Below are 52,700 nucleotides of genomic sequence, written 5' to 3'. Positions count from 1 at the left end.
AGAGAGGCGCATTATACGCACTTTTTCCAGCTTCGCAAACTGTTTTGTAAAATTTCGCTCAACCTTTAAAACCAGAACACAGTAACTTTTTGTTTTTATAAAAAAACTTCAAATATCCGTTCAATCAATTAGCGAGCATCACCTTCATGAATTTCCTTTTGCCGACCTGATAGACGTGATTCGCGCCCACCGCAATTTCCAACTTGGCATCGGAAACTTTCTCTCCGTCTATCTTTACACCGCCTTGATTAATCATCCGGATCGCCTCCGACGTACTGGCAGTTAGGCCTGCGTCTTTCAATATATTAGCGATACCGTAGCGTTCGCCTTGAATCTTGAGCACCTTCTCTTCGATCTCATCCGGCATCGCGCCGCGCTGGAACCGGGCCTCGAAATTTTCGAGCGCTTTTTGGGCTGCCGCCGCGCTATGGAATCTTTCGATGATCTCTTGCGCCAGCAGGACCTTATAATCGCGCGGATTGGCCCCCAGCTGGCATTCCTGCCGCCACTGCCTGATTTCGGTCATCGGACGGAAGCTCAGCAGTTCAAAATAGCGCCACATCAGCTCGTCGGAGATCGACATGAGCTTGCCGAACATGTCGTCCGGCGTATCGGTGATGCCGATATAGTTGTTTAACGATTTGGACATTTTGTTGACTCCATCCAAACCTTCCAAAATGGGCATCGTAATCACAACCTGCGGCTGTTGGCCGTATTGCTCCTGCAGCTGCCGCCCGACAAGCAAGTTGAACTTCTGGTCGGTCCCGCCCAGCTCGACATCCGCGCTCATTGCAACCGAGTCATACCCCTGAATCAACGGATACAGAAACTCATGAATCGCAATCGGCTGGCCGTTTTTATAACGCTTGCTGAAATCGTCGCGCTCGAGCATCCTCGCCACGGTATGCTTGGCGGCCAACTGGATCAGATCGGCCGGCGACATCGCATTCATCCAGCTGGAATTGAACATGACCAGCGTCTTAGTCGGATCGAGAATCTTGAAAATCTGCTCTTCGTAGGTTTTGGCGTTTTCGATCACTTCATCGCGGGTCAACGGCTTACGCGTGACGTTCTTACCGGTCGGATCGCCAATCATGCCGGTGAAATCACCAATCAGGAACAGCACTTCGTGCCCATGATCCTGGAACTGTTTCAGCTTATTGATTAACACCGTATGACCCAGGTGCAAATCGGGAGCAGTCGGATCGAACCCGGCTTTAATTCTAAGCGGCCGTTTTTCTTGAAGTTTTTTTATAAGATCCTGCTCAAGCAGCACATCTTGCGCCCCTCTCAACAAGTCCGCTACTATTTCTGCTTGCAACTTATTTCTCCCTTAAAACTCTAGATAAGTAATCGATTAATATTGTGGGATAGGTATTATAAAGAAAAAAAATACTCGTCTATAATTGGCAAATATCAAAAAAATCCGTACAATGGCTTTAGGATAGAGTTAATTATTGCTTTATTGTTTCAATTTCAATAACTTAATCTTCTTCATCGTGAAAATTCAATTTTACGCCCCCTTGCTGATCAGCGTGGGTCTGGCGCTTACATCGTCCACCGTGGACGCCAGAACTTCGCATTTGGCCATTAAAAAATATGCGAGCGACGCCTCCAAGCGCTCCAAGTTGCACTCACGCAAGGCAGCGAGCCATCGTGCATCTTCCGGCCGATCACGGTCCACCGCCTCACTGTATAAAAAGAGGCCGACTTTGGCGAAAGCCCAGCAAAAGCCGATTATTCTCGATACGGAAGAAACAAACACCACAAGAATTTCCACTACTCTCTATCCACTGGCAAAAAACAGACTGCACTTTCCCCAATTCAGCCAGCACAGCATTCCTCCTATCGAAACCGCTCCCACATCCTCGACCATTGCCACACTCGGCAGCCAAAGCTCCGGTTATCTGGAATCGGCTAAACCGCTCGAAGTCTCGGGGCTAACCGGAGCCTACGGCGTTATCGAGACCAATCTTGCCGAAGCCGGCTACAAAGCGGGGCTGTCCGACGAGTTGATAGACGAATTGACCCGGATTTTCGCATGGGACATTGATTTTGCATCGAATCTGCATCCCGGCGATCAATTTACCGTACTCTATAAGGACGGTTTCGACACGGACAACGCCAAAAGAGGCCGCATCTATGCGGCTGAATTTGTTAGCCGCGGTAAATTTCTTACGGCGGTCCGGTTCGAAGATGCTGACGGCAATGCAGGATATTACACTCCCGAAGGCAACAGCCTGCATAAAGCCTTTTTGAGCACGCCGGTCGATTATGCCCGTATCAGCTCACATTTCGATACTCACCGACGGCATCCGGTCCTTAACCGCATACGCGCCCATAAAGGCGTCGACTATGCCGCCCGCACAGGCACTCCGGTCAAGGCCGCGGGCGACGGCGAAGTCGTTTTCAAAGGCAGGAAAGGCGGATACGGGCAGGTATTGATCCTCAAGCATGGGGACCATTACGAAACGCTGTATGCACATCTTTCCGGCTTCAAGCGCGGCTTGAACGACGGAGACCAAGTGATGCAGGGAGAAGTGATCGGTTATGTCGGCCAGACCGGCCTCGCAACCGGCCCGCACCTGCACTATGAGTTCCGGAAGGACGGCATACATCAAAATCCGGAGTCATTGGAGCTCAAACGCCCGATGCGTCTCGCCAATCAACAATTGGCCGAATTCAAAGACTATACCAAACCGCTGTTGGCGAAGCTTTATCAGACTAAATCTAGGAATATGCTGGCTAAGAATCAGTAGATCCCATCCATTGAGTCTACAGATATAAAAAAGGCGGCTTATAAGCCGCCTTTTTTATATTAAATTATTAAGCGGAAAACGAGGACCCGCAACCGCACGTCGTCGTTGCATTCGGATTGCGAATCACGAACTGCGCGCCGTTCACGTCTTCTTTGTAATCCACTTCGGCGCCTTGCAGATATTGGATGCTCATCGAATCGATCAATACCGTCACGCCGCCTTTTACGATACTGGTGTCATCCTCGTTGACGTCTTCATCGAACGTAAAACCATATTGAAATCCAGAACAACCGCCGCCGGTCACGTAAACTCTCAGCTTCAGATTATCATTGCCTTCCTCGGCAATCAGCTCGCTGACCTTAGCGGCAGCGCTGTCGGTAAAATTTATCGGATTTGCCATAAGCTTAATTAATGCGGAAAAAAGTTGAAGTATGGTAGGAATTATGACTATACCCAGTAAAAGAGTCAAGATTTCTCCCCCTGCCGTACAAGGTCTGGTTTCCCTCCAGTCCCATGTTTAATCTTTACGGATACAGCGCGACTGCTCCAAGCCCCAGATCCTCTGCCAAGCCGAACATCAGATTCATGTTCTGCACGGCCTGCCCCGAGGCGCCTTTCACCAGGTTATCGATCACCGACAAAATCACCACCGTTTGCTCGCCCTGCGGACGGTGGATCGCAATCTGGCAGCGATTGCTGCCCCGCACGCTCCGGGTATCGGCATGCGCGCCATTCGGCAATACATCGACGAAAATCTCGTCTTTGTACTTTTGTTCATACAGCGCCTGCAAATCTTCTGTGTCGGATTCGAGACGCCCGTATAGCGTCGCATGAATGCCCCGGATCATCGGCGTCAAATGCGGCACAAACGTCAATCCCACCGGCTTGCCGGTCACCAACGCCAGCCCTTGCCTAATCTCGGGCAAATGACGATGCCCGGAAACCGAATAAGCCTTGAAGCTCTCGCCGCATTCGCTCATCAATGTGGCAAGTTCCGCCTTGCGTCCCGCCCCGCTCACGCCCGACTTGACGTCGGCTATCAGATGAGCGCAATCGATCAGCCCCTTTTCCAGCAGCGGCAAAAAGCCGAGCTGCACCGAAGTCGGATAACAGCCCGGGCAAGCGATCAACCGGGCTGATTTGATCTGCTCCCGATTGACCTCGGGCAAGCCGTAAACCGCTTCCGCGATCAAATCGGGGCAGGCGTGCTCCATGCCGTACCATTGGCTCCATTCCTTCGCATCCTGCAGACGAAAATCGGCTGACAGGTCGATCACTTTAACGCCGCGCGCCAGCAATTGTTCGGCCATCTGCATCGCAGTGCCGTTCGGCGTCGCGAAAAATACCACTTCGCAGGCAGCCAGCGCGTCAGCATCGGGTGCTGTAAACACCGCATCGATATAACCGCGCAGGCTCGGATACACCGTATCGACCCGCACCCCGGCATCTGCGCGCGAAGTGACCACGGCAACCTCGACTTCCGGGTGCAAGGCCAAAATCCGCAACAACTCCACGCCCGTGTAGCCGGTGCCGCCCACTATTCCTGCACGAATCATTGTTCTAAAACCTTCCCGTTCATTTTTTTGAAATTGTGTGAGTATATAATACTTCCGGATTCTCAAAAATCGTTATCATCAACCGGACATTCACGATATACGCCCATGCCTTTGCCTGATTCGATGCGTGCGATAGAAGTCATTCAGCCCGGCGGGCCGGAAACGCTCGCTCTCGCTGAACGCCCCCTGCCCCCGGTGTTGCCGCACCAGGTCCTGATCAAGGTCGCCGCTGCCGGCATCAATCGCCCCGACGCGATGCAGCGCCGCGGCGTTTATCCCCCCCCGCATGGCGCTTCGGATATTCCCGGCCTGGAAATTGCCGGTACGGTCGAAGCCGTGGGCAAAAACGTCAGCCACCTGAGAGCCGGCGAGACCGTTTGCGCCTTAGTGACCGGCGGCGGCTATGCAGAATATTGCGCCGCCTCGTCGTCGCTGTGCCTGCCGATTCCGGAAGGCTTCGATTTTATCCGGGCGGCCGCCCTGCCGGAGGCTTTTTTCACGGTCTGGAGCAATGTTTTCGATCGGGCTCGTTTAGCGGCCGGCGAAACACTGTTGGTTCACGGAGGCAGCAGCGGCATCGGCACGAGCGCGATTCAACTGGCCAACGCTTTCGGCGCGCGGGTCGCCGTGACTGCCGGTTCCGATGCAAAATGCGAGTTTTGCCGTCAACTGGGCGCCGAAACCGCGATAAACTACCGAACTCAGGATTTTGCCGAGGAAATCAGGCAACTTACCGGAAGTAAAGGAGTCGACATGATCCTGGACATGATCGGCGGCGATTATCTGGCAAAAAACCTGAAATGCCTGGCACCAGAAGGAAGACTGGTACAGATCGCGATCCAGCACGGCGCCAAAGCGGAAATCGACCTTTGGCAGGTCATGCTTAAACGGTTGACATTGACCGGTTCGACGCTGCGCGCCCGGGACGATTCGTTTAAAGCGCAAATCGCTAGGCAATTGCAGGAAAAAGTCTGGCCCTTGCTGTCTTCGGGTAAAATCAGGCCGGTCATCGACAGTGTGTTCGAGCTCGGCGAAGCCGCCAAGGCGCACGAACGGCTGGAATCCGGCCAACATATCGGTAAAATCATCTTGAAGGTATAACTGCATGTCATACAGCACACTCATCTCCGCCGATGCCCTGAAAGCCCAAATCGACCGCCCGGACTGGGTCGTGGTCGACTGCCGGTTCTCGCTGGCCGACACCGGACTCGGCGCCCAAAATTACCGGCGCGGGCACCTGCCCAATGCGCGTTATGCCCATCTCGACAAAGACCTGTCATCTGCAATTACCAGCCGGACAGGCCGCCATCCGCTGCCCGATTTTCGCGCACTGGCGCAAAAACTCGGCCATTGGGGCATCGATAACCGCAGCCAAGTCATCGTTTACGACGACGCAGGCGGTGCGTTTGCGGGACGCCTCTGGTGGCTGCTTCGCTATTTGGGCCACGACAAGGTCGCGGTACTGGACGGCGGCATCAAGCTCTGGCAGAAAAAAAGCTATCCGATTACGACCGCCCTGCCGGCGGTCAAGCCCGCGATCTTCAGGCCTTACCTGCAGGATGGGTTTTGGCTGACGGCCGCGCACGTGCAAAACGGCCTGGCCTCCCGGTCGATTTGCCTGATCGATGCACGCACGCCCGAACGCTACCGCGGCGAAGTCGAACCGATTGATCCCGTGGCGGGTCATGTGCAAGGCGCGTTCAATCGCCCCTTTCAGGCTAACCTGACCGCCAGCGGCGAATTTCTACCCGCCGACCAGTTGCGGCGGCAATTCCAGACGCTAACCGGTGACCGGCCGCCGGAACAAGTCGTCCATATGTGCGGCTCCGGCGTCACTGCCTGCCATAATCTGCTCGCAATGGAGCATGCGGGCCTCAGAGGCTCGAAACTTTACGCCGGCTCCTGGAGCGAATGGATCCGAAACAAAAACCGGCCTGTCGCCACCGGCAGATAACCACTCCCAATAACTCAGCTTTCCGTCCGCCCATGAAAATCGACAGCGCTACTATCCAGCACCGGTACGACCGGCTTGCGCCTTATTTCGATGGCCTCGAAGCGATGATGGAGGGCCTGTTTTTCAGGAGCTGGCGGAAAAAACTTTGGGAGGCCGTAGAAGGCCCCCATATCCTCGAAGTCGGCGTCGGCACCGGCAAGAATTTCGATTATTACCCAACAGACGCAAGAATTACCGCAATCGATTTCAGTCCGAAAATGCTTGAACAGGCGCGGAACAAAAAACACCGGAAACAGGTCGATGTCGATCTGGAACTGATGGATGTGCAATCGCTGCATTATGCGAGCAACAGTTTCGATACGGTCGTCGCCTCCTTCGTATTCTGCTCGGTGCCTGCACCGCTGAAAGGTCTGAAGGAATTGCACCGGGTCTGCAAGCCGGGCGGACGCGTTTTGCTGCTGGAGCACGTGATCAGTTCGAATACCGTCATGGCCGGCCTGATGAACCTGATGAACCCGCTGGTCGTCAAGGCGGTCGGTGCGAACATCAACCGCAATACGGTCAAAAACGTGCAAGCCTGCGGCTTCCGGAACATACGGGTCGACGAACGCAGCGGTGACATCATCAAATTGATCGAAGCGGTCAAATAAGCGGAAAATTTATCCCGAATAAAGGATTTGAGTAGAATATAAGGCCTTTTTATCTTTAATAATTGACGTGAAGCCGACAGTAGAAGACTTAGTCCAGACGCCGATACCTACCCAGCACGGCGAATTCATCCTGCATTATTACAGCAACAATCTCGACGACAAGGAGCATGTCGCGCTGGTCCGGGGACGGGTCGAAGGCACCGAACAGGTGCCGGTGCGGATCCATTCCGAATGCTTTACCGGCGACGTGCTCGGTTCGAGGCGCTGCGATTGCGGCGAACAGCTCGACATGGCGATGCAAATGATCGACCAAAGGGGAGTCGGTATTCTGATCTACCTGCGCCAGGAGGGGCGCGGCATCGGCCTGCTGAAAAAGCTGCAGGCATATAATCTGCAGGATGCGGGCATGGACACGGTCGACGCCAACATTCACCTCGGCCATCTGGCCGACGAGCGGGAATACGACATTGCTGCGCTGATCCTGGAGTCGCTTCGCGTCAAATCGATCGAACTGATCACGAACAATCCGCAGAAAATCGAAGGGCTGCAAAAACTCGGCGTGAACGTCGTGAACCGAATCCCGATTGTCGCCGCCGCCCACAACGACAATCTCGATTATCTGAAAACCAAGGCGAAAAAAATGGCCCATATGTTATTCGAGCGCAAAAAAGAACACGAATAGCATCCCGACAAGCTCTTGCCGACTTTCAGCAGGCAGGTAACACGGTTTCGACCAGTTTTACCCAATAAGCCGTGCCGATCGGCAGAATCTCATCGTTAAAGTCGTAATGCGGATTGTGCAGCAGGCAGCTGTTACGAGACGGGCCGTTGCCGATCCAGAGATAGCAGCCCGGCTTTTCTTGTAACATGAACGCGAAGTCCTCCGATCCCATGCACGGCGTGGGCCTAAGATCGACACCGTCCTCCCCGGCTACCGCGATCGCGGCCCGGGTCGCCAAGGCCGTTTCGGCTTCGCTGTTGAAAGTGACCGGATAGCCCGGGTTTTCGGGATTAAAGGCGATTTCCGCGGCGACGCCGAGTCCCGCGCAAACCCCATCTACGATCCGGCCAATTTTTTCGCCGACCATCCGCTGCACGCTCGGCTTAAAGCAGCGATAGGTGCCGCGGATAATCGCTTCTTCCGGAATCGCGTTCCAGGTATTGCCGGCATGCACCTGAGTGATGCTGACCACCGCCGAATCGGCCGGATCGACCGTCCGGCTGACGATCGTCTGCAGCGCATTCACGATTTGTGCGGCCGCGACAATCGCATCGGTGCCGAGATGCGGCATTGCGGCATGAGTCGCCCGGCCTTTCACACGGATTTCGAAACAGTCGAACGAGGCCATCATCGGGCCCGGCCTGACCGCAAAATGACCGACCGGAATATCCGGAAAATTATGCATCCCGAATATTTGTTCCACCGGGAACTGTTCGAACAGGCCGTCGTCGATCATCCGCTTCGCGCCGGCCCGTCCTTCTTCGGCAGGCTGAAAGATGAACACCACCGTGCCGTCGAAGTTCGGTTTTCCGGCCAATGCCCTGGCTGCGCCGAGCAGCATCGCGGTATGACCGTCGTGCCCGCACGCATGCATTTTGCCGTGATGTTCGGATTTATACGGGAAAGTATTCTTCTCCTCGATAAACAGCGCGTCCATATCGGCTCGCAGGCCGATCATGCGCTTGCCGATTCCCGAGGATAAGGTCGCGACTACGCCGGTCTTGCCGAGTCCCTCGTGCACGGTCAATCCGAAAGCCTTCAGCTTTTCCGCGACGAAGCGCGCCGTTTCGACCTCTTCAAAAGCGGTTTCGGGATGCTGGTGAAGATGCTGCCGCCAGCCGCGCATCTCCTCGTGAAGCGGCTGCAGGTCGTTCGTGATTGTCATGTGTGGTTTCCTTTTTTAATTCATTCGATTTCTTTATCCGAAAGCTCCTACAAGGCGTAGTCGACCGCATCGATTTGCCGGGCAAGCCATAATAAAACGTCCTTGCCGTTTCGGAAACTGCCTTCGTCGATTTCGAGCCGTCTGCCGTCGGTCAAACATTCCCAACGCGAGAGCTGGCTCCGCAATTGCCGCTGTTCGCTCACAGAAAAATGGAAGAGGCCGAGCAAAACCTTGAGTTGGCGCGGTTCCGGCGAAGAAATCGCATCCCGTAGACTGCACAGCTCAACCAACAGCCGGTCCAGAACCGGCAACTGCCCTGCAATCAGTTCGGTAACCTGTCTGGGCTGCATCCGGATCGCCGGCGCCTGCCGGTTGTCCGAAACGACCTTAAGACATTGAACCAATTCGCCGGTCGAAAAACACGCCGCAGTTTCGTAAAAGGCAGACGCCTCCATATCGTAAAGATGCGGCGTGGAATAATCCAACTGCGGCCTCGATCCGGTCCGGACCGTCTCGAGCGCGCACGGCGGCAAAAACGCCAGCGGAGGATAAAAATTTTTCAAAGTATCCGCGTCGGCGATTTTGCCCGCCAAGAACACGCTCCCCACTTCATGCTCCGCGTGTCCTGCAATCCCGACGTTCAGCAAAATCGGGGCATCGGCGCCGCCAGCTCTTGCCTGCGTATAGGCCACGCCCGCCGCCATCGCGCATTTGCCGATGCCGGCGACGGTCAGGCAAATCCGGTCATTTTGGTACAGTTCGAAGGGATGGCTGTCCAGGTTCTTTTTCAACCGGAAACGGTCGATCAACGGCCGGGCTTCGCAAGGCAGAGCGGTATGGATGAAAATCGTCCGGGCGGATTTGGGCATAGGTTTGGAGAGAAAAGCTTAACGGCCGGCAGTCGGCAGAATAAGGCGGAACGTCAGATTGATCCTGGGATGTTTTACCTGCCGGGTTTTCGGCAACGCATGCACCCAATGATGCTGCAGCGTGCCGGCCATCACCAGCAAATCGCCGTGCTCCAGTACAATGTCCAGGTTTTCCCGGCGCTTTTTATGGCGCAGCCGAAACAGACGCGAATCACCCAGGCTTAAGGATGCAATTGCCGGATTGATCCCAAGTTCCTTTTCGTTATCGGCATGATAGCCCATCGAGTCGCGCTCGTCGCGATACAAATTGGCCAGCACGCTGTTGAATGCGTAACCGCTGCAGAGTTCGATTCGCGCCCTGACCTCCGTCAACTCGCCCGTCCACGGCAAAGGCCGATGCTCCACGCCCGAATAGCGGTAAATCGCCTCCGGATCGCCGTACCAGCACATCAAGCGCGGCACTTTGCACGCTTTTCCGAAAATCAGCACCGCTTCCTCCTGCCAGGCCAAAGTCCGGTAAAAATCGTCGAATAACAGGTCGGCCTCGGGAAAGCGATAAAAGCCCTTGACCCCGTAGATTTCGCCGTCGAAAGGGCAAAGATTGGGCTGGCCGATCACGGAGCGATTTTAACAGCGCAGCGATCAGGATCAGTGAGGCAAAAAAACAAGGCGCGGGACTTAGGCATCAATCACATAAGCCCCGTAGCCGACAACCCTTTTTTTATCCCCTGCCGTGTCCCCGGAATTGCGCAGATCGATGTTTTTGACGGCCAGCGATTTTTCCCGGGCCAGCTTCAGCAATCCGCTGATCCCTACCCGCCCGCAGGCCGAATCGACACCCAGACTTTCGTATTGCAGCTTTTCGATCGCCGCACTGGTAACCTTGTCCAGTTTCTGGCAGGTGGCATAGTCGTGATAATGGCTGAGATCGGAGCTGACTACGATTAACGTTTCTTCGCCGCCCCATAACATTTCGAGCACCTGGGCCACCTGCTCGGCCGGCGCATCGCCGGTCACGATCGGCACGATCTTGAAATCATCCAGCATTTCCTGCAGAAACGGCAGATGTACTTCCAAACTGTGCTCCAGCGCATGCGCCTGCTCCAGATAATCGACGAACGGCAATTTCGCGATCGCATGCACGGCTTTTTGATCGACTTCAATACTGCCAAGCGGCGTAACGAAATTTTGCGCACTAGTGATGGCCAAGCCGTGAAAGCCGACCCGGTGCGAAGGGCCGATCAGCACTACCCGGCTGATCTGGTCGTGGACCTTGAGCAAGCGCGCATAAGCGGTAGCGGCTATCGGTCCTGAATAAATATAGCCTGCATGGGGCACGATCATCGCCTTGGGAACTTTCGGCGCGGTATCGGCATCATTGAGATATTGATCAAGCAGCAGATGAAGTTGTTGAGATTCGGCAGGATAGAAGGTTCCTGCAACGGCGGGTTGTCTGTTCATAATGTTGCCTTTTCACCAAAATCGATCTTAATCTTATTATCAGCCCATTAGCAGCACTGCAAGTTGATTTTATTACTTCAGCCAATAAAGACAAATTGAAAATTTAATAGTTCCTGGAGAGTCGTAATGACCGAATTCATTTCTGCCGATACCGTCAAAACCCGGTTCTGGCATGTACTTGAAGACGGGCGGGTACAATGCGACGCCTGCCCGCGCTTTTGCAAGCTGCATGAAGGCCAGCGCGGCCTGTGCTTTGTAAGACAGAATCTTGATCATCAGGTGGTGATGACCAGCTACGGACGTTCCAGCGGCTTTGCGATCGACCCCATCGAAAAAAAGCCGCTGAATCACTTTCTGCCCGGTACGCCGGTCTTCTCGTTCGGCACCGCCGGCTGCAATCTGGCCTGCAAGTTTTGCCAGAATTGGGATATCAGCAAATCGCGCGAAATGGATACGCTGATGAGCAAGGCCACACCCGAGGCAATCGCGCAGACCGCGCTCGAACACGGCTGCGCCAGCGTCGCCTATACCTATAACGATCCGGTGATTTTCCACGAGTACGCGGTCGACACCGCTAAAGCCTGCCGCAAGCTTGGCCTGAAATCGGTTGCGGTTTCGGCCGGCTATGTCACCCCGGAACCGCGGGCCGAATTCTACCAATGGATGGATGCGGCGAACATCGACCTGAAAGCGTTCAGCGAACGCTTTTACCATCAGATTACCGGCGGCCACCTGCAACCGGTGCTCGACACCCTGAAATACATCAAGCACGAAACGTCGGTCTGGCTGGAACTGACCACTCTGCTGATTCCGGGCGAAAACGATGCGGATGCCGAAATCGAAGAGATGACGGCATGGGTCGTCGAAAACTTAGGCCCCGACGTGCCGATGCATTTCACCGCGTTCCATCCCGACTGGAAAATGCTCGACAAACTGCCGACGCCGCGCGATACCCTGCTGAACGCCAGGAAAATCGCGCTCGCCAACGGCGTCCGCTACGCCTATGTCGGCAACGTGCACGACAAATCGGCCTCAAGCACCTACTGCCACAACTGCGGCAACTTGCTGATCGGCCGGGATTGGCATCAACTGTCCGAATGGAACCTCGACACGACAGGCCATTGCTCGTTTTGCGGCACGCCATGCGCCGGCGTTTTCGCCGAAAAGCCCGGATCCTGGGGCGCCAGGCGTCGAAACGTGGCGATGAGCTGAGTCCCTGATCCCTGGAACTCAGCTCATCTCATGGGTTAGGAAGTCTGTTCGACCGTACGGAGCTCCTGGCGTTGGCATTTGCTGTAAAAAAGCCAGGTCTTGACGTGCAGATGCTTGCGGATGGGGGTTTTGATTACGGAGACGCAGAGCGCGATCGAAAACAGGCACCATACTGCGGCGTATTCATTCGGGTCGGAAGTCGTGATGTCGGAAATCCACGGCCCGATTACATAATGAAAACCGACGAAGCGCCAGGAACCGTACAATACCGGCAGATAGAACGAAACCAGGATATAGGTCAGCGCATGTAGGCCCCAGTCGAAGCCGAACAGCCATTCCTGCGGACCGGACAACAGGCCGTTCAACGGCATTTGCCAGGCGATGTGCCAATCGCCGGAAACCGAGCAGACGCCGGTGCCGCAAAATCCTTCGGTGCCGATCACGCAATGGCCGGCCCAGTCGAACGGGTACATCTTGACCAGCATCGTCAGCGAGCCGATCGCGCAAATCGTGTACACGGTCGTACGGATTTTCAGTTTGACGCTTTCCGGAATGAAGTACATCGCGACCATATTCACGAAAAACGGCTGGAACGCGACATGAATATAGCCGAACATCGTTAAAATCTGATTTTTCGGATTGCCGCACAGATCAATGTAAATATAAGTTGCGGCCTGCAGCAGTTCCATCAACGCAAAATAAGTCAACGGAATCCACAATTCCTTCGATTCCCCTTTATAGGCGACATAAGCCGCGGTACTGAGCCCCGCGGCGGCCAGGACGCCGGACGCTTCTCCACTCCAACACATAATTTGAACCTTCTTATAATAGTTATCGAATAAACCTTTCAGCCGAGAAAGGAGGCGATGCAATCCCCCTTTCTTCGGCCGGTTATTCTATTACAGAGGCTCAAACTGAAAAAGCACCGTCGCATTCAACCGCCGGCGGCAGGGAGAAAACAATCAGCCCGGCAAGGCGTCGCTGTCGATATAAATTTCGACAGGACAGCCAGGCTCGATCGCGGCGACCGGCAAATCCGCACCGTCCTGCCATTGCCTGACCGGCTCCTGCTTGCTTTTGCCGGTGACTAGAAAGATCAATCGGCGGGTGTCGCTCAACGCTTTGGCGCTAAGCGAAACCCGCTCGGGGGGCGGCTTCGGGGAGTTATAAACCGCATGGGTCAACTCGTCGCGGTTGTGGACATGTCCGGGGAACAAACTGGCCGTATGGCCGTCCTCGCCCATCCCGAGCAGTACCAGGTCGAAAGGCAGCGCATCGGCGACAGCCTGACAGTATTGCAGCGCCCCCGCTTCGGGGCCGAGCTCAGCCGGAATCGTGAAAATCTGTGCGGCAGGAATCGGCACGTGAGCAAGCCACGCCTGTGCCGCCATCATGCTGTTGCGCTCCGGATGATCACTCGGCAGGCAACGCTCATCCCCATAATAGACATACCATTTCGACCAGTCGGTTTCGGCGTTGGCGAGCAGGCGATATGCTTTTTCGGGCGAGGTGCCGCCGGCCAGCACCAGCTTGAAACGACCGCGCCCTGCAATGGCCTCATCGGCCGTCTTCAGGATTTGTTCGAAAGCGGCTTCGGCCACCTGGTCGGCGGTCGAAAAAGTCCGCCAGTGGGCATTTTTCTGCATTTATTTGCACTCCGGGGTTAATGAACTGCGCCAGGTCTGGCTGTCTTTGTCGAACAGGCGGCTGTCTTCCGGTCCCCACGAACCGGCGGGATAAGTCGCGATAAAGTCGCGCTCGACTGCCCAGGTCTGCAGGATCGGATCGACGATGCGCCAAGCATGCTCGACTTCGTCGAAGCGCAGAAACAGCGAACGATCGCCCTTCAGGACATCCAACAGCAAGTCTTCATAGGCGTCGATCGCTTTTTCGTCATGATTGCGAAAACTCGCATCGAGCGTGGTCGAACGGGTGCTCATTTCGAGGCCCGGTTCCTTCACGGTCATTTCCATCTTGATGCATTCATCAGGTTGGATACCGAGCAGCACCCAGTTCGGATTCATGCAGTTCACGTTCGTGTCGCGAAAGAATTGCAGCGGCGGGTGCCGGAAGCAGATCGAAATGGTCGATTGCGCCTTCGCCATGCGTTTGCCGGTGCGCATGTAAAACGGTACGCCGCGCCAGCGCCAGTTGTCGATGTACAGTTTCATCGAGGCATAGGTTTCGGTCACGCTGCCGGCCGGGATGTTCTCTTCCTGCAAGTAGCCTTTGACCTTTTCGCCCTTGATCGTGCCGGCGGCATACTGGCCGCGGTGGGCATGCGCGTGCACTGCTTCTTTCGGAATCGGGCGGATCGATTTCAGCACCTTGACCTTTTCATCGCGCAGCGCTTCGGCTTCCATCGACACCGGCGGCTCCATCGCGACCAGCGTCAACAGTTGCAGAAGATGGCTTTGCAGCATGTCGCGCAAGGCGCCGGCGCTGTTATAGTACTCGCCGCGGCTGTCGATGCCGATATCTTCGGAATGGGTGATCTGGACATGATCGATGTAATTGCGGTTCCACAGCGGCTCCAGCATCACGTTCGCGAAGCGGAACACCAGCACGTTTTGCACCATACCTTTGCCGAGATAATGATCGATCCGGTAAATCTGCTCCTCGCTCAAATAATGGCTGATGCGTTTTTGCAGCGCCTGCGCGCTGTCCAAATCGTAACCGAACGGTTTCTCGATGATCACGCGCCGCCAACCCAATTCTTCGTCGAACAGCTCGTTATGGCTTAACTGTTCCAGCACGGTGCCGAAATCGGACGGGCTGATCGACAGATAAAACGCGATATTGTGGGAAAACTGCTGTTTGCCGTTCAAGAGATCGGCCAATGCCTTGTAATCCTCGGCCTGCTGAATATCGGCCCGGTGATAGCAAAGACGCTGGCTGAAGCGCTGGAAGATGCTTTCGTCGAAATCGTCCTTGGCTTTGGCCTGAATCATATCTCTGACTTCGGCAAGCCATTTCTGCTGATCCCAGGGGCGGCGACCGATCGCGACGATACGCGTGCCTTCGGGCAGCTGTTTTGCGACATCGAGATGGTACAGCGCCGGCATCAGCTTGATCCGGGAAAGGTTGCCGGTGGCGCCAAAAATAACGTAGGTACAGGGTTCGGGATTCATCGAGTGAGGTAGATAAGTTTTAAAAGGAGGGAAGGTTAGGATGGGTAAAGCGGAAGCGAAACCCATCATTAAGGCTGCGATGGGTTTCGGCTGACGCCTCTACCCATCCTACATCTTTGTATACGGTATACGGTGACGGACTAGGCGTTGTATGTCGTCGACGCTACCTTGCCGCCCTGGCCGGTCCAGTCGGTATGGAAGAACTCGCCTCGCGGCCGGTCGAGCCGTTCATAGGTATGCGCGCCGAAATAATCGCGCTGCGCCTGGAGCAGATTGGCCGGCAGACGCTCGGTGCGGTAGCCGTCGAAATAAGCCAGGGCGGACGAGAATGCCGGCGTCGGAATGCCGAGTTCGATGCCCAGAATCACCGCCTTGCGCCAGCCGGCCTCGGCCTTTTTCATCGCGGCGACGAAAAAGTCGTCGAGCAGCAGGTTTTCGAGTTCCGGATTTTGGTCGAAGGCTTGCTTGATATCGTTCAGGAACTGGCTGCGGATGATGCATCCGCCCCGCCACATCAACGCGATTTCACCATAGTTCAGCGACAGTTTGTACTCCTTCGAAGCCTCCCGCATCAGTCGGAAACCCTGTGCATAGGAAATAATTTTGGCCGCGTACAGCGCATCGCGAATCGCATCGATCATCGCCGGTTTGTCGCCTGTAAATTGCCCCGGCTGTTTCGGCAAAATCTTCGCTGCCCGAACCCGCTCGTCTTTTTGCGCAGACAAGCAGCGTGCAAACACCGATTCGCCGATCAGCGTCAGCGGAATCCCGAGATCGAGCGCATTGATCCCGGTCCATTTGCCGGTGCCTTTCTGGCCGGCGGTATCCAATATCTTGTCGAGCAGCGGCTGGCCGTCGTCGTCCTTATAGGCCAGAATATTGGCAGTAATTTCGATCAGATACGAGCTGAGTTCGCCCCGGTTCCATTCGGCAAAAATTTGATGCATCTCGTCCGCGGAGAGACCAAGTCCTTCGGAAAGCATCTGATAGGCTTCGCAGATCAACTGCATATCGCCGTATTCGATGCCGTTGTGGACCATTTTGACATAGTGCCCTGCCCCATTCTCGCCCACCCATTCGCAGCAGGGCTCGTCGCCCACTTTCGCGCTGATCGCCTGGAAGATCGGCTTGACCGCAGGCCATGCCGCCTGATTGCCGCCGGGCATGATCGAAGGCCCGTTCCGGGCGCCTTCCTCGCCGCCCGACACGCCGGTACCGATGAAGTTGAGCCCTTTCTCCGCCAGATAGCGGGTACGGCGGTCGGTATCGGTAAATAGCGAATTGCCGCCGTCGACAATGATGTCGCCGGGCGAGAGCAGCGGAATCAATTTTTCGATGTATTGGTCGACCACCTCGCCGGCCTTCACCATCAGCATTACGATACGGGGCGTTTCGAGGCTATCGACCAGATCTTCGAGCGAACGGGTGCCGATCACCTGAGTGCCCTGCGCAGGGCCTTCGAGAAACTCGTCGACCGTGCGGGTCGTGCGGTTATAGACTGCGACCTTAAAACCGTGGTCGTTCATATTCAGGACCAAGTTCTGGCCCATGACCGCAAGGCCGATCAATCCTATATTCGCTTTCATCAGTTGTTCTCCAGGAAAGTTGGGTTCGATCGGATTTTATCACGCCGGAAAGAAGGGCTGATAGAAAAGCACGGGATACGGGCATTTAACCCGAGTTGGCGTGACGCATCCTGATTCTGGCTTGTATCATGGCGAAAATCACGACGGCCAACAGCGCCGCCAGCGAAAGCTCCAGCAGCACAAAGGCGCCGATCTTAAAATAAGCGAATTGCGGGTGCACGAAACGGACCAGCCAACCGCCCGCTTCATCCGCAACCGCGGAAACATAGGTCAGGCTGCTGATCCAAATTTTGAGCCGTACCGAAAAATCGGTCATCAGCATCAGGTGAGTCAGGGTCACGACCAGCATGCCCATCGAGAACAGATGAAAATGCGAAACTTCGAGCATCCCTTCATAGCTGCGCGGCGGCTTGAATTGCGCTTCGTCGCCCAGGTAATAGAGCCTTACCGATTCGGCTGTCAGATCCATCCGGTGAAAATACATCAGGCCGTTGCTGATCCACAGCAGCACGATGTAGCCTAAAAACATCAGCACCAGAGCGTTCATCAAAGATTTCCGGTACTGTTCGCCGGTTACGAAATAACGCATGGCTATGGTTTCTGCTCTTTGATCATCACCTGATACACCGCCATGACCTTGCGAATGCTGCCGAGGCCCGCCCGGGTACTCAAGGTGGCACCGCTGATACCGTCCACGCCCTTGCTGAAATCCATCTCGGCGAGCGGGCGTTTGTACAACTGCTCGAACCAGCGTTCCGGAGGCATGTATTCGGGCGGTTCGTGAAAGGCGAGTGTATAGACGTTGCGCAGCTCGCCTTCGGGCGTCAACACGATCATCAGCGTTTCCGGCTGGGTTCTGACCGTGACCGACTCGATCGCGGCGTAACCGAGAACCTTGCCCTGTTCCTTGCCGACATAGAACGTAAACATCGGCGACTCCAGCTTGGCCTTGGCCAAGACCTCAATTTTCGCAAGCTGCTGCTCGTCGGGAAACAGTGACAGCAGATCGACCGTTTTGCCTTTGCCGAAGGCCAGTTCCATCGCCTCTTCTTTACTATAGAAAACCCCGGCCTGAGCCGGGGGTATGGCGGCCGCCAAAAGCAGCGCCGCCAGCAGGGTGGCGTTAAGCCAAAAATATAGCTTCAAGATTTGCTTCCTCATATTGGATGAGGCTGAATTCATTTTGAATGAACCGCCGAAATTCCTGCGGAGTATTGGATACCGAGTTCATATCATACACCAAGCCGGGATAATCGCCGGGCGGAAAATGGTTTTGAATTCGAGGCCGTATTCGTCCGACATTTTCAGAAGGCCCCGATGTGTTGTATCTCACGATAAACGGCTCATCGGATTTTTTCGTTTCCTGCCGCAAATGCTCTGAGCCTTCGAAATCGGGCCTAGATCTCGGCAATATTCCACTTCTCTGCGCAAATCACGAACCAAATGTGTAGCTAAATTTCCCTATGGATTACGTGTATAAAATTCCACAATAATGATAATGGTTTGCAATTGTATTACTAAAACAATATACTTTTTTTATATTTATTTCAAAGCGATGAAGGGAAAGTAATGAAATCATTCAACCGAAAGACCTCATATTGCCTAGCCATATCAATTAGCTCGGCTCTCGCCGGAAACGTTCAGGCGGCTCAGCCAATGCCGGCTACGATGGAAGAAATGTGGAAGATTATCCAGCAGCAGCAGAAGGAAATCGAAGCCCTGAAAACCAAATCTTCCCAAAACGAAGCGCTGCAGCAGGAAATCAGCGTGCTGAAGGAAACGCAGCAGGCGCAAAGCAAAGCGCTTCAACAGGCCACCGCCGCACCGGCGGCAGTGCCTGCCGGCGCCGCCGGCAAGGGCGCGCTGGAGCGCAAAACCGACGTGCTCGCCGGCGAAGTGGAAAAACTCAAGACCCAGCTCTTCATACCGGAGTCGCGCGAATACAAAAGCCAATACGGCTTGGGCCCCGCCGCCTCCAACGTCTACCGGGTCAACCGCGGCCTAGCCATCGGCGGTTACGGCGAGGCGATGTACACCAATTATGCCAATCCGCGCGGCGACAGTATTACCAACAAGGACACCACCGATCTGGAACGCGCAGTCATTTATCTCGGCTACAAGTTCAACGACTGGATCATTCTGAACAACGAGATCGAATTCGAACATGCCTCGACCGGCGAAGGCGGCGAAGAAAAAGGCGAAGTCTCGGTGGAATTCTCCCAGCTCGATTTTCTGCTCGATCCCAAATACAACATCCGAGCCGGCCTGATGCTGGTGCCGATGGGCTTCATCAACGAAATGCACGAACCCACCACCTTCCACGGCAACCATCGGCCGGACGTGGAACGCTACATCATTCCTTCGACTTGGCGGGAAATGGGAGCCGGCCTCTTCGGCGAGATCCTGCCCGGCCTGCAATACCGCATGTATGCGATGAATGGGCTGAATGCTGAAGAATTCAGCAATATCGGCATCATGGAAGGGCGCCAGGGCGGCAGCAACGGCAAGGCAGAGGATTTCGCCTTTACCGGGCGCCTGGATTACTCGCCCTACTTCGCGCCCGGCCTGATGGTGGGCGCCTCGGCATTCCTCGGCAACAGCGGCCAAAAGGACGCGGTGAATTTTGACGGCAATAGCGTCGACGTTTTCACCCAGCTTTACGAAGGCCATATCCAATATAAATACCGAGGACTGGAACTGCGCGCGTTGGGCGCCTGGGGCCAGATCGACAACACCGAATTCCTCAATCCTCTGCTGGGCGCGGGCGGCCCGGTCGGCAAGGAAAATTACGGCTGGTATGTCGAAGCGGCCCACGACATCATGCCGTTCCTCTGGAAAGACAGCAACCAATACCTGGCGCCTTTCTTCCGTGTCGAGCGTTACAACACGCTGGCCTCCGTGGCCACAGACCCGGTGACCGGCATGCCGTTCGATCAGAGCACCGGCCTGGACCGCTGGATTTATCAAGCCGGTCTGAGTTATAAGCCGATCGACAATGTGGTCATCAAGGCGGATTACCGCAACATTCAGGATCGGAAACTCGTTCCGCTCGGTGTGCCGTTCGGCGACGAATTCAACCTCGGCGTTGGCTTCATTTACTGATATTTTCGCCGCCCGGCATGCCGGGCGGCCTTTACCGCAGGTTTTCCGATGAAATTAAAGTTCTATGCCATCATCGCCGTTGCCGGGGGATTAGCCGTCGCACCGGCCGGAGCTGCAGTACCCGTACTGCCCGGCAGCCAGAATCTGACCCCGAAGCAGCAACTGGGCCAGCAATTGTTCTTCGACACCAATCTCTCCGAACCGCCCGGTCAGGCTTGCGGCACCTGCCACAATCCCGCGGCAGCCTTTACCGATGCCGATAAATCCAGACCCACATCCAAAGGCGTCATCGCCGGCCTGCTCGGCAACCGCAATACGCCGACGGCAATGTATTCGGCCTATGCGCCGGCCTTTCATTTCGACCGCGGGGAAGGTCTGTATTTCGGCGGCCAGTTTCTCGACGGCCGCGCTTCGACGCTGGCCGACCAGGCCAAGGCGCCTTTCCTCAATCCCATCGAGATGGCCAATCCCGATCCCGGAACCGTGGTCGACAAAGTCCGCAACGCGGACTATGCGGCGATGTTCGATGCCGTATACGGCGCCGGCGCGCTGAACGATAGCGGGGCCGCCTACGACCGCATTGCGGATGCGATCGCCGCCTTCGAGCGCAGCCCGGTATTGAACCGCTTCAGTTCGAAATACGATTATTTTCTGTTCGGCAGAGCCGCGTTTACCGCACAGGAAAGACGCGGACTGGCGGTTTTCGAAGCCGGCAACAAGGGCAATTGCGCGGCCTGCCATCCCAATCGGCCGGTGAACGGCACGCCGCCGCTGTTTACCGATCACAGCTACGACAATATCGGCGTACCCAAGAATCCGGAAAATCCGTTCTACGGCCTGGATCCCCAATTCAATCCCGACGGCGCCTATTTCGTGGATCTGGGCTTGGGGGGCATTCTGGATGCTCCGTTGGAAGACGGCAAGATCAAGGTATCCACCTTGCGCAATGTCGCCGTTACCGCGCCGTATACGCACAACGGCTATTTCAAAACCCTGCGCGGAGTCGTGGAGTTTTACAGCACTCGCGACCTCAAGCCGCGCTGCCGCAATCCGCTGACGACCGAAGCCAGGGCACGCGCACAGAAATGCTGGCCGGCGGCGGAGGTACTCGCCAACGTCAATCACGGGGAATTGGGATCGCTGCGCCTCACGCCGCGCGAAATCGACGATCTGGTGGCTTTTTTGAAAACGCTGACCGACGGCTATAAAAGCGAATCGCCCTGGCAATTTAAAGCCCCGTGAAAAAATGGCCGAAAGCCAGTGCCAGAGGCACGGTGAGGCCTTTTAGATTAGGCCAGCGCGCAATTCAAGCCTCTAAAGCGCAAGCGGGCAACCGCAATGCTGTTTGCAAAATCTGCAACTGCCGGAAATCGAGGATAGGCCGCATAGAGAGTCGAGCCGTAAGGATCGCTTTCTCTATACGCGCCTTCGGAAGATCTGAGCAGCATTTCCGAACTCCGGGTGAACGCCTGAGTCCTTTCCCCCGGCACATCAAGGGCGCTCAATGCGAAAAACTTTGCCGCCGTAACTCGCGATGACCCCGTCGGGACGGATTTCCCTGATCTCGATCGCATCCTTGGTGGTCTGGCCGGCCTTGTATTTCGTCATGTTCAGTATGACAAAACGGTCTGCGGGGTTGTCAGTGTACATGAAAACGTTGATGGCCATCTTCGGCACGGAGCTGCGGAAGTTGTAAGGCAAATCCTTGAATAAAGGAATGTCCTGCCGGCCCGCCGCCGGTGAGGCATCGCTCTTTCCTTTCCCGGCATCGCTTTCGGAATCGCTCGGGCTTTCGGCCGCGGGCACCGGCTGAGCCCGTCTTGTCTGTCTTTCCTTCCGGGCCAGCTCCCGTGCGCCGGTTGCGGCTGGCGAGGGGACGGTTTGAGCGCCGCGCTCGGGTTTGTCGGGCATTGCCTGTTTCGGCCCTTTCACCTCTGCGGCCCGGCTTGCCGCGGCTAGTTCTTCGATTGAAGGCGATTTTACGGCAGGCGCTGCGGCGGTTGGCGCCGAAGGGTTAATCACTTCGGGAACCGGTGCCGCTGCGGCCGGCGCTTTTTCGGAAGGCGCATCGGTGTTAGCCGGTTTTACCGCACCCGGCTGAGGCTTCCGCGCTGCTTTTTGCTGTAACGTCCGGGCGTCGGCTTGCCTTGCCGCCGCCGGCGTATCGTCCGTTTTTTTCAAATACCAGACCAACAGCAGCAGGGCCAGCAGATTGACAGCCAGCAGAGCGCCGATCACTATCGCGATTTTCCGGCTTTTCGGCGCCGGCGGCGTCAACACTTGTTCGGTCAGGGTTTCCGGCCGGTTGGCCTGCCGCTCCTGCTCCGATTTGCGTAGGGCATTGAGAATATAAGACATGAGTTAATCGGTTAAGGTCAGATGAGGCGTGTTCGGCGCCTCGGTCAGATTGTCGAGATAAAACAGGGTTTGGACTCCCACCACACCGTCTTCGGTCAAATGGTGCCGGTGCTGAAATTTGAGGACTCGATTCTTCAAATCCTGATCGAATAGCTGGGGCGCCGCTACGGTTGGATTCAAGCCGTCGAACAGCGCCATCTGTTGCCGAAGCCAGACAATTCTCTCTGACCGCTCTTCGGGGAAAATCGTTCGCGCATCGGCGATTGTCGATGTCCATAGCAATAAATAGTAGCCGTTCCAATAACTCAGCACCTCGGCCAGCGAAAAGTCATGCCGGTCGCTTCCGAGCAATACCGGGTTTCCTTGCTTGAGGCCGGTCAGCAGCGCGTAGCGCTTTTCGTCGGTCGGCAGCACGAACTCCAGAATGACCGGCCGATTCATCGCCAGCAGCTCTTTCCAGCTGGCCTTGCCGAGCTGGCATAACACGCCGAAGGACTTAACCGCCTCGCAATCGGTCGTGCCGCCGGGCGAAGCCGTTTTTCCGAGCGCGCTCAGTGCGTTCGCAAAGCCCAGCGGCAGCGTCAAGCGAATATCGGTCACCCATTCGGCAAACGAAACAGGCCTCGGAGGCAGCGGTTCGGTTTTCGGGGCAAGAGCCGGAGCCGTCGATACGGATTTAGGAGCGGTCGGACCGGACGTTGCTTCCGCCGTTTCGGATTGGCGCCCCAAAAACCGGTGCCGGAACGCCGCATCCAGGTCAGGAAACAGATAATAACGGCCGGCCGCCACCCCACCGAGCGCCAGCATCCCCAGCAGGGCGAGACCCCATGCCGGCCACTTCGGTTCGGCCGGCGCCAGGGCTTCCTGCGCGGCGTTTTTGACCATGCCCGGCGTTACATGCGCGGCGTTTTCCGCATAAGCGCCAAGCAAAGCACGGTCGCACAAAATATTGATCACGCGCGGAATGCCGCCGGACAACTTGTATATTTTCCGGATCGCCCGCTCCTTGAACAGATCGGGATCGCCGCCGCAAACCCGCAACCGGTGCCGGATATAGTCCCGGGTTTCGGTGTACGACAACGGCTGCAAATGATAGCGTGCAGTGATGCGCTGATTGAGCTGCCTGAGCTCCTGCCGCCGCAGCATCTGTTTCAATTCGGGCTGGCCGACCAGAATGATTTGCAGCAGCTTGGTCTTGCTGGTTTCCAGATTGGTCAGCAGGCGGACTTGTTCGAGTACTTCCATGCTCAGATTTTGCGCTTCGTCGATCAGCAACACGGTGCGCCGGCCGATCGCGTGCGCCTCCAGCAGGTAATGGTTCAATGCATCGACCAATTGTTTCAGCGTCTGCCGCCCTTTATCGTAGGCCACCCCCAACTCGTCACAAATCGCCGCCAGGAGCTCGATCGCATTCAGCTTGGGATTCAGGATCAACGCGATGTCGATAGTGTCCGGCAATTCGCCGAGCAGGCAATGGCACAGGGTCGTCTTGCCGGTGCCGACTTCGCCGGTCAATGCGACGAAACCGCCGCCGACGGTAATCCCGTATAAAAGGTGCGCCAGACCTTCCTGATGGCGGCGGCTCATGTAAATGAAATGGGGATCGGGCGCTATCGAAAACGGTAATTCCGCAAAATGAAAATACTGCTCGTACATAGCGGGAATCGGGTAATACAGATTAGGATGAACCCCGATTTTAACCTATACCCGTCAAAAGATGAAAAAATGCTCCCTTCTTCGGCGAGAGCGGCATTTTCCCTATATAATCTGGCAGCCCTCCGGCACACAGCCTCTCGACCCATTCACACCATGCCGATCAACGAAAACCAACTGTACCGCAAACTGGCCTGGCGCCTGCTCCCTCCGCTCTACATCATCTATATCCTGGCCTATCTCGACCGCATGTGCGTCGGCTTCGCCCAGCTGCAGATGAAAGATGCGCTGCAGTTCAGCGACACGGTGTACGGCTTTGGCGCGGGCATCTTTTTCGTCGGTTACATGCTGTTCGAGATTCCGAGCAACCTGATTCTGGAAAAAGTCGGCGCGAAACTCTGGCTGACCCGAATCATGGTTACCTGGGGACTGATTTGTTGCGCGATGGTGTTTATCGAAACGCCGCAGGGCTTCTATATATTGCGCTTTCTGCTCGGCCTTGCAGAGGCCGGCTCGTTTCCGGGCATGATTCTGTATTTCAGCTACTGGTTTCCGGCCCCGGTCAGAGCCAAGTACGGCGCGCTGCTGATCACCGCGACCGCGGCCTCCGGCGTGCTCGGCGCGCCGCTGGCCGGGCTGCTGCTCGGCATCGACGGCGCGTTCGGGCTTCAAGGCTGGCAATGGCTGTTCCTGGCCGAAGGCGCGCCTTCGGTACTGTTCGGCTTTGTGCTGTATTTCTGGCTGACCAACCGTCCGGCCGAAGCCGGCTGGCTGAATGGCGAAGAGAAAGCCTGGCTCGAAAGAACGTTGGCCGCCGAACGCGAAACGGCCCCGCCCCATCATGCCGCCGATCTAAAACAAGCCCTGCGCCATCCGAAAGTCTGGCTTCTGGCGCTGATCTATTTCGCGGTGGTGATCAATTATTACAGCATCAGCCTCTGGCTGCCGCAGCTGATCAAGAACTGGGCAGGACTCGACAACGTGCGCACAGCCTTGTTGACCGGCCTGCCCTATCTCGCGGCGGTGATCGCGATGGTGATCGTCGGCGCGCATTCGGACAAGACCCGGGAACGGCGCTGGCACATTGTGATCTGCGCTTGGGTGGCGGCCGCCGCGTTCGCGCTGAGCCCCTACCTCGCATCGCCGGTCTGGGCGATCGCCGCGATCGCGATCGCGGCGGCAGGCGTCTGGAGCACCCTGGCGCCGTTCTGGACGCTCCCGCATACGCTTCTGAAGGAGGGGCCGGCCAAAGCGTCGGGCCTGGCGCTGATCAATTCGATCGGCAACTTGGGCGGCTTTGCAGGCCCCTATGTGATCGCCTGGCTGAAAACCGCGACCGGCGACTTCAAGCTGGCACTGCCGCTGTTGGCGGCGACGATGGCGTCGGGCGTCCTGCTGATTTTTGTGGCGGTAAAGCCGGAAGAAAAAACGCCCTTACTCAGGTCAAATGAAAAATTACTTTCGAATCGATAGCCAATCGATATTATTGCTTTGAATTCATGGGCCTATCTTTCCGTTTTGACATTTGTTTCCCGCCCGATACAATGTTATGAACTTTAAATTCATTATTTCGATAGAGAATCGTCGGCTTTCCAACTCCGAAGCCTGTGCTTGAAGCTGCGGAATCGCCTTTTTCTCGCCGAAAATCAATCGCCTGGCGCCTTGCTTCGGGCGTTCCATAATACTTGAATACTTGGCGTCAAGGATGACCGACTTTAATTACCCAAATTCGTACGAAACACATGGCAAATCAGCACTGGAAAATTCAGCCTAACGAGGTATTAAGCGCCGGCCCCGTGATGCCGGTGATGGTCATCAAAAATCTCGACGACGCGGTGCCTTTAGCAAAAGCCCTGGTCGAAGGCGGCATTCGCGTGCTGGAAATCACTTTGCGTACGCCGGTCGCGCTCGACGCGATCCGACGCATCAGCCGGGAAGTCGAAGGCGCCATCGTCGGCGCCGGCACGATAGCGAACCCGGCGCAATTACAGGCCGCGACCGACGCGGGCGCGGTCTTCGCAATCAGCCCCGGCATCACCCCTTCCCTGCTGGACGCGGCGGTGACTGGCGGCATTGCCCTGATTCCCGGAATTGCGACCCTGTCGGAGCTGATGCTGGGCATGGAATTCGGCCTGGACCACTTCAAATTTTTCCCGGCCGAAGCGGCCGGCGGTATTCCGATGCTGAAGTCGATTGCAGGCCCTTTTCCGCAGGCGACCTTCTGCCCGACCGGCGGCATCTCGCCCGATAACTATCTGGCTTACCTCAAACTCCCTAACGTAGCCTGCGTAGGCGGTTCCTGGCTCGCTCCCCAGGACGCGCTGAATGCGAAAGACTGGTCCAAAGTCACCGAGCTCGCGAGACAGGCCATCGTCAACGCCAATCCCGATTAATTGATTCCGCAATCGACATTAAAACACGCCGCAACGGCGTCCCAACCGAGATTGACATCATGAGCAAATCCAGCACTATCGTCCTATCCACTCCCGAATCCGAACCACTGTGTACGCTGCCCGTGTTGTCCGGCACGATGGGCCCCGGCGTGCTGGATGTCCAGTCGCTGTACAAGCAGACCGGCATGTTCACCTACGACCCCGGCTTTACCTCGACCGCCAGCTGCAGATCCTCGATCACTTATATCGACGGCGAGGCCGGCGTATTGCTGTACCGGGGCTATCCGATCGAGCAACTGGCCATGCAATGCTCGTTCCTGGAAGTCTGCTACCTGCTGCTGCAGGGCGAATTGCCGAACTTCGAGCAGCTAAAAGAATTCGAGCACAACATTACCATGCACACGATGGTGCATGATCAGCTGACCAATTTTTTCAAAGGCTTCCGCCGCGACGCGCATCCGATGGCGATCATGGTCGGCGTGGTCGGCGCTTTATCCGCTTTCTATCACGACGCGCTGGACATCCGTTCGCCAAGCGATCGCCAAATCAGTGCGATCCGCCTCTTGGCCAAGGTGCCGACGATCGTCGCGATGTGCCATAAATACAGCACCGGATCGCCCTTCATGTATCCGCAAAACAAGCTCAGCTATGTCGAAAACTTCATGCGCATGATGCTGGCGACGCCGTGCGACGAATATGTGCCGAATCCGGTACTGGTCAAGGCGCTCGACCGGATCCTGATCCTGCACGCCGACCATGAGCAAAACGCCTCGACCTCGACCGTGCGGCTGGCCGGCTCCAGCGGAGCGAATCCGTTCGCCTGCATCACCGCCGGCATCGCCTGCCTGTGGGGTGCCGCACACGGCGGCGCGAACGAAGCCGTACTGCACATGCTGGAAGAAATCGGCGATGTTTCCCGGATCGGCCTTTACATCGACAAGGCGAAAGACAAAAACGACCCGTTCAGGTTGATGGGCTTCGGCCACCGCGTCTACAAAAACCACGATCCGCGCGCCAAACTGATGCGCGAAACCTGCTACGAAGTTTTAGGCGAACTGGGGCTGCAGGACGATCCTTTGTTCAAGCTGGCGCTCGAGCTGGAACGGATCGCGCTCGAAGACGAGTATTTCATCGAGAAAAAGCTGTATCCGAACGTCGATTTCTATTCGGGCATCGTGCTGCACGCGCTCGGCATACCAAGCAAGATGTTTACCGCGATCTTTGCGATGGGCCGAACCGTCGGCTGGATTTCGCACTGGGACGAGATGATTGCGGATCCCGAGCAAAAGATCGGCCGGCCGCGGCAGCTCTATACAGGAGCAACCCGCCGCGATGTACCCGCGCGGCACGGCAGGACCGTTTAAGCTAATTACAGACCTGCCACAGGTTTTTAAAAATTTGGCAGGTCTTTTTCGAACGTTTTGATGAAAATCATGCAGGCCTTTCCTGAACTGATCGGCTACCTGGCCGCACTGCTGACTACCGCCTCGTTTCTGCCGCAGGCACTCCTGACCCTTAAAACCCGCGATACTGCCTCGCTGTCGCTGTCGATGTACGCAATCTTTACGCTGGGCGTGTCGCTTTGGCTGATCTACGGCATTTTTCTGCACAATACCGCGATCATCGCGGCAAATTCGGTCACGCTACTGTTATCCGCCTCGATTCTTTACGTCAAAATTTACAACCGGCTAACCGGCAGGGAGCAAAGCCATACGGCGGAAGCCGCCGAATAGCGCCGGTTTTTTCGAAGATGAGTAACGGAAGCCCGGCCGATGTTTTTTTCACCATGAAACGGGATCAAAATCCATAGCGACAGGTCGTCGCTATCCGGCCCCGCACAGTCAGGCAGTTTCCTGAAAACCGAATGCGCCGGCCGCGCGCCGCTGATTGCATTTTCCTTATAAATCAAATAGACTGCGCCTCATTCCCAAATTGCGGTTTCTCTTTAATTTCCGGGGATTCAAGCGCGATACTTCCCCCCAATCTGGCAACGATGGACATCAATAGAATCAGAAAAGAACACAACTCCGGCGGGATCGGCGGCATCATCAACAGCATACAGACCCTGTTCGTTGCCGGCCTCAGAGTATGGACGATTCCGATCGTGCTGATGCTGAGTATGGCGACCGGTTTCACCACTTTTTTCGGCTTATCGCATTTTATCGTTTCCTGGATTGCGCTGATCATCACGATCGCGATCCAGTCGATCATCGTGATCAGCTCGCTGGAAATCGCCGGCATGCACTGGAAAGCGAATAGACTGCGCTTTTTCAGCGTACTGGCTTCGTTGCTGGTAGCGGTTTCCGCTTCGATTACCTTCTCGTATTTCAAGTTCTACGAGATTTCCCAGAAGGAAAACATTCAAATCGACCGGTTGAACAAAATCCGTACCGATGTGAACGCCTATCTGAAAAGCGTCGCCGACACCAAAACCAAAATCCTGAAACAGCAGCAGGCCGAGCTCGACAAGGCTTCCGAGAGTGTCACCCAGGCCTATTACGGTACTCACCCGGACGCCCCGGCGGCGCAAAAAAACATGGTCGGCCAGGGACCATTTTTCCGCTACCAGCGCGAGGTGTTCGAAACCAAAAAGAAGGAATCGGCGCAGGTTGTACAAGAATTCGAGAAACTGAATCAGGACATCCGCGTACTCCAAAACGGGCTGAACGAATGGAACATGAGTTCACCCGATGCGGAAGCACGCTACCGTAAAATCGTTTCCAGCCTGCAGGAAGTTTCGATCAAATTCAACCAGATGGCGACCAGCAGCGGCGTCATTACACCGGACATGCCGATTTTGATGACTTATACGGAAATCGTGCAGGGCATTACGCCGTCGTTCGCGATGTGGAAGGACTTTTCGCTCTTCGCCTTCCTCTGCGCGTCCATGGCCGATTTTTTCACGGTGTTTTTATCCTACCGACTGGAGTTCACCGCACCGGGCCCCTTGAGCGAGCGCGAACAGGAACTGGTCTTCGAATGCCTGCGCCAGTTTACCGAATTCAGGATCAACGAAAACGACGAGCTCGAGATGGTGATCGAAAAATCCGAAATCGAAAAAGCCCGGCGTTATTCGGACTGGCCGCGGATGTTCGCGGTCGGCTTCTTATTGAGCCGCGGCTTCCTGCGCAAAATCGATTCGAAGTCGGTTGAATTTGCCCCGAATCTTTATCCCCTGATCGCAGAACGGATGAGCGCGCAAATCCGCGCCCTGAAAGCGCAGCAGGCAATCAGCGCTTCCAGCCCGGCCGTTCCGGCCGCCTTGGAGGTGGCCGATGACGAATAAACAAGCGCTGCTCGACGCCTGGCTGACCAGCCTGCCGCCGCAAACGTTTTCCGACGCCCTCGAAACCGAGGTCTGGGATCCGGGCTTCGACGGGGAGAGCCGCGTCGTGCTTTCCAAACTGGGACCGTATTACCGGCTGTTCGAATATCCCGCGAAATTCTTTCCGCGCTTTTACCACCGCGTCTATCCTTTACCGGTCGCCGAATGGCCGATCAGCGTTTCCACGCCTCTTTACGGAGGACTCTGCACGCTCAAAGCGCAATTGACGATCCATTTCCAGGCCACTTTCAGCTATGCCGAGCGCAACCTCGAGACCCTCTCCGACATCAACGCGCATATCAAATCCGGCTATGAAGGACTGATCCGGACAACCGTCGATGCCGAGCTCAGGAACCTTCGCGACGGCAGATGGATCGAATCGGGCCTTTTCGCCACCGAAAAGCAGATCGAAAAAGCGATCAACGAGGCGCTGACCGTCAAATACATCAAATGCCGCACAGTCTGTGCGCTCACCCCGTCGTTTGCCGACCTGGAAGACAGCCCCGGCCTCGACGGCCGTTTTACCCAGGAGGCGGTTTACCTCAGCATCCTGGAGAAAAATTTCGAATTCCGCGAGAAGCGGGCGCGCGAGCGGACTCGTCAGGAACAGGTGCTGGAAAAGGAACGCCTCGAACACCTGAACCAGCTGCATGCGTTAGAGCAGGAGAAACTGGCGATCGAGCGGGAGAACCAGCGCCAGCTGCTGGCTGCGCAGGAAAAACAGAACGCCGATCAGTTTACGATCGAAGCGAAGCTGCACGAAGAAAAGGTCAAGCACGAAAAGCACCTGCAAAGCATCGAGCAGGCCGCCGCCCTGCAGTTCGAACTCGAACAGCAAGCCCGCCGGCAAGAGCTGGAGCAGCAGCTGCATGCAAAAAGGCTTGAACACGAAGCGATCCTGAAAGAACGGGAGCTGCAAGTCGGCTACAAGGCGCAGGAAGTGCTGCAGCAGGAGCAGCAGAAATACGAAGAACAACTCGAAGCCGAACGCATCGAGCACCAGACCCGCCTCAAGGAAATGCAGCTGCAGGCCGAAATCAAGGAACTGGAACTGCGCGTCGAAGTCACCAAAAACAAGGACGCCTACCTGCACCGGCAAATCGAATGGCTGGTGCTGGACAAACAGCGCGCCGAACTGTCGCGGGCGATCAAGGAAGCCGAGAGCGACATCGAGGCAGCGAACCGGTTGTCGCAATCGCAGGCACAGTAATCGTTACCTCTTCAATCTTTTCATACCTTTTTATTCCATCATAGAGAAAATCCGGTAAAAACGCGCCGTAAAACCTGCCGTACGGATTGGCTTCTTTCCGGCGCGAATTATCAATCGGCCATTACTCTCCCCATATTGCCGACCTTCTTTCGGCTGGCTATCCGTGCGCGATCGGTATTGAAAATTTTTCATTTTCTCAATAGGATGGCGCCTGTTTGAGGCCGTCTTTATTAAAAGCTTGTACAGCGATTTTCCCTCGTTGTTGCAAATTCGCTGCTATTCCACTGATTTGTTGCGCTGTCATCAAACCGTAACATTTCTGTCATTTCTCCGTCATTTTTATTCTCTATCCTTGCCGCAGTTTTAATCATCACTGTGAGCAACCATGACCTTATCCAAACTGACCTTGGCTGTTGCGACCGTTCTCGGCGCCGGGGCCACATCTTCCGCCTTTGCAATCGATCTCTACGTCGACGTTAAAACCAAGCAAATTTATGCCGAGCCCGGCCCGAACCGGCAGCTAATGGGCTCCTTTGAAAGGGTCGAGGATGCACCCGCGAAAACCGCCGAGCAAAAGAATGCTGCAGAGATTGCCGCGATTCGGGAAGAAATGGCATTAAAAGACAATCAAATCAAGGCGCTTGAAGAACATGCCCAGGAAGCTTCTGGACCTGAGTCAGTGCATGTCAAACTGAGCGACGGGATACATTTTGCGACCAAAGACGGCAATTTCACAGCCGGAATTAACGGGCGCATGCAGGTCGACTCACAGGCCAATGTTAATCAGAAATTGCCTGTAGATTTTGTAACCCCGACAGGCGTTCCATCGGAATTAAACGATGGCACAACACTCCGCCGGGCGCGTCTGGGCGTCGAAGGGACTTTTTTCAAAAATACCGACTATAAATTCGAATACGATTTTACGCGCGGCAACGGCTTGAACGCGGGCGGTATTACCGACGCATTCATTCGCTATAATTTTTCCAAGCCTTTCTCGGTCAAGTTCGGTGCCTTTAAAGAACCGTTCAGCATGGAAGAAGCGACCAGCAACCGCTATACGACGTTCATCGAGCGGAACATGGCCGTCAATACCCTCGTGGACAACCTGAATACTTATAAGGTGGGCTTCGGCGCGAACTACGCGGCCGAACGCTGGCAAGTTGGCACCTCGCTGCAAACGGAAGGCGTCGGCGGTTACAACAACGCTTACGGAAGCAACTCGCTTACCGGTAGCACAGGCAGCGCCGTCAATACCAACGGCGGCGTCAATCGGAATGGCGGCGGTGGTGATACCAGTTGGGAACTCAATGCTCGCGTGACGGGCTTGCCGTGGATGGAAAGCAAAACCAAATTCTTGCATGTGGGTGCATCGGGATCGTACATTACCTTTAACAATAATTACAAAGGTGATGGCTCCTTCAACAATGGGGGCGTCATTTTCGCCAACGGCATAGGCGCCAACGTAGACCGTACCTCTATATTGAATACGGGTAATTTGACCTCCGGCAATATTAAGTCGGCAGCTGCGATTCAAGCCGATTACCTCCACCGGTGGGGCGCCGAAACCGCGCTGGTTTATGGCCCATTCTCGGTGCAAGGCGAATATATACAAGCCAATATTCACGGGCAAGGCTACAGTAGAGACGAATCGCTGGAAGGTTACTACGGCTATATGACCTACTTCCTGACCGGCGAATCGCGCAACTATAAGGCAAAAACCGGCGCCTGGGATCGGATCAAGCCGAACCACAACTTTGACATGCACGGCGGCTGGGGTGCATGGGAGCTTGCGGCCGGTTACGATTATATGGACTTGAACTCCGGCATCATCAATGGCGGACGCGCATCAACAGCCAAGTTCGGTATCAACTGGTATCCTAATTCGCATCTCCGCGTAATGGCGAATTACGTTCATGCCTTGGATATCGATACGGGTACCGTCACTACCGTTCCAGGCGGCACTACTGCAAATGCTACAAGTCGGGCATTTAATAATGCCGATCTGGATATTCTTGAAACCCGCGTTCAAGTCGACTGGTAACAGTCGCAGTTCGGCAGGATAGGTTTTTTAGCCTTCCAAGAGCCGCTATTGAAAGCCGCCCTGTAATCATCCTGCAGGGCGGCTTTTTTATGCGCAAATGTCTCCTACCTACCGGCGGTAATTGATTCCCAAAACCGACTCGCCCGGCAGAGGCGGGGCGTAATAAGGGCTGATTTCGGAAGCTTTTAAGCCGGTAGAAAGACGAAGGCCGGTGGAAACTGCACAGCAGGAGGTCCGGAGCGGCACACGCATGCCGGCTTCAGCCCAAGGTCGGTGTTTCCCAATCGAATACCGGCAGGCTGTGCAGCGTGGCGCACAGCCCTTCGTTCCAGCGCTGCTGCAATTGCAGCAGATACGGATCGTTGGCGGCCAATTTCAAGTGGTGGTTGATCTTCATGTCGTCCTTTCGGTAGATCGCGACCTCGAACGGCGGTCCGACCGTCGCATTCGAGCGCGAGGTCGCATCGAGGGAGACCAGCAGCAGGCGCGCGCCTTCTTCGAGGCCGGTCAAGGCGCCGACCGCACGGTCAAGCACCGGCTTGCCGTATTTGTTTTCACCGATCTGCAAATAAGGGGTTTCGCGCGTCGCTTCGAAATAGTTGCCCTGCGGATAGATCAGCATCAAGCCGGGATTTTGCCCCTGGATTTGCCCTCCGAGAATCAACGTGGTTTCGACGCTAACGCCGGACGACATCAGAGCCGGACCGTGTTCCCGCTGAATTTCCTGGCTGATTTTTCCGATATAGTCGGCCGCTTCGAACATATAACGCGCGGTCAACAGGCTCCCTCGATCCGAAGGGTATTCCAGATCGCGCACAATACGGTTCAATACGCCCTGGGTGGTCGCCAGATTGCCGGACGACATCAGCACGAAGAAACGGTCCGGCGCCGGCGTAAAGATATGCAGTTTACTGAACGAGGTCACATAATCGACGCCGGCGTTCGTGCGCGAATCGGACGCGAACACCAAACCGTCTTTCAACAGTAACCCCACACAATAAGTCATTGCATTTTCTCCCCGAAAAAATCAAAAAACGCATCCATTTTAGAAGATGCGGTTAGTTAAAGCGACTTTTTTCCTACCTCATGGTTCCCCTTACGCTGTCCGGACTGTTTTTTCGGTACAGATCTAATTTTTGGTACGGTTTTTGCTTTGAAATATCTGCACAGACGCTAAGACCCGTTCCGTTTTTCGACATTTCTTCATTACGCAGCTTTATTTTGAGAACGCCCATGTCTCTGACCATCGCGATTCAACATCTTACCGTTTACGAATACGATCAGCCGGTAGCGCTGGCGCCGCATCTGATCCGCTTGCGCCCTGCACCGCATACGCGCACGCCGCTCCATCAGTATTCCTTGAAAGTCGAACCGGCCAAGCATTTCGTGAACTGGCAGCAGGACGCCTTCGGCAACCATGTCGCACGCTATGTGTTTCCGGAAAAAACACAGAAACTCTCGGTCGAAGTGAGCCTGGTCGCCGAATTGGTCACGGTCAATCCGTTCGATTTTTTCATCGAAGACTACGCTAACGAATTCCCGTTCCGGTATGAGCCCCAGCTAGCCAAGGAGCTGGCGCCTTATTTCGAAATCAGGGAAGACGGCCCCAGGTTGCGCCAATGGCTGCAGGAATTCCCGAAGCGGCCCGACCATACGGTCAATTTCATCGTTGCATTGAACAGCCGCCTGCAGCGGGACATCGGCTATACGCTGCGCATGGAGCCCGGCATCCAGAGCTGCGAGGAAACGCTCGAATTCGGCACCGGCTCCTGCCGGGACAGCGCCTGGCTTCTGGTGCAGATCATGCGCCATCTGGGACTGGCAGCGCGTTTCGTGTCGGGCTATCTGGTGCAATTGGCTGCCGACCGGAAGAGCCTCGACGGCCCGTCCGGACCGGAGCAGGACTTTACCGATCTGCACGCCTGGACCGAAGTCTATCTGCCCGGCGCGGGCTGGGTCGGCATCGATCCCACTTCGGGGTTGTTCGCGGGCGAAGGCCATATTCCGCTGTCCTGCACGCCCGACCCGGTCAGCGCGGCGCCGATCACCGGCGCGGTCGACAAGTGCGAAGTGTCGTTCCATTTCGAAAATCGGGTCGTCAGGGTGCACGAGGATCCGCGCGTCACCAAACCCTACAATGCGGAACAATGGACTGCGATTCAAAGGCTCGGCGAGCAGGTCGACGCACGATTGCAAGGCAGCGACGTGCGGCTCACCCAAGGCGGCGAGCCGACATTCGTCTCGATCGACGACATGGATTCGCCCGAGTGGAATACCGAAGCGCTCGGCGAACACAAGCGCGAACGCGCCGAGGACCTGCTGCACCGGCTTTATCGCCGCTGGGCGGAAAGCGGCGTGATGCACCACGGCCAGGGCAAATGGTATCCCGGCGAGCAGCTGCCGCGCTGGTCGCTGGGCGTCTTCTGGCGCACCGACGGCGTGCCGGTCTGGCGCAACCCGGCCCTGCTCGCCGCTTACCGGGACCGCCTCCGGTCGCAGACCAATCTGTCCGGCCGCTTCATCAGCCGCCTTGCCGGCTTTCTCGGCGTGCCGAGCGATCATGCGATGCCCGGCTTCGAGGATGGGCTCTACTACCTCTGGAAGGAAGGCAACCTGCCGGCGAATGCCGACGTGCTCGACTCGAAGCTGCGCGACCCGATCGAACGGGCCCGCCTGCGCAAAATTTTCGAACAGGGCCTCGACCGGGTCGTCGGCCATGTGCTGCCGATCGCCTGGGACTACAGCAAGGATCGGTGGCGTTCGTCGCGCTGGAAATTCCGCCGCGAACACATGTTCCTGTTGCCCGGCGATTCGCCTATGGGTTATCGGCTGCCGCTGGACAGTCTGCTGTGGGAGCCCGCCGATCAACGCCAGCAGCTGATTCCGCTCGATCCTTTCGCGCCGAAAACGCCGCTGCCCGCCGATCACAGTGCGTTGCAGACCCGTTATACGCACCGCCTCGGTGCGGCCGCTCCGCATCCGGGCATCAGCGAACAGGGTTTTGCCGATGCGGCCCACGCCGATTGGGACCGTTACCTGATCCGTACCGCACTCTGCGTCGAAATTCGCGACAACCGGCTGCATGTGTTTCTGCCGCCTTTGACCGACCTTGAGCACTGGCTGCGGCTCGTCGTCGCGGTCGAAAACACTGCCGCCGACCTGAACATTCCGATCCTGCTCGAAGGCTACGAGCCGCCGCGCGACGAACGCCTGAAGCGCTTCAACATCACGCCCGACCCCGGCGTGATCGAAGTGAACGTACCGCCCGAAGCCGACTGGGCCGCATTGTCCGAATTGACCGAGAGCCTGTATGAGGAAGCCCGCCTGGCGCGCCTCGGTACCGAAAAATTCATGCTCGACGGCCGCCACACCGGCACCGGCGGCGGCAATCACGTAACGCTGGGCGGCCATACCGCTGCCGATTCACCGTTTCTGCGCCGCCCGCACCTGTTGTCCAGCCTGGTACGTTTCTGGCAGCACCATCCCGGCCTGTCTTATCTGTTCTCGGGCCTGTTCGTCGGCCCGACCTCGCAGGCGCCGCGCGTCGACGAGGCGCGCGACGAATCGCTGTACGAACTCTCGATCGCGCTGAAGCAACTCGCGCAGCATCAGGCACCGGCTCCGTGGCTGGTCGATCGGGTGCTGCGCAACCTGTTGACCGACATGACCGGCAACACCCACCGCGCCGAATTCTGCATCGACAAACTCTACGCCCCCGACGGCCCGGCCGGCCGCCTCGGCCTGGTCGAATTCCGCGCCTTCGAGATGCCGCCGCACCACCAAATGAGCATGGTACAAATGTTGCTTCTACGTTCATTAGTTGCACGGTTTTGGGAGCATCCGTATGAGCTTGATCCTGTACGCTGGGGCACCGAACTGCACGACCGCTTTCTACTGCCCCATTTTGTTGCGGGCGATCTGAAGGATGTGACCGAAACGATGCAGCGCTGGGGTTATCCGTTCGCAATGGACTGGCTCGCACCGTTCCTGGAATTTCGCTTTCCGCATTACGGAGCGGTGCAGATCGGCGATGCGGAACTGGCGCTGCGGTTCGCGATCGAGCCCTGGCATGTGCTCGGCGAGGAAGTGACCGCGCAAGGCACGTCCCGCTTCGTCGACTCGTCGGTCGAACGGCTGGAAATCAAGGCGCGGGGGCTGACCGAAGGCCGCCATGTCGTGACCTGCAACGGCCGCAGGGTGCCGCTCCGCCGCACGGCGCGCCGCGACGAATGGGTCGCGGGCATCAGGTACAAGGCCTGGCAGCCGGCCTCCGGCCTGCACCCGACGATTCCGGCCCAGGCGCCGCTAGTGTTCGACCTGATCGACACCTGGAACGGCGTCGCGCTCGGCGGCTGCACTTACCATGTCGGGCATCCGGCCGGACGTAATTACGAAACCCTGCCGGTCAACGCGAACGAAGCGGAAGCCCGGCGGCTGGCACGGTTCTGGGCACACGGGCATACGCCGGGGCCGATCACCGCGCCGTGCGAGGAAGTGAACAACGAGTTCCCCTATACGCTGGATCTGAGAACGTGAATGTAGGGTACGCTCGACTGCAGGGATGCAGGAGCTAGATCGCGTCGGGAACATGCGATCGAGAGCTATGCCACCACTAAAGGGTGGTCTAGGGACAGAGCAATTGCCGACGACTGCAGGGATGCAGGAGGTAGGGCAATGCAGGAGCAATTGCCGAGTGCGTACCGCATCGAATGCTATTCGCGTCGAGGAAAGCCAAAAAGGTACGCATAGCGTACCCTACGAAAGCGAGAAATGAGCATGAAGAATATCGACTGGAAAACATACGAAGCCGGCAAGGTCTGGGACGAACTGATCGACACCGAAAATCGGCCGCGCCCGCACGGCGAGCAGCTTGCGAAATTGCTGGCCGGCATGGACGCGGACGAGCTTGCGTCCCGGCAAACGGCGGCCGATCTCGCGATCAAGGAGATGGGCATCACCTTTACGGTCTACTCGGATGAAACGCAGGGTGCGATCGACCGCACTTGGCCGTTCGACATCGTACCGCGCATTATCGCGAAGAACGAGTGGGATACGATCGAGAAAGGACTCAAACAGCGCGTGCTCGCCCTGAACCGCTTCATCGACGATCTCTACCACGATCAGGAGATCATCAAGGCGGGCATCGTCCCGCAGGAAATCATCGCCAGTTCGAGCAATTTCCGCCCGCAGTGCGTCGGGATCTCGCCCCGTTTCGGCATCTGGGCGCACATCTGCGGCTCCGATCTGGTACGCGACCGGGACGGCACCGTGTATGTGCTGGAAGACAATCTGCGCGTGCCCTCCGGCGTCTCCTACATGCTCGAAAACCGCCTGGTCACCAAGCGCGTGTTTCCCGAACTGTTCGAAGATTACGCGCCGCTGCCGGTCGACGATTACCCATCGCAACTCTATGACACTTTGGCCGCGTTGTCACCGCGCGACATCGAATATCCGGAAATGGTCGTGCTGACGCCCGGCATCTACAATTCGGCCTATTTCGAGCACAGCTATCTGGCCCAGCAAATGGGCTGCGAACTGGTCGAAGGCCGCGACCTCTACGTCGACAACGACGACTGTGTATACATGCGCACGGTCGGCGGTCCTGCGCGCGTCGATGTGATCTACCGCCGGGTCGACGACTTGTTTCTCGATCCGGAAGCTTTTCATCCCGATTCGCTGCTCGGCGTGCCCGGACTGCTCCGCGCCTGGAAGGCCGGCAAGGTCGCGCTGGCGAATGCGCCCGGCGCCGGCGTGGCCGACGACAAGGTGGTCTACTCGTACGTGCCCGACATCATCGAATTCTATCTCGGCGAAAAACCGGTCCTGCCGAATGTGCCGACCTGGCGCTGTATGGAGCCCGAGGCGCTCGCCGATACCCTCGCCAATCTCGAAAACCGGGTGGTGAAGCCGGCCAACGAATCGGGCGGCTACGGAATGCTGGTCGGCAGCGCCTCGACCAAAAAGGAACGCGAGGAATTCGCCAAACGCCTGAAACAGGATCCGCGCAACTACATTGCGCAGCCGGTGCTCGGGCTTTCGACCGTACCGACGATCGTCGAGAAGCGCATGGAGCCGCGCCACGTCGATCTGCGCCCGTTCATCCTCAGTGCCGATCAACAGCAAGTCACGATGGGGGGACTTACCCGCGTGGCGCTCAGGCAGGGTTCGCTGGTCGTCAATTCGTCGCAGGGCGGCGGCAGCAAGGACACCTGGATCGTCCCCATCGATAAGGAGTAAAAAGATGCTATCGCGAGTCGCCGAAAATATTTACTGGGTAGGGCGTTATCTGGAACGCGCCGAAAATACCGCCCGCCTCCTGGCCGCCAACGCAACCTTGCATCTGGATCTGCCGCGCGGCATTACGCCGGCTTGGGAGCCGCTGATTGCGATGGCAGGCACGCAAGACCTGTTCGAAGCTCAGCATTCCGATTACAGCGAGCCGGAAGTCATCCGGTTCATGCTCGGCTCCGAGCAAAATCCGAGTTCGATTCTGAGTTCGCTGCGCGCGGCTCGCGAAAACGCGCGCACGATCCGCGATTATATGCCGCGCGAAGCCTGGGAGCTGATCAACAAGCACCATCTCGACGCCGGCGAACGGGTTGAGGAAGGCCTGTCCAAACGCGGACGTCACGAATACCTGAAACGGATCATCCTGACCACACAAACATTGAACGGGATGCTGGCAGGCACGATGAACCACGACCAGGGCTACCATTTCCTGCTGCTCGGCCGGAACATCGAGCGGGCCGACATGACCACGCGGATTATCGATGTTCGCACGGACGGGCTGCTGCCCCTGGAAAACTCCGGATTGCAGGCGTTCGAAACGCTTCAGTGGGTGAGCCTGCTGCGCTCGCTGAGCGCGTACCAAATGTACCGCCGCAGCATGCAGGCCCGGGTCCGGCGCGGCGACGTGCTGCTCTTCCTGTTCCAGAGCGCGGATTTCCCGCGTTCGATCCGGCATAACCTCTGCAATATCGAACGCAGCCTGAAAACGTTACCGAATCACGAATCGGCGATCCGGATTCTGTATCAGGTCAAATCCCGAATTCTGTCGACGCCGGTCGAGAAAATGCAGTGTACGCCGCTGCACCACTTCATCGACCAAGTGCAGATTGCGCTCGACCGGGTGCATGACGAGATCAGTAATGCCTGGTTCTTGCCCCCGCATTGAGTAAGGTATACATTACCTACCGCGTGGATTCAAATAAATTCAATTCAGCGCTTATATAGCTTTAAAAGGGGTACGCGCAACGTACCCTACGATTCTTCTCGCTCCAGACATCAACCGACACTCTCGGTTCGATAACGGTAGAAGCGCAGGTTCTCCGACCAGTAATCGGCCGGCAGCCCTGCCTTTTGCTTCAGATGCCTGAGGAACCGCTTCGGGTCCGGCAAATTCTCCCAGACCGAAGGCAGAAAAGTCCCGCGACGCCCGCCTTCTTCAAGGATCAACCCGTCCTCGCCGGGCCTCAGCTGTGCCAGCAGATCCTCTTCCGATTTGAAGGCGATCGGCTCGGGCGGCGTCAGAATCGAGAGATGAATTTCCAATTGTTCGAATTCGTCCGCCGACAGCGGCGGAAAGCGATAGTCCCTAAACGCAGCAGCAAACGCATTTTCGGCAATATCCTCGGCCAGCGGCCGCACTGCTTTCAACATGCCGATGCAGCCTCTGAGCTGGCGGTGCTTGTGCAGGGTCACGAACGTCGCACGTAGCTCCAGGAGTTCCGGAGGAAAAGCGGTGGTATCAATTTTCAAGGGTCTGTCGGTTTCGAGGCCGTGCCGAATCGAACGTTTAGCCAGATCGAGCAATATTTGTGCTTGTTGGGGATTCAACTTCACTCCGATTTTGGGTTTACGGCTTGGCCCGGCGAGTCAATAATAATGATCAAAGTGCCGAAGTTAACATATCTCAAATGACTCATGCGGACGTTAATCCGGACTGAAGCCCATGTTAAATCGGTAAATTCCTATTATCCGCCCTTATTCCGTAATATTGAATAAAAACCAAAGGCTCGAACCGAACAATAGAAGCGAGCCGCACAGCAGTAAAATCGGGAACATCCATGAGGTACTTTCTTGAGCTGACCTGATCAGCTGTCCTCTGCCGGCCGGCTGGGCTGCGCCTCTCGGCGGCAAAGACGCGGTTGGTTTGGAAGCGGAGGCTTCCTTCACGGCCGTGCCTCGTACTTCCTGGTTTTGCACTGACTCCTCGCTGCGATGATTCGTCAGCCACAGAAAAACTTCACTCCCCAACCCGATTTCGTCGGCCGCCTGCCTTACGCTGTCTACATCGACCCGCGTTTTGCCGGTCTCAAAGCTGACGCGAAGCGCTCTATCGCAAAACGTATTGACCAGTCGCGGAGTGCCTCGCGTTGCCGCCACAATCGCCTGGATGGCTTCGCCGGTAAAAATGCCCGAACGGCATCCCGCCATTTTTAATCGATGCCGAATATATTGGTGCGCCTCGGCAGGACTCATTGTACCGATTGCCTCCAGCCAGGCAATCCGCTGTTTGAACGATTCCAAATGAGGCTGGGCCAGTCTAAGGAAGAATTCCTCCTGCCCAATCAGGAGAATCTGGATCAGTTTGGTCCGGCCTTGTTCAAGATTATTCAAAAGCCGGACGCATTCCAGCACATCGTCGGATATTTTATGCACTTCGTCGATAATCAACAGACAGTGATTGCCCTCGCTGCGCAGCTTCTGCAAATGCGCCTTGATGTCCCTCAACATGAAAACCCTGCCTGATGGCTGACATTCGATCTGCAATTCCTGGGTCAGAAAGAGCAGCAACTCTTCGCTGGTTTCCGGCGGCTCGCCCAGCCAGATAATTTTAGTTTTCTCGGGAACCGATACCATCAATTTTTGGCTTAAGGTGGTTTTTCCGGTGCCGATCGGGCCCGCAACCACCATTAAACCTTTTTCCGCCAGAACGCTATCGACCATCCGGCTGAGTACTCGGCTATAGTCGCCTTGTTCGAAAAAACATGCCGGATCGGCAACATTTTCGAATGGCATGCTATTTAATGAAAAGTGATTCGTATACATACTACCCTGTTCCAGTTTGGTCTACACAGGCTTTGTAATCACAAAGCAATCCATTAATTAATGCCCGGCGTTAATGCCGGGCGGTAAGAGTGTTATTTCGACCCGGCGATTTTTCGAGCGCCCCTTCCGGGTTAGATTGGAAGCCCGCGGCACCGAATCGCCAAGCCCTTTCACGATGATCCTGTCGCCGGCGACGCCTTTTTGCTTCAGCACTTGGGCGACGGCCTTCGCGCGCAGCATTGAGACAATCTTGTTCCATTTCCAGGCTTGCGTGGGAGTAAAGCCACCCGGTATCGATCTGTCGGCGTGGCCTTCAATGATGACCTTGTCTGAAGATCTCTCCTGGATAAGCGGAATAATCGTGTCGATCGCAGCCTGCGCACCGGCTTCGGGTTTTGCCACGCCCGGAGAAAACGCGCCTTCGCCAAGCACGAGCAGGCGCACTTTCCCATGCCGAGAAAGGTTTTTTTCTTCTTCGGCCTTCTTTGTAGGGGCCAGGTTCGGCGGTTTCTCAAGGATTCGCGGGGCCGTTGTCTCGGCAACGGCTGATAGGGAAGGAACTGAAGTACCCGGCTGTTCCATCGGTTTTCTTGCGCTTGCGTTACCGTTATGCACGGTCCCGCCTTCCATGGTTTTTTCCAATAATGCCGGCTTATGGATTATGTCGAGGCTCTGCTTTTGTTCGGGCGCCGGTATTTCGACAGATTTGTCGACAGCAGTGTGGGATTCACGGCGAGCCTCCGTTTCGCGGTCTCCCGCCGACAAGGAAACCTCCCTCTGCCGGGAGATCAATAGCACGGACACAAAAATTACTACCGATGCGCCCAGCATTGTAATCGAAACCGCGGTAATGGCTCTGCGCATTATCAGATATTCCATTCATCCCCCTCATCCCGATCGGCATATTGCCTGCGTTTTCCATAAAGCCAACAAAAATTAGAGAGGGCATTTTCTCCAATCGTTTCATCGGATCGTTAAATTTTGATCTCAAGCCTTTAAGAGACTATTACTCCAGGTTTTGTAAGCCGAACTTCCTCGGGACGGGAACGCCACCCCTGCATCCAGCCCGGCATCGTCCCCCTGCTGGTCACGATGAGCGTATTCATCCAGCAAGCAAAGAATAGCAAGCAGCGCTACCGCAACCGGGAGGATTGCTAACCCGAATGCGGCATAGAAACTTTTTCTCCTGTCACTCTACAGAATTTTTTTGCGCCAGTTCGATAAACTGTTCCCCCGGGACGGGTCTCTGGATATAGAAGCCTTGGGCGTAACGGCACCCCCGTTGCACCAGAAAATCCACCTGCCCTTTTTCTTCGACCCCCTCGCAAACCAGCTCCAATGAGTAATTCTTCGCGATGGCGATGATCGTATCGATCAGCGCGGCATCATTCGGATCCCATAAAACATCGCGAATGAAGGATTGATCGATTTTTAAAATATCCAGCGGCAATTTTTTCAAATAGCTCAGGGATGAAAAGCCGGTGCCGAAATCGTCCATTGCGATTCTAATCCCTCGTTGTTTAAGCAGTTGCAATTGCTGTATATAATTGGCCTGATGGCTCATCATCAGGCTTTCGGTAATTTCCACAATGACATTGCTCAAACTCATGCCACTGCTTTTAATGATGCCGATCCATTTTTCCGCGCAGTTTCCGGGAACGAATTGCAGTGGCGAAAAATTGATCGCGATATAAAGCGGCTCCTGCAAAATCTTGTTCAAGCCTGCCATGAAGCGGCAGGCTTCACTCAATACCAGTTCGCCGATCTTTGAGATCAAATTCAGGCTTTCGGCGAGCGGAATAAACTCTTCCGGAGACACATCCCCACGCAACGGGTGCTGCCAGCGGAGCAACGCTTCGGCACCGACGATCCGTTTGCGGCATAAGTCGTAAACCGGCTGATAATGCAGCGTAAATTGATTGTTTTTAATAGCAATTTTAATATCGTTGCTGAGACTGTGCTGTAATTTGGCTTTTTCATGCATGCCCGGCGTGAAAAAACGGTAAGCGTTGCGGCCTTCCGCCTTAGCCGTGTACATGGCGCTGTCCGCGTATTTGAGCAAGGTTTCCCCATCTTTGCCGTCGTTCGGAAACACGGTAATGCCGATGCTGGCCGTTATGTTCAGCTCGTGATCGTCCACCGTAATCGGCGCCTGAATCGCTTCCAAAATTTTTTCCACAGTAGGAATAATATCCGCTTCTTTTTGCAGGCCCGTCACCAGCACCGTAAACTCATCGCCGCCAAACCGGGCGATGGAATCGGACTCTCTCAAAATGCCGACCATGCGCTGACTGATCTGCTGCAATAAAATATCGCCCAGCGAATGCCCCAACGCGTCGTTGATGTCTTTGAAACCGTCCAGATCGATAAACATTACGCCAACCAACTCCTGAGCGCGCCCGGCATTCGCGATCGCCTGCTTCAGCCGGTCGAAAAACAGGTTCCGATTCGGCAGATGGGTCAAGGCATCGTAGTTGGCCTGCTGTAAGATTGTTTCCCGATCTTTATATGCGGTGCTGATGTCGGTGAAAATCCCGATGTAACGCGACACTTTTCCCGACTCGTCTTTGAGGGTGCTGATCGAAAGCCATTCGGGATAAACCGATCCGTCCTTACGTTTATTGAATATTTCTCCCTGCCATTTTCCAGTGTCTTTGAGCGATTGCCACAAGCTTTCGTAGAATTGGGGCGACTGGCGCTTTGAACTTAAGATACTCGGGTTTTTGCCGACAACTTCTTCTTTTTCATAACCGGTAATCTCGGTAAATGCCGGGTTAATGGAAATGATTTGATTGTTGGCGTCGGTAATGACGATCGCTTCGTTAGAGTTTCCGAACACGCTTGCCGCCAGGCGAATTTGCTGTTCCGCTAGGCATTGCTCGGTAATATCCTGAATCGTTAAAACCGCTCCCGTGACCGTATCGATATTTCGGCTGAAATAAGGATAGATAATCAATTCGAAATATTTTTTCTGTATCGGCAGTTTGCTTTGATACGTTATTCCCGTGTCAATCACCTGCTGAATACGGTCGATTAAATCCTCACACCCTAACGCGTTCTTTAAAGTGTTCAAATTCGGTTGCTCGGTACTGTCGATAAAGCCGCCATTGAAATATTTTTTGCTGGCTTCGTTGATCCGATTGATATGCATCCGGCTATCAACCACGATGACCGCTTTGTCCATGCTGTCCAGCACGTTCCGCAAATCGTCATTCGCTTCTTTTAATTCCCGCGTTTTTAACGAGAGCTCGTTATTAACCTGGGTCAGTTCTTCGTTGATCGATTGCAGTTCTTCATTGGAGGTTTCCAGTTCTTCGTTGGTGGATTGCAATTCTTCATTGGCCGCCTGCACTTCTTCGTTCAACACCTGCCAGGCATCGACATTCGTTTCCAACGCCACCGTGACCGTCCGCAGCGTTTCGCGCGCCATCTGCAGTTCTTGTTCCATCTCGACTAGGCGCGACGCCGCCGCCTGATCCGGATCGATGATTTCGCGATTGCGTTCCGTTTCCTGGAACGAAATCAGCAATAGTTCTTCCTTAAACGATTCCTGATAAACGGGCGTCACTCTAATCCGGTAATGGATCGTCTTCTCATCCGCCGTTAACGTCATGGTCTGGCTGGTCACCGTTTCCCTGCGCGATAAAGCGCTATGGCAAAAGGCCTTCAACTCCGTTTTCAATGACGGATCGATAATCGAGAAAAGGTTAAAGTCGGCTTTCCCCTTTTTGATTTTGATAAATGCTTCGCAGCTTTTATAAAACTCCAGCACTTTGCCTTCCCGGCTGGCGAGGATGCTCGGGGGCGCATAGATATCAACCAGTTTATCCTGACCCAACAATTTATAGACCAAATGCACAGGCATCACACTGTTGATATCCCGATTTGCATTGAAATGCATCAAGCTTTTGGAGTCCAGGCCGGGACGGATAATGTGCGAATCGTTCTTTACGAATAATTTGCTGTTTCTGTTCAGTTCAATAAAGGCATCGCTCAAACTCCAAAGCGATTCCGCCTGGCCGAGAAATAGAATGCCCTGGCTTACCAAAGCATAATGAAAGATTTTAAGTATCTGCTCCTGAAGCGCTTGATTGAAATAAATCAATAAATTGCGGCAACTGATCAAATCCAGGCGTATAAAAGGGGGACTTTTGACCAGATCGTGGCGGGAGAAAATGATTAAATCGCGGAGCGACTTGTTTACGGTAAAACCATACTCGTCTTCAGTGAAATATTTGGCTTTTAAGGCGCCGTCCAAGGTAATCAACGACAATTCGTCGTATGTCCCCTTACGGGCCGCCTGGATCGCCTCGGCATTGATATCGGTGCCGTAAATTTGCACACGGTAACGCGAAATTTCGGCCCCCAATTCCTCCGCCAAAATCATCGCAATCGAATAGACTTCTTCGCCGGTAGCGCATCCCGGAACCCAGACACGAATATAGTCCCCCGCCTTTTTATGCGTCAGAATCTTCTTCAAGGCCACCCTTAACGCATTGAAACACTGCGCATCCCGAAAAAACGATGTAACGCAGACCAAAAAGCTTTTGGCCAACTGACTCAGCTCCTCGGGGTTGTCTTTTGTAAATTGAACGTATTCGCCAAGATCGTCGATGTGCAGTATCGCCATGCGCCGGTTGACCTGGCGGATCACCGTGCTGTTTTTGTAATTGACGAAATCCATTCCCGTCACTTTTAAAATGTCGTCAACGATAACTCTAATCTCTGGAGGCAATTGGGTTTCCTTTCCGTCAGTGACGGGAATATCCAGATTTTTGGCTATCAGCCCCAGTTCCAACGCGGCTTCTGCGGGGCTGAGAATGATATCGGCTTTACCTTGCTCTATCGCCGCTTCCGGCATACTTTTAAATTTGGCGGTTGCGGGTTGTTGGGCAATGGTAAGCCCGCCCGCGGCCTTAATGGCTTTGATTCCTTTGGCGCCGTCATGTCCGGTGCCGGAAAAAATAACGCCTACCGCCTTTTCCTGATAAGCTTCCGCAAGACTGTAAAAAAAATAGTCGATGGTGGTTTTAGGAGCAGGCGCCAGAGAAGCAGGCAGAAGTTTGAGGCAACCTTTGTCGATTTCTATATCTCTCCCTGACGGGGCCACATAAATGGTATTGGCGCAGAGGCCGGCGCCGTCCGCTGCCTCCTCAACCGAAAGTTTTGCCTTGTTTTTCAATAACTCGACCAGCGCGCTGCGTTTATCGGCAGGCAAATGCTGAACTATGACATAGCTCATATTGTTGCTTGGCGACAATTGTTCAACGAAAGAGAACAAAGCCTCCAGTCCGCCGGCGGATGCGCCGATACCTACAACATACATTTCATGGTACTCCAGTAATCCTCCAACAATGGCTCTATCTGCGTTCCTAATAGACGCCGCTTTTTAAGCTTTGTTCGCCGGGATATGATCGGGTTTCAATGGACTGCTTTGAACAAAAATTTGCTAACGCCGGAACATCGGTTCATGATCGAGTTCAGGGAATCAAGCGGAGCCAACCTTAAAAATTATTCGACTAATATTAGCACTAAACATAAGGTTAATGCCCCTCACCCTTACAGTTTACCGGTAGATTAAAAGACCAAAAAAAGACTCAGGGATATCGCCGTTTAAAATCCTGAGTTTATCAGGCCTTATCGGGAGCGGGTTTTCCGCGTTTGCCGGGCTTTATTTTGATGCAGAAAGTAATATTTATAAATATGACAATGAGATAGATATATACCAGTCAGGACTTACGCAAGATTCATCCGTAGAGATGGATTCCTGAGTTGTTGACAGAGGTAATCATCGAGCAGATCCTGTTTGAGTTGATAGACGGTGCGCCCGGTGGATTGGGCGAAGCGCTTCAATCGCACCCAGACCAGAAGTGTGCAGGCAATGTGATTGCGCTGAATCCGGGCAGTTCGGCATTGGCAGCGTTCCAGGCCGGTGACCTGTTTGCCTTCGCGGTGCAGTTGCTCGATCTTCCAGCGAAAGCCGCACACCTGTTGTGTGGCCATCAGGGAATGCTGAGTACGGTCGTTGGTCACGACCCAATCCGTGCGGTGGGTAGACACCTCAACCCGGAACAACTGCACCTTGTGGTGTTTGGGAAAGCCTTTGATCTTGATCCGTTTGCCGTGTCGTTGTTCAGCCGAATTCCAGCTCAACGCATCCACACGCTGATAAGGCCGCGCCCCGGCGGAATCATCCACCTGGCGGTTATCCTTGAGCGGACAATAATAGACCCGCTGCAGGGACTCGATGAACAACATCAGGTCTTTGGTCGCATACCAAGTGTCCATCAGCACGGCGTGAAACGGCAAACGCTTGTGATGGACCGCGTTGCTGAGCATGTCGTGGACATGATCGAGTTTGGATTTGCCGTCGCCGTCGGGATCATAAAGCCGGTAGTCGATCAGCCAGAACTGATCCCGTTCCGGATTCACATAGACGCAGGTGACGACGCCGATGCCGCGGATCAGGCCATGGGCATTGCCGCTGTATTGGCAGCGCACTAACTCGATCTGCCGAGAATAATCTTTGTCCAGCACGGTGTCGTCGAAGAGGAGATAACCGGTGGGTGTGGGGACGATCTCGTCACGGACGTTATCCCATAGCAGCCGCGGGGTCATGCGCTCGCGCCGCAGGTAACGGTTGATGGCATCGTGGCTGAAGGTGTGATCGTGATCGGCAAAATAGGTCAGCGTGTAATTGATCTGGCTGACCAGCAGAAATTGGCAATAATCCAAGCGTGTCATAGCGGTATGATAAAACTGATTGGACCCTTTGACCTTCATCTTTGCACAGCGTGCCCTTTATCGTGCGTAAGTCCTGCCAGTGTAAAAACGGCGTAAAAAATGCCACTTTTGAAAAATTTTAGGCTTAGGAACAATTTTACTTTTGACTTTTCGTCGCAGCGATTGCTAGTGATCTCGGTTGAAAAACCTGCTGAAAGTGGACACTTAATTTTATCAGCGGATCAGTGAAAAAATATACAAATAAGGTTTCATTGTCACTATCGTCACTATCAGCACTTTCAAGGGTTTCAGGGCTATTGGTATCGGCACGGCTTCGGCACCAATCAGCATTTTTAAATTTTGATTCTGAACTTTAAAAAAAATTAAAACGAATCAATTTTTTCGATTCGCATTAACTCAACTGTCTCGTTTATCATAGTAGACTTTTGCCAACCTAAACATGGAGTAAAGATTGTGGCTACATTGACGTTGCAAATCCCTACTATCAATGATAGCCGCCTAGATTTCACCGTTTTGGCTAAAATATGGCAGGATGTCGCAAAAGCGGGCAATGGCACAAACGTGAACTTCAATTTTTCCAGTTGCGGCTTTCTGCGTCCAAATGCAGTGGTTTTTCTCGGCGCTCTAGCGCGTTTGATCCAACATCGAGGCGGAGCCCCACGCTTTCTGGTCGATACCATGCAGAGCCAGGTAAGCGCAAATCTCCTGCAAAATGGTTTCGCCTATGCTATGGGAGATGACACACAGCCATGGCAAGGTAATTCAATCCCTTACCGGGAATACTCACAAATAGATAAAAATGCAATCGTTTATAGCCTTAAAAATGAATGGTTGGGGCGAGGTTGGGTCAATATTTCGCATGATTTAATGAATGAAATCGCCGGTCGCATGTCAGAAATTTATGTTAATGCCTTTGATCATAGCCTAACTCCAATAGGTGTTTACAGTTGCGGTCAACACTTTCCCAACCGCCGTGAATTGACGTTGGCGGTAGCGGATTTCGGTGTGGGTATTCCGTCCAAGGTACGCTTTCAAGAAGGCGAGGCATTTGCTGGCGCAGACGCGATGCGCTGGGCATTCACCCGTGGCAATTCAACCGCCCGCCAAATTCATGGACCGCGCGGAATGGGGTTAGACTTGTTAAAGGAATTTGTTCGTGTAAATCGTGGCCGCCTTGAAATCTATAGTCATGACGGTTACGCCTGTATTGACTCAACCGGGGAAATGTACGAGAATCTGCCGGTTTTTTTCGAGGGGACCTTGGTTCAAGTTCGTCTTGTATGCGACAATAAACTATATTTATTGTCAAGTGAAATTGATTCGCTTGCTTTTTTTTGATTTCTGAAAGGGGAAAGGCCATGTACATTAAAGTTAAAGATTTAGTGGGAGAAAATGCCATGACTCTTGATGATGGTGCGGCAATCTATAACCAAATTCATGATCCACTTGTACAAGGACAAGTAGTACAACTTGATTTTGAAGGCGTAGAAGTGTTCGCATCGCCTTTTTTCAATGCTGGTGTGGGGCATTTATTGGCTGACCTGCAACCTGATGCTCTGAATAATCATCTTAAATTCGAACATCTATCCGATTTCGGCATTAGAGTTTTGCGCCGCGTTATCGACAATGCTAAGGAATATTATGCGGCCAATCAGTCTCACCGCAACGCAATTGACCGTATCGTTCAAGATAATGCGGCGAATGGGTAATGGCATTGCCTATTCGTGCGCAAATTGTCGATATTCGGTCCGATAGCCCAAAAGATACAGATTGTTTTCTTGTCGATACCAATGCATGGTATTGGCTCTATTACTCTAGAGCATCTCAAACCCCTTGCGCCCCTCAGTCTTATCAGCTAACTCATTATCCAAGCTATATCCAACGAACTATAAAAGTAAAAGCAAGTTTATACTGCTGTGCGCTGAATTTTTCAGAGTTGGCTCATAATATTGAAAAAGCCGAGCGTGAAATTTACGCTGACATAGCCAATAAAACTATCAATTCCAAAGAATTTAGGCATTGCTACCCAAATCAGAGACGTAAAATTGTGGCAGCAATTAAAGATATATGGGAAGACGTTTTAAGCGTAAGCAGCATGCTTGACATAGACTTGAACGCCTCATTTATAAACTCCGCCTTATCGTTATTCCCTTCTGTAGAGGTGGATGGCTATGATCTTTTCATGGCCGAAACCGCATTGCAACAATCTATCGCGCAAATTATAACTGATGATGGCGATTACGCGAGCGTGCCGGGAATCACGATTTTTACTGCAAATGAGCAAGTGATTCAGAAAGCTCAAGCTTCTGGCAAACTGTTACATAGGTAATTTTCGGGCATTAGGTTTTCATAATCTGCTGCCGGCGGTTGGACCCTCCTTCACACATGACCTCAGTTGTTCAGTACTGTTTTTTTCGTATTGAAAAAACCGGAATTCCGGTTATCAGTCGATCCGCACATCCTGGAGCCAAAGGGAAAAATCCTTTATCCATTAATTCAATAGCTTAAGCTCTCTTCCACCTACTGATATGAGCGGAATGGAGGGGCTCACATCCGATGTGACCCCAAATGCCGCCCGGGGTAGTAATCCGTTTACTACCCTTCAACTGCGCTCGACATGATGTCGAACTCCATCCATAACTCAGACTTTCGCCATTGGCGGGCGTTAAAATAGAATGAATGTGCTCAGATTTGAGCAGACCGGCCTGCCGGCAAGGCAATAAAAGTGGATACAAATTTGGATAGTATTGATTTTAAAAGACAATATGATTCAAAGAGCGCAAAGTTAGCACTATAAAACGATAATTCACATAATATGATAATTTTATGCGTAAATCATGTATTATACGCGCTTTAAGTTAAAATTATGAGGTGCTAGATGGCTTTCAGAGCAGACGAAGCTGCACGAATGGGATATGAACGTGCAGTAAATTATCTGATTTCTCGAATTAGGGATGCAGACGAGTCTCAGAGGGCGCGCAGTAAAGAAGCGTTCGATGATATTGTTGATAAGTATGGGCCTGTGATTGACAGCTATCCCTCATGGCATCCGCTGGTCTCAAATCACGACAGCCACGATCCAGTAACAAGTCCTAGTCGTGAGTGTGGATACAACGGTCTTGACCACACAATACACCTTGCTAATGCGTTTATCACGTGTCCCTATCATGATGGGCAAAAGGTGATTGATTCCGTCGTCGCGCTTCCACCCCATCCTGTGGCCACCATTACTGCGGAAAGACTAGATGTACAGCTATATCAACCCAATGCCAACCCTATACTGGTCAAGTGCGACTGGGATAAGCCCCTTGCAATGGATAGAATGATTCCCTTGTCACTCGCTATGCCTCTCATTTTAGAGAAAGAGATTCCGTGCTGGCAGTGGTCCCAGGTAGCGGAAACGTGGGAAATAATGCGTCCATATTTCTTGGGGGCTCCTCACGGCAGTCGATCATCGCTGTTTGTATCCCAAGATACTGGGCAAGCGATAAAGAAAATTTGGAACGCGCTGATCTACACCGGAATGTTTGGCAACATCAAAGTCTGATTAGGATCATACCCAGGTTTGAATGCAATGAAGCCCAGCATTAGGACAGTAATCGGCCGATCCCTAACATTCAAACCTGCAAAAATCTGGCTGCGCCATTAACGTTTTTTCCGTTTGGAATCCTTGCCTGGTTTCAAATGGGAATCAGTGTCGGGTCTGCTCACCACCTATCACTTTACCCCGATCCACAAAAGGCAGGTAAAGAAATACCG

Annotated in this window: 44 protein-coding genes; 22 read left to right on the top strand and 22 right to left on the bottom strand. The window is 54.6% G+C overall.

The genetic code is table 11. The features are described from left to right. Positions 1–124: 124 nt before the first annotated feature. Positions 125–1,321, bottom strand: coding sequence for a tyrosine--tRNA ligase (gene tyrS, locus JJL52_RS19885; protein WP_202054262.1), 1,197 nt, complete (start codon positions 1,319–1,321; stop codon positions 125–127). A gap of 178 nt (positions 1,322–1,499) precedes the next feature. On the opposite strand from tyrS, the gene JJL52_RS19880 reads away from it, so the two are divergent. Further along, on the top strand, positions 1,500–2,759 hold the full coding sequence (locus JJL52_RS19880) for a M23 family metallopeptidase (protein ID WP_336885092.1): 1,260 nt from the start codon (positions 1,500–1,502) through the stop codon (positions 2,757–2,759). Between the two features lie 67 nt (positions 2,760–2,826). Here JJL52_RS19880 and erpA read toward each other — a convergent pair whose 3' ends face one another. After that, the gene (erpA, locus tag JJL52_RS19875; protein ID WP_202054260.1) at positions 2,827–3,159 is read right to left on the bottom strand and encodes an iron-sulfur cluster insertion protein ErpA; all 333 of its coding nucleotides are present in this window, start codon (positions 3,157–3,159) and stop codon (positions 2,827–2,829) included. 124 nt (positions 3,160–3,283) lie between these two features. Beyond that, complete coding sequence (argC, locus tag JJL52_RS19870) at positions 3,284–4,315, bottom strand: N-acetyl-gamma-glutamyl-phosphate reductase (protein WP_202054259.1); 1,032 nt, start codon at positions 4,313–4,315, stop codon at positions 3,284–3,286. Between the two features lie 123 nt (positions 4,316–4,438). Here argC and JJL52_RS19865 point away from each other — a divergent pair, with 123 nt between their 5' ends. The 4 genes from JJL52_RS19865 to ribA all read left to right on the top strand — a co-directional run bounded on the left by JJL52_RS19865 (position 4,439) and on the right by ribA (position 7,601). Continuing rightward, the gene (locus JJL52_RS19865; RefSeq protein ID WP_202054265.1) at positions 4,439–5,416 is read left to right on the top strand and encodes an NAD(P)H-quinone oxidoreductase; all 978 of its coding nucleotides are present in this window, start codon (positions 4,439–4,441) and stop codon (positions 5,414–5,416) included. A 4-nt stretch (positions 5,417–5,420) separates the two neighbouring features. Then, positions 5,421–6,269 carry a sulfurtransferase gene (locus JJL52_RS19860; protein WP_202054258.1) on the top strand — a complete coding sequence of 283 codons (849 nt, stop codon included), beginning with the start codon at positions 5,421–5,423 and terminating at the stop codon, positions 6,267–6,269. 32 nt (positions 6,270–6,301) lie between these two features. Further along, positions 6,302–6,919: a class I SAM-dependent methyltransferase gene (locus tag JJL52_RS19855; protein WP_202054257.1), complete on the top strand. Its 618-nt coding sequence runs from the start codon at positions 6,302–6,304 to the stop codon at positions 6,917–6,919. A 67-nt stretch (positions 6,920–6,986) separates the two neighbouring features. Further along, positions 6,987–7,601, top strand: coding sequence for a GTP cyclohydrolase II (ribA, locus tag JJL52_RS19850; RefSeq protein ID WP_202054256.1), 615 nt, complete (start codon positions 6,987–6,989; stop codon positions 7,599–7,601). Positions 7,602–7,626: 25 nt separating this feature from the next. Here the strand turns inward: ribA and JJL52_RS19845 are convergent, their stop codons facing one another. From JJL52_RS19845 to amrB, 4 genes are read right to left on the bottom strand one after another with little or no spacing between them, the layout of a single operon-like run. Then, complete coding sequence (locus JJL52_RS19845) at positions 7,627–8,805, bottom strand: M20 aminoacylase family protein (RefSeq protein ID WP_202054255.1); 1,179 nt, start codon at positions 8,803–8,805, stop codon at positions 7,627–7,629. Positions 8,806–8,852: 47 nt separating this feature from the next. Beyond that, the gene (locus JJL52_RS19840; RefSeq protein ID WP_202054254.1) at positions 8,853–9,674 is read right to left on the bottom strand and encodes a nucleoside phosphorylase-I family protein; all 822 of its coding nucleotides are present in this window, start codon (positions 9,672–9,674) and stop codon (positions 8,853–8,855) included. An 18-nt stretch (positions 9,675–9,692) separates the two neighbouring features. Next, the gene (locus JJL52_RS19835) at positions 9,693–10,292 is read right to left on the bottom strand and encodes an alpha-ketoglutarate-dependent dioxygenase AlkB (RefSeq protein WP_202054253.1); all 600 of its coding nucleotides are present in this window, start codon (positions 10,290–10,292) and stop codon (positions 9,693–9,695) included. Positions 10,293–10,352: 60 nt separating this feature from the next. Next, positions 10,353–11,135, bottom strand: a complete 783-nt coding sequence (gene amrB / locus JJL52_RS19830; protein ID WP_202054252.1) for an AmmeMemoRadiSam system protein B — start codon at positions 11,133–11,135, stop codon at positions 10,353–10,355. 126 nt (positions 11,136–11,261) lie between these two features. On the opposite strand from amrB, the gene amrS reads away from it, so the two are divergent. Continuing rightward, a complete protein-coding gene (gene amrS, locus JJL52_RS19825; protein WP_202054251.1) occupies positions 11,262–12,347 on the top strand; it encodes an AmmeMemoRadiSam system radical SAM enzyme in 1,086 nt (361 codons plus the stop codon). A 35-nt stretch (positions 12,348–12,382) separates the two neighbouring features. On the opposite strand, the gene JJL52_RS19820 is transcribed toward amrS, so the two are convergent. The 6 genes from JJL52_RS19820 to JJL52_RS19795 form a co-directional block, all read right to left on the bottom strand. After that, complete coding sequence (locus JJL52_RS19820) at positions 12,383–13,156, bottom strand: DUF5765 domain-containing protein (protein ID WP_202054250.1); 774 nt, start codon at positions 13,154–13,156, stop codon at positions 12,383–12,385. 153 nt (positions 13,157–13,309) lie between these two features. Then, complete coding sequence (pgl, locus tag JJL52_RS19815) at positions 13,310–13,993, bottom strand: 6-phosphogluconolactonase (RefSeq protein WP_202054249.1); 684 nt, start codon at positions 13,991–13,993, stop codon at positions 13,310–13,312. Beyond that, positions 13,994–15,478, bottom strand: coding sequence for a glucose-6-phosphate dehydrogenase (gene zwf, locus JJL52_RS19810; RefSeq protein WP_202054248.1), 1,485 nt, complete (start codon positions 15,476–15,478; stop codon positions 13,994–13,996). 140 nt (positions 15,479–15,618) lie between these two features. Continuing rightward, positions 15,619–17,064, bottom strand: coding sequence for a decarboxylating NADP(+)-dependent phosphogluconate dehydrogenase (gnd, locus tag JJL52_RS19805; RefSeq protein WP_202054247.1), 1,446 nt, complete (start codon positions 17,062–17,064; stop codon positions 15,619–15,621). 85 nt (positions 17,065–17,149) lie between these two features. After that, positions 17,150–17,653 (bottom strand): Aq_1264-related membrane protein, encoded by a 504-nt coding sequence (locus tag JJL52_RS19800; protein ID WP_202054246.1) that lies wholly within the window; start codon positions 17,651–17,653, stop codon positions 17,150–17,152. Between the two features lie 2 nt (positions 17,654–17,655). Further along, the gene (locus JJL52_RS19795; protein WP_236994387.1) at positions 17,656–18,210 is read right to left on the bottom strand and encodes an FMN-binding protein; all 555 of its coding nucleotides are present in this window, start codon (positions 18,208–18,210) and stop codon (positions 17,656–17,658) included. 510 nt (positions 18,211–18,720) lie between these two features. Between JJL52_RS19795 and JJL52_RS19790 the strand changes: the two genes are divergently transcribed. Both JJL52_RS19790 and JJL52_RS19785 read left to right on the top strand, forming a co-directional pair. Next, a complete protein-coding gene (locus tag JJL52_RS19790) occupies positions 18,721–20,166 on the top strand; it encodes a hypothetical protein (protein WP_236994386.1) in 1,446 nt (481 codons plus the stop codon). 48 nt (positions 20,167–20,214) lie between these two features. Then, positions 20,215–21,408: a cytochrome-c peroxidase gene (locus tag JJL52_RS19785; protein ID WP_202054244.1), complete on the top strand. Its 1,194-nt coding sequence runs from the start codon at positions 20,215–20,217 to the stop codon at positions 21,406–21,408. 47 nt (positions 21,409–21,455) lie between these two features. On the opposite strand, the gene JJL52_RS19780 is transcribed toward JJL52_RS19785, so the two are convergent. Genes JJL52_RS19780 through JJL52_RS19770 form a run of 3 tightly spaced genes read right to left on the bottom strand, consistent with a single transcriptional unit; the run spans position 21,456 to position 24,180 of the window. Continuing rightward, positions 21,456–21,614 (bottom strand): hypothetical protein, encoded by a 159-nt coding sequence (locus tag JJL52_RS19780; protein WP_202054243.1) that lies wholly within the window; start codon positions 21,612–21,614, stop codon positions 21,456–21,458. A 43-nt stretch (positions 21,615–21,657) separates the two neighbouring features. Next, positions 21,658–22,524 (bottom strand): general secretion pathway protein GspB, encoded by an 867-nt coding sequence (locus JJL52_RS19775; RefSeq protein ID WP_202054242.1) that lies wholly within the window; start codon positions 22,522–22,524, stop codon positions 21,658–21,660. A 3-nt stretch (positions 22,525–22,527) separates the two neighbouring features. Further along, on the bottom strand, positions 22,528–24,180 hold the full coding sequence (locus JJL52_RS19770) for an ExeA family protein (RefSeq protein WP_202054241.1): 1,653 nt from the start codon (positions 24,178–24,180) through the stop codon (positions 22,528–22,530). Positions 24,181–24,333: 153 nt separating this feature from the next. On the opposite strand from JJL52_RS19770, the gene JJL52_RS19765 reads away from it, so the two are divergent. The 7 genes from JJL52_RS19765 (at position 24,334) to JJL52_RS19735 (ending at position 33,146) form a co-directional block, all read left to right on the top strand. Next, entirely contained in the window at positions 24,334–25,650 is a 1,317-nt protein-coding gene (locus JJL52_RS19765) for an MFS transporter (RefSeq protein WP_202054240.1), read from the top strand. 269 nt (positions 25,651–25,919) lie between these two features. Then, entirely contained in the window at positions 25,920–26,570 is a 651-nt protein-coding gene (locus tag JJL52_RS19760; protein ID WP_202054239.1) for a bifunctional 4-hydroxy-2-oxoglutarate aldolase/2-dehydro-3-deoxy-phosphogluconate aldolase, read from the top strand. Positions 26,571–26,629: 59 nt separating this feature from the next. Beyond that, positions 26,630–27,934, top strand: coding sequence for a citrate synthase (gltA, locus tag JJL52_RS19755; RefSeq protein WP_202054238.1), 1,305 nt, complete (start codon positions 26,630–26,632; stop codon positions 27,932–27,934). 69 nt (positions 27,935–28,003) lie between these two features. Then, positions 28,004–28,303, top strand: coding sequence for a SemiSWEET family sugar transporter (locus JJL52_RS19750; RefSeq protein ID WP_202054263.1), 300 nt, complete (start codon positions 28,004–28,006; stop codon positions 28,301–28,303). A 260-nt stretch (positions 28,304–28,563) separates the two neighbouring features. Continuing rightward, a complete protein-coding gene (locus JJL52_RS19745) occupies positions 28,564–29,856 on the top strand; it encodes a hypothetical protein (protein WP_202054237.1) in 1,293 nt (430 codons plus the stop codon). Then, entirely contained in the window at positions 29,846–31,105 is a 1,260-nt protein-coding gene (locus JJL52_RS19740; protein WP_202054236.1) for a coiled-coil domain-containing protein, read from the top strand. The genes JJL52_RS19745 and JJL52_RS19740 overlap by 11 nt, the downstream gene beginning before the upstream one ends. 385 nt (positions 31,106–31,490) lie before the next feature. Then, positions 31,491–33,146 (top strand): OprO/OprP family phosphate-selective porin, encoded by a 1,656-nt coding sequence (locus JJL52_RS19735; protein ID WP_202054235.1) that lies wholly within the window; start codon positions 31,491–31,493, stop codon positions 33,144–33,146. A gap of 259 nt (positions 33,147–33,405) precedes the next feature. On the opposite strand, the gene JJL52_RS19730 is transcribed toward JJL52_RS19735, so the two are convergent. Further along, a complete protein-coding gene (locus tag JJL52_RS19730) occupies positions 33,406–34,152 on the bottom strand; it encodes a proteasome-type protease (RefSeq protein ID WP_202054234.1) in 747 nt (248 codons plus the stop codon). Between the two features lie 227 nt (positions 34,153–34,379). Between JJL52_RS19730 and JJL52_RS19725 the strand changes: the two genes are divergently transcribed. The 3 genes from JJL52_RS19725 (at position 34,380) to JJL52_RS19715 (ending at position 40,320) form a co-directional block, all read left to right on the top strand. Then, positions 34,380–37,682, top strand: a complete 3,303-nt coding sequence (locus JJL52_RS19725) for a transglutaminase family protein (protein WP_202054233.1) — start codon at positions 34,380–34,382, stop codon at positions 37,680–37,682. Between the two features lie 240 nt (positions 37,683–37,922). Further along, positions 37,923–39,383: a circularly permuted type 2 ATP-grasp protein gene (locus tag JJL52_RS19720; RefSeq protein WP_202054232.1), complete on the top strand. Its 1,461-nt coding sequence runs from the start codon at positions 37,923–37,925 to the stop codon at positions 39,381–39,383. 4 nt (positions 39,384–39,387) lie between these two features. Further along, positions 39,388–40,320, top strand: coding sequence for an alpha-E domain-containing protein (locus tag JJL52_RS19715; protein ID WP_202054231.1), 933 nt, complete (start codon positions 39,388–39,390; stop codon positions 40,318–40,320). Positions 40,321–40,430: 110 nt separating this feature from the next. Here JJL52_RS19715 and amrA read toward each other — a convergent pair whose 3' ends face one another. From amrA to JJL52_RS19690, 5 genes are all read right to left on the bottom strand, one after another. Next, on the bottom strand, positions 40,431–40,982 hold the full coding sequence (gene amrA / locus JJL52_RS19710) for an AmmeMemoRadiSam system protein A (RefSeq protein WP_202054230.1): 552 nt from the start codon (positions 40,980–40,982) through the stop codon (positions 40,431–40,433). Positions 40,983–41,129: 147 nt separating this feature from the next. Next, positions 41,130–42,167 (bottom strand): ExeA family protein, encoded by a 1,038-nt coding sequence (locus tag JJL52_RS19705; protein WP_236994385.1) that lies wholly within the window; start codon positions 42,165–42,167, stop codon positions 41,130–41,132. Between the two features lie 87 nt (positions 42,168–42,254). Further along, positions 42,255–43,028, bottom strand: coding sequence for an OmpA family protein (locus JJL52_RS19700; protein ID WP_202054228.1), 774 nt, complete (start codon positions 43,026–43,028; stop codon positions 42,255–42,257). Positions 43,029–43,386: 358 nt separating this feature from the next. Further along, on the bottom strand, positions 43,387–47,523 hold the full coding sequence (locus JJL52_RS19695; RefSeq protein ID WP_202054227.1) for an EAL domain-containing protein: 4,137 nt from the start codon (positions 47,521–47,523) through the stop codon (positions 43,387–43,389). A 410-nt stretch (positions 47,524–47,933) separates the two neighbouring features. Beyond that, entirely contained in the window at positions 47,934–48,980 is a 1,047-nt protein-coding gene (locus tag JJL52_RS19690) for an IS701 family transposase (RefSeq protein WP_202054226.1), read from the bottom strand. Between the two features lie 414 nt (positions 48,981–49,394). Between JJL52_RS19690 and JJL52_RS19685 the strand changes: the two genes are divergently transcribed. The 4 genes from JJL52_RS19685 (at position 49,395) to JJL52_RS19670 (ending at position 52,488) form a co-directional block, all read left to right on the top strand. Continuing rightward, positions 49,395–50,279 carry an ATP-binding protein gene (locus tag JJL52_RS19685; protein WP_202054225.1) on the top strand — a complete coding sequence of 295 codons (885 nt, stop codon included), beginning with the start codon at positions 49,395–49,397 and terminating at the stop codon, positions 50,277–50,279. A 20-nt stretch (positions 50,280–50,299) separates the two neighbouring features. Beyond that, complete coding sequence (locus JJL52_RS19680; RefSeq protein ID WP_202054224.1) at positions 50,300–50,650, top strand: STAS-like domain-containing protein; 351 nt, start codon at positions 50,300–50,302, stop codon at positions 50,648–50,650. Further along, complete coding sequence (locus tag JJL52_RS19675) at positions 50,650–51,270, top strand: PIN domain-containing protein (RefSeq protein WP_202054223.1); 621 nt, start codon at positions 50,650–50,652, stop codon at positions 51,268–51,270. Before JJL52_RS19680 ends, JJL52_RS19675 begins: the two co-directional genes overlap by 1 nt. Before the next feature lie 549 nt (positions 51,271–51,819). After that, a complete protein-coding gene (locus JJL52_RS19670) occupies positions 51,820–52,488 on the top strand; it encodes a hypothetical protein (RefSeq protein WP_202054222.1) in 669 nt (222 codons plus the stop codon). The last annotated feature ends 212 nt before the right edge of the window (positions 52,489–52,700 follow it).

Origin of the sequence: Candidatus Methylomicrobium oryzae (genome assembly GCF_016745425.1) — a bacterium.
Lineage (GTDB): Bacteria > Pseudomonadota > Gammaproteobacteria > Methylococcales > Methylomonadaceae > Methylomicrobium > Methylomicrobium oryzae.
The sequence above is the reverse complement of the archived record's forward strand: the minus strand, read 5'-3'. Positions and strand labels throughout refer to the sequence as shown.

Excerpts from the sequence above, each read along its gene's own strand:
- erpA (WP_202054260.1), bottom strand. The coding sequence starts at position 3,159 with ATGGCAAATCCGATAAATTTTACCGACAGCGCTGCCGCTAAGGTCAGC.
- argC (WP_202054259.1), bottom strand. The coding sequence starts at position 4,315 with ATGATTCGTGCAGGAATAGTGGGCGGCACCGGCTACACGGGCGTGGAG.
- JJL52_RS19865 (WP_202054265.1), top strand. The coding sequence starts at position 4,439 with ATGCGTGCGATAGAAGTCATTCAGCCCGGCGGGCCGGAAACGCTCGCT.
- JJL52_RS19860 (WP_202054258.1), top strand. The coding sequence starts at position 5,421 with ATGTCATACAGCACACTCATCTCCGCCGATGCCCTGAAAGCCCAAATC.
- JJL52_RS19855 (WP_202054257.1), top strand. The coding sequence starts at position 6,302 with ATGAAAATCGACAGCGCTACTATCCAGCACCGGTACGACCGGCTTGCG.
- JJL52_RS19845 (WP_202054255.1), bottom strand. The coding sequence starts at position 8,805 with ATGACAATCACGAACGACCTGCAGCCGCTTCACGAGGAGATGCGCGGC.
- JJL52_RS19840 (WP_202054254.1), bottom strand. The coding sequence starts at position 9,674 with ATGCCCAAATCCGCCCGGACGATTTTCATCCATACCGCTCTGCCTTGC.
- amrB (WP_202054252.1), bottom strand. The coding sequence starts at position 11,135 with ATGAACAGACAACCCGCCGTTGCAGGAACCTTCTATCCTGCCGAATCT.
- amrS (WP_202054251.1), top strand. The coding sequence starts at position 11,262 with ATGACCGAATTCATTTCTGCCGATACCGTCAAAACCCGGTTCTGGCAT.
- JJL52_RS19820 (WP_202054250.1), bottom strand. The coding sequence starts at position 13,156 with ATGTGTTGGAGTGGAGAAGCGTCCGGCGTCCTGGCCGCCGCGGGGCTC.
- pgl (WP_202054249.1), bottom strand. The coding sequence starts at position 13,993 with ATGCAGAAAAATGCCCACTGGCGGACTTTTTCGACCGCCGACCAGGTG.
- zwf (WP_202054248.1), bottom strand. The coding sequence starts at position 15,478 with ATGAATCCCGAACCCTGTACCTACGTTATTTTTGGCGCCACCGGCAAC.
- gnd (WP_202054247.1), bottom strand. The coding sequence starts at position 17,064 with ATGAAAGCGAATATAGGATTGATCGGCCTTGCGGTCATGGGCCAGAAC.
- JJL52_RS19800 (WP_202054246.1), bottom strand. The coding sequence starts at position 17,653 with ATGCGTTATTTCGTAACCGGCGAACAGTACCGGAAATCTTTGATGAAC.
- JJL52_RS19790 (WP_236994386.1), top strand. The coding sequence starts at position 18,721 with ATGCCGGCTACGATGGAAGAAATGTGGAAGATTATCCAGCAGCAGCAG.
- JJL52_RS19785 (WP_202054244.1), top strand. The coding sequence starts at position 20,215 with ATGAAATTAAAGTTCTATGCCATCATCGCCGTTGCCGGGGGATTAGCC.
- JJL52_RS19780 (WP_202054243.1), bottom strand. The coding sequence starts at position 21,614 with ATGCTGCTCAGATCTTCCGAAGGCGCGTATAGAGAAAGCGATCCTTAC.
- JJL52_RS19775 (WP_202054242.1), bottom strand. The coding sequence starts at position 22,524 with ATGTCTTATATTCTCAATGCCCTACGCAAATCGGAGCAGGAGCGGCAG.
- JJL52_RS19770 (WP_202054241.1), bottom strand. The coding sequence starts at position 24,180 with ATGTACGAGCAGTATTTTCATTTTGCGGAATTACCGTTTTCGATAGCG.
- JJL52_RS19765 (WP_202054240.1), top strand. The coding sequence starts at position 24,334 with ATGCCGATCAACGAAAACCAACTGTACCGCAAACTGGCCTGGCGCCTG.
- JJL52_RS19760 (WP_202054239.1), top strand. The coding sequence starts at position 25,920 with ATGGCAAATCAGCACTGGAAAATTCAGCCTAACGAGGTATTAAGCGCC.
- gltA (WP_202054238.1), top strand. The coding sequence starts at position 26,630 with ATGAGCAAATCCAGCACTATCGTCCTATCCACTCCCGAATCCGAACCA.
- JJL52_RS19750 (WP_202054263.1), top strand. The coding sequence starts at position 28,004 with ATGCAGGCCTTTCCTGAACTGATCGGCTACCTGGCCGCACTGCTGACT.
- JJL52_RS19745 (WP_202054237.1), top strand. The coding sequence starts at position 28,564 with ATGGACATCAATAGAATCAGAAAAGAACACAACTCCGGCGGGATCGGC.
- JJL52_RS19740 (WP_202054236.1), top strand. The coding sequence starts at position 29,846 with ATGACGAATAAACAAGCGCTGCTCGACGCCTGGCTGACCAGCCTGCCG.
- JJL52_RS19735 (WP_202054235.1), top strand. The coding sequence starts at position 31,491 with ATGACCTTATCCAAACTGACCTTGGCTGTTGCGACCGTTCTCGGCGCC.
- JJL52_RS19730 (WP_202054234.1), bottom strand. The coding sequence starts at position 34,152 with ATGACTTATTGTGTGGGGTTACTGTTGAAAGACGGTTTGGTGTTCGCG.
- JJL52_RS19725 (WP_202054233.1), top strand. The coding sequence starts at position 34,380 with ATGTCTCTGACCATCGCGATTCAACATCTTACCGTTTACGAATACGAT.
- JJL52_RS19720 (WP_202054232.1), top strand. The coding sequence starts at position 37,923 with ATGAAGAATATCGACTGGAAAACATACGAAGCCGGCAAGGTCTGGGAC.
- JJL52_RS19715 (WP_202054231.1), top strand. The coding sequence starts at position 39,388 with ATGCTATCGCGAGTCGCCGAAAATATTTACTGGGTAGGGCGTTATCTG.
- JJL52_RS19705 (WP_236994385.1), bottom strand. The coding sequence starts at position 42,167 with ATGCCATTCGAAAATGTTGCCGATCCGGCATGTTTTTTCGAACAAGGC.
- JJL52_RS19700 (WP_202054228.1), bottom strand. The coding sequence starts at position 43,028 with ATGCTGGGCGCATCGGTAGTAATTTTTGTGTCCGTGCTATTGATCTCC.
- JJL52_RS19695 (WP_202054227.1), bottom strand. The coding sequence starts at position 47,523 with ATGTATGTTGTAGGTATCGGCGCATCCGCCGGCGGACTGGAGGCTTTG.
- JJL52_RS19690 (WP_202054226.1), bottom strand. The coding sequence starts at position 48,980 with ATGAAGGTCAAAGGGTCCAATCAGTTTTATCATACCGCTATGACACGC.
- JJL52_RS19680 (WP_202054224.1), top strand. The coding sequence starts at position 50,300 with ATGTACATTAAAGTTAAAGATTTAGTGGGAGAAAATGCCATGACTCTT.
- JJL52_RS19675 (WP_202054223.1), top strand. The coding sequence starts at position 50,650 with ATGGCATTGCCTATTCGTGCGCAAATTGTCGATATTCGGTCCGATAGC.
- JJL52_RS19670 (WP_202054222.1), top strand. The coding sequence starts at position 51,820 with ATGGCTTTCAGAGCAGACGAAGCTGCACGAATGGGATATGAACGTGCA.